The organism is Pseudomonas sp. SH10-3B (assembly GCF_019891415.1).
Classification (GTDB): domain Bacteria; phylum Pseudomonadota; class Gammaproteobacteria; order Pseudomonadales; family Pseudomonadaceae; genus Aquipseudomonas.
The window spans coordinates 1-51,120 of the sequence record NZ_JAFLXD010000047.1 but is presented as its reverse complement, the minus strand read 5'-3'; the positions used below and the strand labels follow the sequence as shown (position 1 = coordinate 51,120).

Here is a 51,120-nt window from a genome sequence, read left to right as displayed (position 1 = left end):
TCAACACCTCTTTTTCTCCGCTTTCGACCGAGAAGATCGAATCGTTAATAGTGCCAAATAACACGACGCTATCAACTCCTTCTGGGCTTCGATGAACTGAAGCAAACCGCTGCCTAATCTTGCATAACTCTTTGTTTACCAAGGAGTTTTACGTTTCGACTGCGCCGGAAGTGGGGCGAATTATAGGCGCTCAGAATCTGCCGTCAACTATTAATTTGATTTTGCTATCAACCGATTGAAACTGATTAAAAAACCACCAATAAATCCCCTTCTATATAGAAGAAAACACTTAGATAACTCCCGCAGCCCTCAACGCATCCACATTCGCGGGGGCAAGACCCAACACGCTCTGCAGCACCTGGGCCGTATGCTGCCCCAACAAAGGAGGGGCAGTACGGTACTCCACAGGCGTCTTGGATAATCGAATCGGACTAGCAACCAGCGGCACCATCCCTGCCAGCGCATGCGGCAGCTGTATCGCCAACCCCCGCGCCTTCACCTGAGGATCGGCAAATACCTGCGCCAAGTCATTTATCGGCCCACAAGGCACACCAACCCGCTCCAACTGCGACACCCACTCAGCCGTCGTCTTGAAGACTGTAGCCTGGCGAATCAATGGAATCAGCTCAGCGCGGTTGGCTACCCGCACCTTATTAGTAGAGAACCGCGGGTCATCCGCCCATTGCGGCTGTCCAGCCACTTCGGCGAACTTACGAAATTGCCCGTCATTACCCACCGTCAGGATGAAATCGCCATCGGCTGTAGGGAAATCCTGATAAGGCACGATATTCGGATGAGCATTACCCAGTCGTTTTGGCGCCGCTCCCGTCGTCAAGTAGTTCATCGCCTGGTTAGCCAGGCAGGCCACCTGCACATCAAGCAACGCCATATCGATATGCTGCCCACCACCGTCATGATCCCGATGCGCCAGCGCAGCAAGGATTGCCACCGTCGAGTAGAGCCCAGTGAGAATGTCAGTCAACGCCACGCCCACCTTCACCGGCCCGGCCCCATTGTCACCCTCCGGCCGGCCGGTAAGACTCATCAGCCCGCCCAACCCCTGGATCATGAAGTCATACCCCGCGCGCGCGGCATAAGGCCCCGTCTGACCAAAGCCGGTGATCGAGCAATAGATCAACTCCGGATTCACTTTCTTGAGCGAGTCGTAGTCCAACCCATACGCCGCCAGACCACCCACCTTGAAGTTCTCGATCAAGATGTCGGACTTGGCCGCCAGATCGCGCACCAGTTGCTGCCCCTCCGGTCGCGTGAAGTCGATAGTCACCGACTCTTTGTTGCGATTAGCCGACAGGTAATACGCCGCCTCACTGGTGTTCTCGTCATAAACATCCTTAAGGAAGGGCGGTCCCCAGGCGCGCGTATCGTCACCGCTACCAGGTCGCTCGACCTTGATCACCTCAGCCCCAAGGTCCGCAAGGATCTGCCCGGACCAAGGGCCCGCCAACACTCGTGACAAATCCAGTACCCGCAGATGCGAAAGCGCGCCCATGCCGTCCTCCTATTAATAGAACGCTTGAAGACCGGTTTGCGCGCGCCCCAGAATCAAGGCGTGCACGTCATGGGTACCTTCATAGGTATTAACCACCTCCAGGTTCACTAAATGACGCGCCACCCCGAACTCATCGGAGATACCGTTGCCACCCAGCATGTCCCGCGCCATACGCGCAATGTCCAAAGACTTGCCACACGAGTTGCGCTTCATGATCGATGTGATTTCTACCGCAGCGGTTCCTTCATCCTTCATACGCCCCAGACGCAGGCAACCTTGCAGCGCCAGCGTGATCTCGGTCTGCATATCGGCCAGCTTCTTCTGGATCAATTGAGTTGCCGCCAATGGACGGCCAAACTGCTGGCGATCCAGTGTGTACTGGCGTGCGGTGTGCCAACAGAACTCGGCAGCCCCCAAAGCCCCCCAGGAGATGCCATAGCGCGCCGAGTTCAAGCAGGTGAAAGGCCCCTTCAAGCCACGCACATCCGGGAAGATGTTTTCCTCCGGCACGAACACGTTATCCATCACAATCTCACCCGTGATGGAGGCGCGCAGGCCGACCTTGCCGTGAATCGCCGGCGCACTCAGACCTTTCCAGCCTTTCTCCAGGACAAATCCACGAATATCGCCAGCGTCATCCTTGCCCCACACCACAAACACGTCCGCAATCGGGCTATTGGTGATCCACATCTTTGCGCCCGTCAGGCTGTAGCCGCCATCCACCTTGCGCGCACGGGTAATCATCGCGCCAGGATCGGAACCGTGGTCAGGCTCGGTCAGACCAAAACAGCCAATCCATTCGCCCGAGGCCAATTTCGGCAAATACTTCTGTTTTTGCGCTTCGGTGCCAAACTCGTTGATAGGCACCATCACCAGTGACGACTGCACACTCATCATCGAGCGATAGCCGGAATCAACGCGCTCAACTTCACGCGCAATCAAGCCGTAGCTGACGTAGCTCAAGCCACTGCCCCCGTACTGCTCAGGGATCATCGCACCCAGCAATCCGGTCTCACCCATTTCGCGGAAAATCGCCGGGTCAGTCTTTTCATGGCGAAAGGCTTCAAGTACACGCGGAGCCAGCTTGTCCTGGGCGAATTGCTCAGCACTGTCGCGCACCATGCGCTCTTCTTCGGTGAGCTGTTGATCCAGCAACAGTGGATCGATCCAGTTGAAGCTTGCCTTGCCCGCCATGAATAAGTCCTCGCAAAGAAAAAACAGAAGTCGTGGATGGAGCCTAGGCCGGACAGGCAGGGAGAGCAAACGAGGTTTCTGCATAGCCTTGTGCTAATTTCTCACTCCGTAACCCCAAAAAAGGCCAAGTTGCGCCTCTTTATGTGAGGACAAGGTACATGCGCAGAAAAATCCCCAGCACCACCGCTCTTGTCAGTTTTGAAGCAGCTGCCCGCCACGAGAGCTTTACCAAGGCGGCACAGGAGCTTTCCATTACCCAAGGCGCCATTTGCCGACAGATCGCCAGTTTGGAGGAGTTTTTAAGTGTCGAGCTGTTTCGGCGCTCGCGGCGCGGGGTAAAGCTGACGGAAGCAGGGCTGTCCTATAGCCGCAGGGTCGCAGCCCAGTTGGATGCCGTGGAGCGAGACACCCTGTCAGTGATGGGCCAGCAGGGTGCCAACACCATTGAGCTGGCCGTAGTACCCACCTTCGGTACGCAATGGTTGATCCCTCGCCTCAAGGACTTTCAACGACAGCATCCGGAGGTGACGGTAAACCTGACCAACCGCACACGCCCCTTTCTGTTTGCCGATACCGAATTCGACGCTGCAATCTACTTCGGCGACGCCGATTGGTCCGGCACCGAATCCCACAAACTCATGGGAGAAAACCCTGTCCCCGTGTGCAGCCCGCGGCTGTTGGGCGAATTCAAGCGATTAACTCCGCAGAAGATCGCAGAACTGCCATTGCTGCAGCAGACCACCCGCCCTTACGCCTGGCGCCAATGGTTCAACGCCCAACAACTGAACGTCCCCCGCGACATGACAGGCCCACGCTACGAGCTATTCTCGATGTTGTCCCAAGCCGCCATGCATGACATGGGCATTGCACTGATACCGCCGTTCCTTATCCAGCGAGAGCTGGACGAGCATCGACTAGTAATCGCCAGCGCTGAAGCACTGACCAGTTCAAAGGCTTATTACCTGATGATTCCTGACAGAAAAGTCGAATCCGCATCGCTGCAAGCGTTCAGGGACTGGTTGATCGACCAATCACAGCGCTACAGCCCCAGCACTTAAAGGGAAAACCAACATGCTGACTTTGTAGTCAGTTAAATCTATATCCTACAGATATACGTATATGTCGCATTTAAGCAGACTGTACTTATCGGTCGAATCAATGCTTAAAGCCATGATTTTCGTGGCTTACAGCGACTCTCAACGGTCAATGCGCGACTATTCACACCAAGGATGGAAAAACACACACGAATCAGCTGAAGCCCTTTAAGCACCTGTATTTAAAGAGGTTATTACGGCGTATTGCGACAATCAGTCACAGGGTGACTTGTAGTTAATTTTTCGTCACCCGTCATAATCCCTTGAAGGCCGTAAAGTTCGCCTGCAAAATGCCGCGCCCCGCTGTCATTTCAGCGGGATCGTGCTGATCGGCCGCCCCAGTTGCGCCACTCACGGTGCACTGGCCTTTTTACAAAAAGATCAAAAGCAAAAAGATCATGCAGGAGATTTGACGTGCACATTGGTGTTCCTCTCGAAACCCAGACCGGTGAAACGCGGGTGGCTGCCACCCCGGAAACCATCAAGAAGCTGATCGGCCAGGGCCATAAGGTCACTGTTCAAAGCGGCGCAGGCCTCAACGCCAGCATCGTAGACAGTGCCTATGAAACGGCAGGCGCGACCATTGGCAGTGCCAGCGATGCGTTTGGCGCCGAGCTGATTCTCAAGGTGGTGGCCCCCAGCGACAGCGAACTGGCGCTGATTAAAAGCGGCACCGTGTTGGTGGGCATGCTCAATCCGTTCAGCAACGAAACCATCGCCAAGTTGGCCGGGCAGGGCATTACAGCCTTTGCACTGGAAGCCGCGCCGCGTACCTCGCGAGCCCAGAGCCTCGATGTGCTTTCGTCCCAGGCCAACATTGCCGGCTATAAAGCCGTGCTGCTCGCCGCCCATCACTACCCGCGCTTCATGCCGATGTTGATGACCGCGGCAGGCACTGTGAAAGCCGCGCGCGTGCTGATCCTCGGCGCCGGTGTTGCAGGCCTTCAAGCCATCGCCACGGCGAAACGCCTGGGTGCCGTGATCGAAGCGTCCGACGTACGCCCAGCCGTAAAAGAGCAGATCGAATCCCTAGGCGCCAAGTTCGTCGACGTGCCTTACGAAACCGACGAAGAACGAGAATGCGCCGTCGGCGTCGGCGGCTATGCCCGCCCGATGCCCACCAGTTGGATGCAGCGCCAAGCCCTGGCCGTGCATGAGCGCGCCAAGCAGGCCGACATCGTCATCACTACCGCCCTGATTCCCGGCCGTAAAGCACCGACCTTGCTCAGCGCCGACACCGTCGCGCAAATGAAGCCCGGCTCGGTAGTGATCGACCTCGCTGCCGCCCAAGGCGGTAACTGCCCACTGACTGTCGCCGACCAAGTCGTCGTGGAAAACGGCGTGATCATCTGCGGCCCGACCAACCTGGCCGGTGCGGTCGCCGCCGATGCGTCGGCCTTGTATGCACGCAACCTGCTGGACTTCCTGAAGCTGGTCTTCACCAAGGAAGGGCAGTTTGAAATCAACCTCGAAGACGACATCGTCGCCGCGTGCCTGATGTGCCGCGACGGCCAAGTCATCCGCAAAAACGCCTAAGCAGGGATTCAGACGATGGAAGAGCTTATCTCCCCCGGTATCTACAACCTGATCATCTTTGTGCTGGCGATTTATGTCGGTTACCACGTGGTCTGGAACGTCACACCCGCGCTGCACACACCACTGATGGCGGTGACCAACGCGATTTCGGCGATCGTGATTGTCGGCGCCATGCTCGCCGCCGCGCTGACCGTGACTCCGCTGGGCAAGACCATGGGCACTCTGGCCGTGGCCCTGGCGGCGGTTAACGTGTTCGGTGGGTTCCTGGTAACCCGCCGGATGCTTGAGATGTTCAAGAAGAAAGCCCCGAAAGTAAAAGAAGAGGCGCCGAAGTAATGAGCATGAATCTCGTGACGACGCTCTACCTGATCGCGTCGATCTGCTTTATCCAGGCCCTCAAAGGCCTATCACACCCCACCACGTCGCGGCGCGGCAACCTGTTCGGCATGCTCGGCATGGCGCTGGCGGTCCTCACCACCGTGGGCCTCATCTATAAGCTCGGCGCTGAGCTGGCCACCGCCGGCATTGGCTATGTGATCGTCGGCCTGCTGGTCGGCGGCACCGCCGGCTCGATCATGGCCAAGCGCGTAGAAATGACCAAGATGCCGGAACTGGTCGCCTTCATGCACAGCATGATCGGCCTGGCCGCAGTGTTTATTGCGATTGCCGCCGTGGTCGAGCCGCAGTCACTGGGCATCGTCAAACACCTGGGCGACGCGATCCCGGCGGGTAATCGTCTGGAACTGTTCCTCGGCGCGGCCATCGGTGCGATTACCTTCTCCGGTTCGGTGATCGCGTTCGGCAAACTCTCGGGCAAGTACAAGTTCCGCCTGTTCCAAGGCGCACCGGTACAGTTCGGCGGCCAGCACAAATTGAACCTGGTGCTTGGCCTGCTGACCCTGGGTCTGGGCCTGGCGTTCATGTTCACCGGCAACCTCAGCGCCTTCGCCTTGATGCTGGCCCTGGCGTTCGTGCTCGGTGTGCTGATCATCATCCCGATTGGCGGCGCCGACATGCCGGTGGTGGTGTCAATGCTCAACAGCTATTCCGGCTGGGCAGCGGCGGGGATCGGCTTCTCGCTGAACAACTCGATGCTGATCATCGCCGGCTCTCTGGTGGGCTCCAGCGGTGCGATCCTGTCGTACATCATGTGCAAGGCGATGAACCGTTCCTTCTTTAATGTACTGCTCGGCGGTTTCGGCAATGCGCCGGATGCCGGTGCTGCAGCGGGCTCTAAAGAAGCGCGCCCGGTGAAATCCGGTTCGGCTGACGACGCGACCTTCCTGCTGACCAATGCCGACACGGTCATCATCGTTCCAGGCTATGGCCTGGCCGTGGCACGGGCACAGCATGCGCTGAAGGAACTGACCGAGAAGCTGACCCACCGTGGCGTGACCGTGAAATACGCGATCCACCCGGTGGCCGGCCGTATGCCTGGGCATATGAACGTCCTACTCGCCGAGGCCGAAGTGCCCTACGACCAGGTGTTCGAGATGGAGGATATCAACTCCGAATTCGGCCAGGCTGACGTGGTGCTGGTGCTGGGCGCGAACGACGTGGTCAACCCGGCCGCGAAGAACGACCCCAACTCGCCGATTGCCGGCATGCCGATCCTGGAAGCGTTCAAGGCCAAGACCATCATCGTCAACAAGCGCTCGATGGCCAGTGGTTATGCCGGCTTGGATAACGAACTGTTCTATCTGGACAAGACCATGATGGTCTTTGGTGATGCCAAGAAGGTCATTGAAGATATGGTCAAGGCCGTCGAGTAACACTGCGCCAGCGCAATACCCGAAACCCTGGCCTCCAGTAGGCTGGGGTTTTTTATTACCCCATGAAACCCGACCAAAGGCTCTAAATCGCTACTCGGCATTCGACCATGGTAGCGGGCCGAAATTTTTTGAAATCACTACACTGCCCACCTTGCTTCCGTAGCCTGAGATAACAATTCATGTACCGTGATCGTATCCGCTTGCCTTCGTTGTTGAACAAGGTCATGAGCGCGGCAGATGCCGCCGCACTGATCGAGGACGGCATGACCGTCGGCATGAGCGGCTTCACCCGAGCGGGTGAAGCCAAGGCCGTCCCCCACGCCCTGGCCGAGCGCGCCAAGACATCCCCGCTGAAAATCACCCTGATGACCGGTGCCAGCCTGGGTAACGACCTGGACAAGCAACTGACCGAAGCCGGCGTGCTGTCCCGGCGCATGCCGTTCCAGGTCGATAGCACCTTGCGCAAGGCAATCAACGCCGGCGAAGTGATGTTTATCGATCAGCACCTGTCGGAAACCGTCGAGCAACTGCGCAACAACCAGCTCAAGCTGCCGGACATTGCCGTCATCGAGGCCGTCGCGATCACCGAGCAAGGCCATATCGTGCCCACCACGTCCGTGGGTAACTCCGCCAGCTTCGCGATTTTCGCCAAGCAAGTGATCGTCGAGATCAACATGGCGCACAACCCGAATCTGGAAGGGTTGCACGACATCTATATACCGACTTACCGGCCGACCCGTACGCCGATTCCTCTGGTGAAAGTCGACGACCGCATCGGCAGTACTGCGATCCCGATCCCGCCAGAGAAGATCGTCGCCATCGTGATCACCAACCAGGCAGACTCTGCCTCCACCGTGACGCCACCGGACAGCGACACTCAGGGCATCGCCAACCACCTGATCAACTTCCTCAAGCAGGAAGTGGACGCCGGGCGCATGACCAACAAGCTCGGCCCGCTGCAGGCTGGGATCGGCAACATTGCCAACGCGGTGATGTGCGGCCTGATCGACTCGCCATTCGAAGACCTGACCATGTACTCGGAGGTGTTGCAGGACTCGACATTCGACCTGATCGACGCCGGCAAACTGAGCTTCGCCTCGGGCAGCTCGATCACCTTGTCGGAGCGGCGCAATGCCGACGTATTCGGCAACCTGGAGCATTACAAAGACAAGCTGGTGCTGCGCCCGCAGGAAATCTCCAATCACCCTGAAGTGGTGCGGCGCCTGGGGATTATCGGCATCAACACCGCGCTGGAGTTCGATATCTACGGCAACGTCAACTCCACCCACATCTGCGGCACGCGGATGATGAACGGCATTGGCGGTTCCGGCGACTTCGCGCGCAACGCGCACCTGGCGATCTTCGTCACCAAATCGATTGCCAAGGGCGGCGCGATTTCCAGCGTGGTGCCAATGGTCAGCCATGTGGACCACACCGAGCATGACGTCGACATTCTGGTGACTGAAGTAGGCCTCGCCGATCTGCGCGGCCTGGCGCCACGGGAGCGAGCCCGGGTGATCATCGATAACTGTGTGCATCCAGCGTACCGCGATGCGTTGAACAGTTACTTCGTATCCGCCTGCGCCATCGGTGGTCACACGCCGCACATCCTGCGTGAAGCACTGAGTTGGCACATTAACCTGGAAGAAACCGGGCATATGCTCAAGGCGTGATTGATACAGATTCGAGCTGATGCAAACACAGTTTCATCAGCTCGACGGCGCGCCGCACACTTCTTTAAAAAACTGTACTGCTGTACCGGTCATTTCCTACAGAAATACCCCACCACAATCGAAGAAATTGCCAATTTCGCACCATTTAAGTGCAGACAAGTACAGTTGCCCCATTTACGTACAGTACAGCACCTTTAAACAGTTAACTGGCCCCTCACAATACAGGTGAACTGTATCTAGAGAGTCTTGCGCCGGAAGAGGATCATTGGCATCAGTTAAACCACTACCTAATCCCGCCACAAGCGGAAGGATGTCATCATGGAACGTACACTCAGTTCCGAACTGTTCTTCGAAGAAAAAGCTGTAAACACCCAGGCTTCCCTGCCTTTGCGCGTTCTCGCCAACCTGATGTTGTGGCAGCGCCGCATCTCCAGCCGCCATCAACTGGCTCGTCTGGATTCGCGTCTGCTGGCTGACGCTGGTATCAGCGAAGCTCAACGCTACGAAGAGCTGAGCAAGCCGTTCTGGCGTTAATTGACGCCCGCTGGCCCTGACCCACCGGGTCCACAGCCAGCACTGATTTGTCAAAACAAAGCCCGCCCCGGGAGACCGGAGGCGGGCTTTGTTGTTTCCGGGGTTACCTTTTTCCAGGCCAAACAGAAGACCTCGATCCAGACAGGTACAGTTTAAAAAATATAACAGTTAAGCAGTACAATTAAGCATTGGTGTATCTGTAACGGTCAAAGCAACTCGCCCACCATGGTGTTCCAGGACCTCATCAAAGGCGCTCACCATGGATACCCAACCCTCTCTCTATATGCGGCTGTTACGCCGGACAGTTTCCACGCTGGCCAAATGGGTACGTCACGCCTACGAGCGTCGCCAACTGGCGCAGCTCGATCTTCGAGAACTCTCCGATGTTGGTATCAGCCAGGGAGACCGTGTGGCCGAGCTATCCAAGCCATTCTGGCGAGACTAGGCAGTCAAGAAGCTTTCCGAACGGATAAACAGCGGCTTAATATCCAGCCACCACGTGGCGAACCGTGTAGAACAGGCGTCTGATCCCCAAAGGCTGCCCTGCGCCACCTTATTCGTTCATCTACAGGAGTCACCTCATGTCCCGTATTCGCCTGCTGAGTGCTGCAGCACTGCTGACCCTGGCCACAAATGCCAGCGCAACCAGCTTCATCGTGACCACCGACTCCATCGTCGGCGCATTGAAGGCTACTTCCGACGCCACCTCCGACGCCACTTCGTCCCTGCGAGATAACAAAGTCGTGCGCGCCGCCCGTGACGACGCCGCCAGCTTTGTCGCCAGTGAAGGCGCCATCCGTGGTGTGAAACTGGAAAGCGCCCTGGCCCAGATCCGCCAACAAGCACCGCAACTGAACACCGCGACTGACGCACAACTGGCCCAGGCCATCCTGGCTATCTGATCGAACGCACAGTGAAGGGAGCGCCGGCCGCTCCCGAATACCTCTTCACTGGCTCTCGCCCGGGCATTGCGCTAGCCTTGGCGCTCGCTTTCAGTTGTCGAGTCCCATGGCTTTTTCATACCGCCTGCTAATAGCCCCTGTGTTGTTTTGCGCCAGTTGGTCGTCACTGGCTTCGGCCTTTGACCTGACTATCCAGAGCACCGTCGCGAGCGCGTACGCCACCAGCAAGGTGACCTCCGCGCCCTTCGACCGGAAAGTAGTCGTAGCGGCCCAGGATGATGCCGCTGCATTTATCGCCACTGACGGCCAATGGCGGGGTGCACGGCTGGAATCCGCGCTGGATTATCTGCGCCGCACCCAACCAAAACTTAACGCCAGCGACCTTGAACTGGCGCAAGCAATTCTCGTCCAATAATCATCTTTGTATTTCGGAGTCATTCCATGCGTAGCCCGCTGATCGCCGCCACCCTTGGCCTGCTGTTGTTGGCCGACGTTGCCCAGGCGCATACCCTGGTGGCCACCAGTAACATCATTGTTCGCGCCTCTGGCCGCACCATTGATTTCACCTCGGACACCACCACCTCCATCCGCGACTCCAAAGTCGTGCGCGAAGCCCACGATGACGCGGCCAGTTTCGTCGCCACCAACGGCGAGATCCGTGGCGCACAGTTGGAAGCTGCCTTCGACACCCTGCGCACTCGCTTGCCGGAAGCGCGCGACGCCAGTGACCAGACCCTCGCCGAAGCTATTCTCGCTCTGTGAGGCGCCTCGTCGCCTGGCTCCTGGCCGGGACTGTGCTGCTGTGTGCCAGCGCAGCCCAGGCCAGCCTGCAACTGCGGCTCAAGACAGAAGGCTTGAGCCCGGCCGAACAGCAGGCCAGCCAGGCATTGCTTGATGAAGCCATGCGCTCGCTGCCACCGCGCTTCGTCGAACAGTTGGACCGGCGCATTGATGTCGGCTGGACCGACAAGATGCCCGAAAATGCCTACGGCCAGGCTTCGTTGGTGTCCGAGCTGGACCTTAACCGCAACCTGCTCGACAGCCTGACCGACGGCAGCGCCGCCACGCAAAAAACCAATCGCCCCCACGGCACCGTGCGCCGGGAAATGCTCGCCACCGTCCTGCACGAACTGACCCACATCTATGACCGCGCCCGCCTGTGGCCCAAAGACGAACGCGCGCTGATCCAGCGTTGCAGCCGTCAGAACAACATCACCGGCCTGATCGGCCTGCCCGATCAATGCCGTGGCCAGAACGACCGGCGCTTCACCCTCAGCGATGACCCGCGCCTGCTGGACCTGGCCGGCTGGCCGCAATATGTCGGTCGTCGCGGTGAACGCGAGCAACACAACCGCCAGGTCGTGCGCAGCCCGGACATCTACGAAACCACCAGCCCGCTGGAATTCGTGGCGGTCAATATGGAGTACTTTCTCCTCGACCCAAGCTACGCCTGCCGGCGCCCCGCGCTGTTCCGCTATTACAAGGAACACTTCGGCTGGGCGCCGCCCGAACAAGATACCTGCGCCAAGACCTACGCGTTTCTCAACGCTGGCAATGATTTCGCCAAGACCCCGCTGGGCCACATCGACCCGGAACGGGTCTACGAAATCGACTATCTGCTGGCCGAAGCCAATCAGAATCTGGTCAGCCGCTGGGGCCACAGCATGTTGCGCCTGGTGATCTGCGCTCCGGGCCGCCCTCGTGGCCCGGATTGTCGGCTGGACCTGGACCAGCACCTGGTGCTGTCCTATCGCGCCTTCGTCGGCGACGTACAGCTGTCCAGTTGGGACGGCCTGGTGGGCAAGTACCCGTCACGGCTGTTCGTGCTGCCTTTGGCCCAGGTGATCGACGAATACACCAAGACCGAACTGCGCGGCCTGGCGTCCGTGCCGTTGAAACTCTCGCGCCAAGAGATCGACGACACCGTCGAGCACGCCGCTGAAATGCACTGGAGCTATGACGGCAACTACTTCTTCATTTCCAACAACTGTGCGGTCGAAAGCCTGAAGCTGCTGCGCAGTGGCAGCGCCAACCCGCAGTTGACCGGTCTGGACAACATCACCCCCAACGGCCTGCTGGAAGTGCTGCAAGCCCGTGGCCTGGCGGATACCAGTGTCTTGAACGACAAGCGCGAGGCTCTACGCCTGGGCTATCACTTCGACTCCTTCCGCGAACGCTACCAGGCCATGTTCAACGTGCTGCGCAAACACCTGCCGATCAAACAGACCCAGGTTGAAGACTGGCTGTCCCTCAGTGCCGAACAACGCCGCCAGTGGTTCGACCAGGCCGACCTGCGCACCAGCGCCGCACTGCTACTGCTGGAGCAAGCGAGCTTTCGCAAACAGCTGATGCTGGCCCAGGACGAAGTCAAACAACGCTACCTCGGTGCCCGCGAGCTAAAGAACGGCGGCATGGAGAAAGCCAACGCCACGCTGCAACAGATCCTCGCCAACAGTGGCTTCCTCAGCCGCCCGGCGGAACTGCTCGGCAGCGGTGGCTATGGCCTGCCGCAACCTTCGGAAGCCAAGCGCCTGGAATCGGAAAGCGCCGAGCGCCAGAAGCAGTTGCAGTCGCTGACCGGCGAGCTGGATAAAGAGGTGAGGGCGCTGTTGGATCCGTCCCGCGCAGCGGAAATCGCCGCCTGCGAAGCCAACCTCAAGCAGGTCGGTGAACACCTGCGCAAACTGCACAAAGCAGCGGGCGGCCTTGAGCTGCCCTGAAGAAACACATTCCAATGTGGGAGGGGGCTTGCTCCCACCCACATTTGAAATGTGTACACCTGAAGACCGTGCATCTTCCCACCACCAACTGTTTTGCCAACGAAAGCTGGCTGAAAGCTTACGCGTCTAGGATCGCCCCCAACTGCCGGCAATAGACCGGCTGTACACAACAACAATGGTGATCCCCGATGTCCGTCCGTACCCGCCTGTTCGCCCCAACTCCACCCGTACGCCTCGTGCCCTTCGTTCTGCGCTGACCCCACCCCGGTTCGCCATTCCCTAGCCGCGCTACGCCTGGAGTATTCCTATGCTGACTTTCCTTGGCTTTGCCATGGTCATCACGTTCATGTTCCTGATCATGACCAAGCGCCTGTCCGCGCTGATCGCCCTGATCATCGTGCCTATCCTGTTCGCGCTGTTCGGCGGTTTCGCACCGAAGATCGGCCCGATGATGCTCGAAGGCATCACCAAGCTCGCGCCGACCGGCGTGATGCTGATGTTCGCCATCCTCTACTTTGCCCTGATGATCGACTCCGGCCTGTTCGACCCGGCCGTGCGCAAGATCCTCAAGATGGTCAAGGGCGACCCGCTGAAGGTGTCGGTCGGCACCGCCGTGCTGGCCCTGGTGGTGTCCCTCGACGGTGACGGCGCCACCACCTACATGATCTGCGTGGCCGCCATGCTGCCGCTGTACCAGCGTATCGGCATGAGCCCGCGGATCATGGCCGGCCTGATCATCCTCGCCGGTGGCGTGATGAACATGACCCCCTGGGGTGGCCCGACCGCACGCGCCGCCAGTGCGCTGCACGTGGACCCCTCGGATATTTTCGTACCGATGATCCCGGCGATGGCCGCCGGCGTGGTCGCGATCCTGGTGATTGCCTACATGTACGGCAAACGCGAACGTGCGCGCCTGGGTGAACTGCACCTGCAAGTCGACGAGATCGACCACAGCGAGATCAGCGTGTCGCAATACCCGGATGCCCGCCGTCCGAAGCTGATCTGGTTCAACGGCGCCCTGACCCTTGCCCTGATGTGCACCCTGATCGCCGGCCTGTTGCCGCTGCCGGTGCTGTTCATGGTGGCGTTCAGTATCGCGATGATCGTCAACTACCCGTGCCTGCAACAGCAGAAAGACCGCGTCGCCGCTCACGCCGGCAGCGTATTGGCCGTGGTGGGGTTGATCTTCGCCGCCGGTATCTTCACCGGCATCCTGTCGGGCACCGGCATGGTCGATGCCATGTCCAAGAGCCTGCTGGCCGTCATTCCGGAAGCCATGGGCCCTTACCTGGCGGTGATCACCGCGCTGGTGAGCATGCCGTTCACCTTCTTCATGTCCAACGATGCGTTCTACTACGGCGTACTGCCCGTACTGGCCGAAGCCGCCAGCCACTACGGCATCACCGCCGTGGAAATGGCCCGCGCCTCCATCGTTGGCCAACCCGTGCACTTGCTCAGCCCGCTGGTACCGTCGACCTACCTGTTGGTAGCGCTGGCCGGTATCGAATTTGGCGATCACCAGCGCTTCACCTTGAAGTGGGCAGTGCTGGTATGCCTGTGCATAATGTTCGCCGCATTGCTGATGGGGATTTTTCCGCTGTTCAGCACTCTATAATCCTACCGACTCACTCACCGCGCGGCGCTGCAGCTTGCGCGGTTTAACACTTGCTCAAAGGAATACACATGGAATGGCTGACCAATCCGGAAATCTGGATTGCCTTCTTCACCCTGACGGCCCTTGAGATCGTCCTGGGCATCGATAACATCATCATTATTTCGATCCTGGTCAGCCGCATGCCCAAGCATATGCAGGCACGCACCCGGATCTTCGGTCTGGCCTTGGCCATGGTGACGCGCATTCTGTTGCTGCTGTCGATCACCTGGGTCATGCGCCTGACCGACGACCTGTTCGTGGTCTTCAGCCAGGGCATTTCCGGTCGCGACCTGATCCTGTTCTTCGGTGGCCTGTTCCTGCTGTGGAAAAGCTCCCAGGAGATGTACCACGCCCTGGAAGGCGAAGACGAAACCCAGGACGAACCCAAGGGCGCCGGTGGCAAATTCATCTACACCATCATCCAGATCGCGATCATCGACATCGTGTTCTCCCTGGACTCGGTGATCACCGCCGTCGGCATGGTCTCCCATGTGCCGGTCATGGTTGCCGCGATCATCGTTGCCGTATTGGTGATGATGCTGGCTGCCGGCACCATCAGCGACTTCATCGACAAGCACCCGTCGCTGAAGATGCTGGCGCTGTCGTTCCTGCTGGTGGTAGGTACCGTGCTGATCGCCGAAGCCTTCGACGTTCACGTACCAAAAGGCTACGTCTACTTCGCCATGGCGTTCTCGCTGGCGGTGGAAGCGGTCAACATCAAGATGCGCACCGCCATCGCGAAAAAGAAGAAACAGCAGGACCCGGTGAAACTGCGCAAAGACATTCCGGGTCAATAAACCCGAGCCAGACAAAAAAGGGGGCTTTTATAAGCCCCTTTTTTTCATCCGCAAAAAGCCGACTTCATGACAGTTTTGTTTCAATCCCTACTTTAGCTATGCGATGCTGGCGCCGATCCCATTCGCCAACTACAGCTTAACTACAAGACGTAGAACGGCACGCGGCAATTTTCCTTCGCTCCTGTTGGAGCGTACCCACACGGGGGGCCGAGCATGCTGACCTTGCTCAATCTGCTTTCCGCCGTGACCCTGCTTATCTGGGGCACGCACATCGTCCGTACCGGCATCCTGCGGGTCTACGGCTCCAACCTGCGTCAAGTCATCGGGCAGAACATGTCCAAGCGCTGGCTGGCATTTGTCGCCGGTATCCTGGTGACCGCCATGGTGCAGAGCAGCAACGCCACGGCGATGCTGGTGACCTCCTTTGTCGGCCAGGGCCTGATGGGGTTGGTGCCTGCGCTGGCGACCATGCTCGGCGCCGATGTCGGTACCGCGCTGATGGCGCGGGTGCTGACCTTCGACCTGTCCTGGCTGTCGCCTCTGCTGATCTTTCTCGGGGTGATCTTCTTCCTGTCGCGCAAACAGACGCGGGCCGGGCAGCTGGGTCGGGTCGGGATCGGCCTCGGGCTGATCATTCTCGCGCTGCAATTAATCGTCGAAGCCGCCGGGCCGATTACCCATGCCCAGGGCGTAAAGGTGCTGTTCGCCTCGCTGACCGGCGATATTTTGCTCGATGCCCTGGTCGGCGCGTTGTTCGCGATGATTTCCTACTCCAGCCTCGCCGCCGTCCTACTGACTGCCACCCTGGCCGGCGCCGGAGTGATCGGCTTGCACGTGGCCATCGGCCTGGTGATCGGCGCCAACATCGGCAGCGGTGTGCTGGCCTTTCTCAGCACCAGCATGCAGAACGCCGCCGGTCGCCAGGTCGCGCTGGGCAGCTTGCTGTACAAACTGATCGGCCTGCTGCTGATTATCCCGCTGCTCGACCCGCTGGTGCTGTGGATGGACGGCCTGGACTACAGCGCCCAAGGCATGGTCATCACCTTCCACCTGCTCTACAACGTCAGCCGCTGCCTGATCCTGCTGCCCACCATCGGTCCGATGGCCAAGCTGTGCGCCTGGTTACTGCCGGAGCGGGACGAGGTCAACGGCAAGGCCAAACCGCGCCACCTGGACCCCACAGCCCTGACCACACCGAGCCTGGCGCTGGCCAACGCTGCACGGGAAACCCTGCGCCTGGGTGATCTGATCGACAACATGCTCACCGCCATGCAGGAAGTACTGCGCGGTAAACAAACCGCTATCACCCAGGAAATACGCAGCCTCAGCGATGACGTCGAAGCCCTCTACAGCGCAATCAAACTCTATCTGGCGCAGATGCCCCGGGAAGACCTCAGTGAACAGGACAGCCGCCGCTGGGCGGAAATCATCGAGCTGTCGATCAACCTGAAACTGGCCGGGGACCTGATCGAACGCATGTTGCGCAAAGTCCAGCAGCAAAAAACCTCGCAGCGTCGCCAGTTCTCCGAAATAGGCCTGGAGGAACTCACCGGCCTGCACGGCCAGTTGATTGCCAATCTACGCCTGGGCCTGTCGGTATTCCTCAGTGCCGACCCCGAAAGCGCCCGCCAGTTGCTGCGCGAAAAACGCCGCTTCCGCGCCCAGGAGCGCCGCCTGGCCCACGCTCACGTCAGCCGCCTGCAACGCAAGATCGTACAGAGCCTGGAGACCAGCTCGCTGCACCTGGAGCTGATTGCCGACATGAAACGCCTGAACTCGTTGTTTTGCAGCAGTGCTTATGTAGTCTTGGAAACGTCCGACACCGGCGCACTCTCCGCCGAAGATATTGCCGACATCACACATTCGCCCTGAACGTACGATGGCCCGTGAAGTCAGTTAAAGCTGACCTCACTCGCCAGGAAGCTTGTTATGCGTCGCCTGTTGTTCGCTTGCCTGCTCATGGGCTCTGCCCACGTCTTTGCCTTTGACCGCCTGCAAGTCGAGGGCTACACCTTGCCCAACGGCCTGCAATTGCTGCTCAAACCGGGCACCGAGCGCGGCCATGTGGCGATTCGCCTGGTGGTCGGCGTCGGCCTGGACGACTTCAGTTGCGAAGACAAGGAACTGCCGCACCTGCTCGAACACTTGCTGTTCAGCGGCCTCGACGGCGGCGGCGAAGGCGAATTGGAAGACCGCATGCAAGCCCTGGGCGGCGAGTGGAACGCCTACACCAGCAACGCCGACACCACCTTTGTGATCGAGGCACCCGCGCAAAACCAGCGCAAAGTACTGGACCTGCTGCTGGCGATCATCACTCGCACCGAGTTGACCGACGCCAATATCAATGCGGCCAAGCAAGTGGTCGAGCGCGAAGACGGCGGTCATTACTCCCACCTGCAACGCCTGCTCGACCGCCAGGACCTGGGCCACACCGCCAGCAATCAGTTGGCGGTGGAGCTGGGACTCAAATGCGCCGAACGCGCCGAGGTCGATCACCTGACCCGCGATCAACTGCAGACGCTGCGCAAACATTGGTACGCGCCCAACAACATGACCCTGATCGTCGTCGGTGACCTCGACAAACTGCTGCCCGCCTACCTGGAACGCACCTACGGCCAACTCGACCCGATCGAACCCAGCGAGCACCCGGCGCTGCCGCAAATCCAGCACGCCGCCGCCAGCCACCGCGACCTGATCCACGGCTGGGTGGGGGACAGTGCCAAACTGCACTGGCTGTTCCCCGAGCCGGTGCTGGACGACCAGCATGATGAAACCTACGACCTGCTCAAGGATTACCTGGACTGGGCGCTGTACCGCCAACTGCGCCTCAAGCATGGTTTGTCCTACGGCCCCTGGAGCGAGCGCGAAGTGCTCGGTGGCGTTGGCTTCCTCAGCCTGAATGCCGACCTTGAGCGGGAAAACCTCCCCGAGGCCGAGCAGGTGCTGCAAGACCTCAAGGCGCAACTGCTCAAGGACGGCCTTGACCCCGCGGTATTTGCCCGCCTGAAACAAGCCGCCATCGCCCGCCAGGCCTGGGCCGTGCAGGGCAACAGCGCGCTGGCCGACTACTACTGGAGCGCCTCGGGCGATTACGACAACGGCCACTTCAGCGACCCGGTCAAACGCATCAAGGCCGTTAACCTGGAACAGACCAGCCAGGCGATGCGCGAGCTGCTCAAGCAACCGGGTTACTGGCGCATCGAGAAGCCGCTGCTGAGCTACGACATGCTGAACTGGATCGGCGTCGGCGTCCTCGGGCTGATTGCCATCGCGTTGATCGGCGTGCGCCGTTATCGCAAACGGATCGCGTAATGAGACACCGAACCCTGGGCTAAGACGCTATTCTGTCTGGGATTTTTTCCTACAAATACTGCGAACCGCCGAATGCAAAACCTGACCCGCTTTATCACCCGCATCCTTGAACTGATGAAGCGCTACCCAGGGGTGATTGCACTCGGTGGTTTTATCTCGGGTGTCTGCAGCTTCATCCTGGTAGATCGCCAGCAGGGCATGGCCAGTTGGATCGCGGTGATCATGCTGGTGAGCTGGCTGTGGTTGATGTTGGAAAACAGCTTTACCCAGCTGTTTACCAAAGTCTTCAAGCGCGAAATACCCGAACCCCTGCTGCGCTACGCGACCCAGATGATCCACCAGGAAAGTCTGTTCTTCGTGCTGCCGTTCTTTTTCGTCACCACTGCCTGGAACAGCGGCCAATCGGTGTTCACCGGCCTGCTCGGCGCGGCCGCGCTGGTGTCGATCGTCGACCCGCTGTATTACAAATGGCTGGCACCGAAACGTTCGCTGTTTCTCGCACTGCACACCCTGACCTTGTTCGCCGCGCTGCTCACTGCGCTGCCGATCATCCTGCACCTGACCACCGCCGAAAGTTACAAACTCGCCCTCGGCGTGGCCATGGCCTTGTCGATTCCAAGCCTGGCCGTGAGTCTGCCGCTGCGCAGCCTCAAAGGCTGGGCGATGCTGCTCGGGGTTACCGCCGCCATCGGCTGCGCGGGCTGGTTCCTGCGCAGTTGGGTGCCGCCGGCCACGTTGTGGATGACAGAAGTGGCGATCAGTACCCAGTTGCAAGACCGCACGCCCGGCGACGACCTCAAGGAAGTCAACGCCAGCCAGCTGCGCAGCACTGGGCTCTACGCCTACACCGCGATCAACGCGCCGCGCGGCCTGGATGAGCGCATCTACCACGTGTGGAAATTCAACGGCAAAGAGGTCGACCGCATCGCCCTGGACATCCACGGCGGACGCAAGGAGGGCTACCGCGCCTGGACCCACAAGCAGAACTTCCCGCCCGAAGCGGTAGGGCGCTGGCAAGTCCAAGTGTTGACGGAGGACGGCCAGGTGATCGGCGTGCTGCGTTTTAAAGTGACGGACACAGCACAAACCGACAACCCAAAGTAGGCAGGATCGTGCTATTACGTAGGAATTGTGGATAGCAGACAAGCTCGGAGCTTATGACCAGTAGTACCACGGCCGGCGCAGCCCACCTCGATACGTCCACCGCTCCCCCGTTACTGCGGATTACGGGGGACTGGACGCTTGCCCACTACGCAAACCTGAAGAAGCTGTCGGACAAGCTCGACGGCCAATACGACGCTGGCGCGCGCATCGACCTCAATGGCCTCGGCGCCCTGGATACCGCCGGTGCCTCGCTGCTGGTTGAGCTGCTGGGGCCCACCCGTATCGAGCAATCCGCCGAGCAGACCGACTGCAGCCTGTCCGCCGCCGACCGCGCACTGCTCAAGACCGTCTACCGCTCCCTCAACGATTTTTGCGTGCCGGACAAAGCCCCGGAAGAAGCCACCGGCATTCAGGTGTTGGCACGCATCGGCGGGGCCGTGGGCAAGGTCTGGCAAGACAGCAAGCAACTGCTGGGCTTTATCGGCCTGATCCTCGAAACCTTCGCCCGGGGCATTTTCCGGCCCAGGCGCTGGCGCCTGACGCCGATGGTCGCTCACCTGGAACAGGTCGGCCTCGACGCCGCGCCCATCGTCGCGTTGCTGACCTTTCTGGTCGGCGCTGTGGTGGCCTTCCTCGGCGCCACCGTACTCAAGAGTTTCGGCGCGACGATTTTCACCGTCGACCTGGTGGCGTTCTCTTTCCTGCGGGAATTCGGCGTATTGCTCACGGCCATTCTGATTGCCGGTCGCACCGCCAGCGCCTTTACTGCGCAAATCGGCTCGATGAAGGCCAACGAAGAAATCGACGCGATCCGCACGCTGGGCCTGGACCCGATGGAGTTGCTGGTCTTGCCACGCGTGCTGGCACTGCTGGTGGCGCTGCCGATGCTGACCTTCCTGGCGATGCTCTCGGGGATCGTCGGCGGCGGCGTGGTATGCGCCGTGGCCTTGGATATCTCGCCGGCGATGTTTCTTTCCCTGCTGCAATCGGACATTGGCGTGCAGCATTTCCTGGTGGGCCTGGTGAAAGCGCCGATCTTTGCCTTCCTGATCGCCGCCATCGGCTGCCTGGAAGGCTTCAAGGTCAGCGGCAGCGCTGAATCGGTCGGCGCCCATACCACCTCCAGCGTGGTGCAATCGATCTTTGTGGTGATCGTGCTGGACGCAGTTGCCGCGTTGTTCTTCATGGAGATGGGCTGGTGAGTCGTCTACACCGTGCGCCCACCGAGGCGGTGATTGAAGTGCGTGGCCTGTGTAATCGCTTTGGCAGCCAGAGCGTGCACGAGAATCTCGACCTGGATTTGTACAAGGGCGAGATCCTTGCGGTGGTCGGCGGTTCCGGCAGCGGTAAATCGGTGCTGTTGCGCAGCATCGTCGGTCTGCGCAGGCCCAGCGAAGGCGAAGTGCGGGTGTTCGGCAAAAACCTGCCGAGCCTGCCGGAACATGAGCGGTCCCTGCTGGAGCGGCGCTTTGGCGTGCTGTTCCAGAAGGGCGCATTGTTCTCCTCGCTGACGGTGACCGAGAACGTCGCGCTGCCGCTGATCGAACATGCCGGGCTCAGCCGCCGTGATGCCGAGCACCTGGCTGCGGTCAAACTGGCCTTGGCCGGGCTGCCGCTGTCGGCGGCCGATAAATACCCTGCGTCGCTGTCCGGCGGCATGATCAAGCGTGCCGCCCTGGCGCGGGCGTTGGCGCTGGACCCGGACATCCTGTTCCTCGACGAACCCACCGCCGGCCTCGACCCGATTGGTGCGGCGCAATTCGATCAACTGATCCTGACCCTGCGTGACGCGCTGGGCCTGAGCGTGTTCCTGGTCACCCATGATCTGGACACGCTCTACACCATCACCGACCGTGTGGCGGTGCTGGCGCAGAAGAAAGTGCTGGTGGCGGACGCCATCGATATCGTCTCGGAAACCAACGACGCCTGGATTCACGAATATTTCCACGGCCCCCGAGGCCGCGCGGCATTGGATGCCGCTCAACCGCTCAACGAGGTATGACATGGAAACCCGAGCCCATCATGTGATGATCGGTCTGTTCAGCGTAATCGTGGTGGTCGGCGCGATGCTGTTTGGCCTGTGGCTGGCCAAATCCAGCGTCGACAGCGCCTTCCAGGATTACGAAGTGATCTTCAACGAGGCGGTCAGCGGCCTGTCCCAGGGCAGCTCCGTGCAGTACAGCGGGATCAAGGTCGGCGATGTCATCAGCCTGCGGCTGGACCCCAAGGATCCGCGCCGCGTACTCGCGCGCATCCGCCTGGCCGGCCAGACGCCGATCAAGGAAGACACCCAGGCCAAACTCGCGCTGACGGGCATCACCGGCACGTCGATCATCCAACTCAGCGGCGGCACCCCGCAAAGCCCGGAGCTCAAGGGCAAGGACGGTAACCTGCCGGAGATCATCGCCTCACCCTCACCGATCGCGCGACTGCTTAATAACAGCAACGACCTGATGACCAGCATCAACCTGCTGCTGCACAACGCCAACAACATGTTCTCTGCACAAAACGTCGACCGCATCAGTAAAACCCTGGACAACCTGCAGCAAACCACCGGTGCCATCGCCGATCAGCGCGGCGACATCAAGGTGGTGATGCAGCAACTGATGCAGGTAAGCAAACAGGCCAGCGCCGCCCTGGAGCAGACCACGGTGTTGATGCGCAATGCCAACGGTTTGCTCAATGATCAAGGCAAACAGGCCTTTGGCAGCGCCGAACAGGCGATGAAATCCCTTGAACAAAGCACCGCCACCCTCAACACCTTGCTGACCAACAACAAGGATTCGGTGAACAGTGGCATGCAGGGCCTCAACGAACTGGCGCCGGCCGTGCGTGAACTGCGCGAAACCCTCGGCTCGCTGCGCGCCATCTCCCGCCGCCTGGAAGCCAACCCCAGCGGTTACCTGCTGGGCAGCGACAAGAACAAGGAGTTCACGCCATGAAGCGTGCTTACCAAATGATCGCCCCTGTGGCCTTGGCGCTGATCAGCGCCTGCTCGATCCTGCCCAAGGCGGATCCGTCGGACGTCTACCGACTGCCCTCGGCCCAGGCCGCCAACCAGGGAGCGCCGGTCAGTTGGTCGCTGCGCCTGGCCAAGCCGCAGACCAGTGAGTTCCTCGACAGCCCGCGCATCGCCGTGGTGCCCAACGGCGATTTGATCAGCAGCTATGCGAAGTCACGCTGGAGCGACCCGGCGCCCGTGCTGTTGCGTAATCGCCTGATGGACGGGTTCCAGCGCGATGGGCGCGTGACATTGTTGAGTACTGACGAGAGCAACCTGCAGGCCGACTATGAGCTGGGCGGGCAGTTGCAGGCGTTTCAGAGTGAGTACCGGGGCAGTGCGGTGGAGGTGGTGATCCGCCTCGACGCACGCCTGGTGCGTGGGAGTGACCAGCGGATTATTGCCAGCCGGCGGTTTGAAGTGCACCAGGCGGTGACTGACACCAAAGTGCCGGCGGTGGTGGCCGGGTTTGGGTTGGCGGGGGATCAGTTGAACAGGCAGGTGGTGGAGTGGGTTGTTCAGCAGGGCAATGGTGCGGTGAAACGCTGAAGGCCTCATCGCGGGCAAGCCCCCTCCCACATGTTGACCTGTAACACATTCAAATGTGGGAGGGGGCTTGCTCCCGATAGCAATCCAAGCCTTAACCGAAGAACCAGTAGCACACCGCAATCGCCGCCACCACACCGGCCAATTCCGCCAGCAACGCGCAGCCCACCGCATGCCGCGCCCGCTGGATGCCCACCGAACCGAAGTACACCGCCAACACATAAAAGGTGGTTTCGGTACTGCCCTGAATCGTCGCCGCCACCAACGCCGGGAAGCTGTCCACACCCTGGGTCTGCATGGTCTCGATCAACATCGCCCGCGCCGCGCTGCCGGAGAATGGCTTGACCATCGCAGTCGGCAAGGCGTCGACAAAGCGCGTGTCCATGCCTGTCCAGGCCACCACATGGCGAATGCCTTCGAGGCCCAGGTCCAGCGCGCCGGAGGCCCGTAACACGCCCACTGCACAGAGCATCGCCACCAGGTAGGGCAACAGGTTCTTGGCAACGTCGAAACCTTCTTTGGCCCCTTCGACAAACGCCTCGTACACCTTCACCTTGCGCAGTGCGCCAATCAGCAGGAACAGCATGATCAGGCCGAACAACGTCAGGTTGCCGAGGATCGACGACAGCCCGGCCAATGCGGTGGCCGAGAGCGTCGCCAGCAGGGCCATGAACCCACCCAGTACCAACGCGCCCGGAATCAGGTAGGCCAGCACCACCGGGTCCCACAGCCGCAGGCGCTGCATCACCGCCACCGACAGCAGGCCCACCAATGTGGATGCGCTGGTGGCCAGCAGGATCGGCAGGAATACCAGCGTCGGGTCGGGTGCACCTTGCTGGGCGCGATACATGAAGATCGTCACCGGCAACAGGGTCAGGGAGGATGCATTGAGCACCAGGAACAGGATCTGCGCGTTAGTCGCGGTGTTGGGAATGGGATTGAGCTCTTGCAGCGCCTTCATGGCTTTGAGGCCGATAGGCGTCGCGGCGTTATCCAGACCCAAGCCGTTGGCAGCAAAGTTGAGGGTGATCAGGCCAATGGCCGGGTGACCGGCCGGCACTTCCGGCATCAAGCGCAAGAACAGCGGGCCCAGAGCCTTGGCCAGCCATTCGACAATCCCGGCTTTTTCGGCGATACGCAAAAAGCCCAGCCATAACGTCAGGGTGCCGAACAACAGCACCATGACTTCCACCGACAATTTGGCCATGGCGAAAATGCTTTCGACCATCGCCGCAAAAATCCCGGCGTTACCGCCCACCAGCCATTGCGCGAGTGCGGACACCATTGCCACGACAAAGAAGCCAAGCCACAGGCCATTGAGCATCAGTTGAATCCCCCGAAAGATGGGGCGAATGATAGCGGGGCTGACAGAAACGACAAACCCCGGATTTCCCGGGGTTTGTTTTGTTCAGCGGGTTATCAGCCGCGGCTGACTTCACCGGCCGGCAGCACCTGCTTGGTGCGCCAGTGCGGCAGGGAGTTCCAGTAGCGCTCGCCCTTGGCGTCGTCGTACATGCCTTCCCAACGGGAGATGACCAGCACGGCCAGGGCGTTGCCGATCACGTTCAGTGCGGTACGGGCCATGTCCATGATGCGGTCGACACCGGCGATGAACGCCAGGCCTTCGAGCGGGATACCCACGCTGCCCAGGGTCGCCAGCAGCACTACGAAGGACACGCCAGGCACGCCGGCGATGCCTTTGGAGGTGACCATCAGGGTCAATACCAGCATCAGTTGCTGGCCGATCGACAGGTCGATGCCGTACAGCTGGGCGATAAAGATCGCCGCGATGCTCTGGTACAGGGTCGAACCGTCGAGGTTGAACGAGTAGCCGGTAGGAACCACGAAGCTGCAGATCGCTTTCGGTGCGCCGTAGGTTTCCATCTTCTCGATCACGCGCGGTAGCACGGTTTCGGAACTGGCGGTGGAGTAGGCCAGCACCAGCTCGTCCTTGAAGATGCGGATCAGCTTGAGGATCGAGAAGCCAAACAGGCGAGCGATCAGGCCCAGCACCGCAAAGGCGAAGAACAGGATGGCGACGTAAACCAGGATCACCAGCTTGGCCAGTGGCAGCAACGAAGCGAAGCCGAAGTTGGCCACGGTCACCGCGATCAGCGCGAATACGCCGATGGGGGCGTACTTCATGATCATGTGGGTGACTTTGAACATGCTCTCGGACACGCCCTGGAACATGGTCACCAACGGCTCGCGCAGTTCAGGCTTGAGGCTCGACAAACCCAGGCCGAACAGCACGGAGAAGAAGATGATCGGCAGCATTTCACCACGGGCGACAGCGGCGAAGATGTTCGATGGGATCAGGTTGAGAATCGTCTCGATGAACGCATGCTCATGCTGCACTTCGGCGGCGGTCGCCTGGTACTTGGAAATATCGACGGTACCCAGGGTACTCATGTCGATCCCTGCGCCCGGGTGGAACAGGTTGGCCAAGAGCAGGCCGACCACGATGGCGATGGTGGTGACCACTTCGAAGTAAAGGATGGTTTTGACGCCGATACGTCCGAGCTTTTTCGCATCACCGACACCGGCAATGCCGACGATCAGCGAGGAAATCACAATCGGGATCACGATCATCTTGATCAGGCGGATAAAGATATCGCCCGCTGGCTGCAACACATTGCTGATCCACCAGGCCTTTTCAGCACTGAAATGGTTGAGCACTGCACCGATTGCAATCCCCAGCACCAAACCGATGAGGATCTGCCAGGCGAGGCTTAGCTTTGCCTTCTTCATGTCATTACCCTTACTTCAAGTGAACTTAAGGCAAATGCGCCAGCTGGAACGCTCGAAAGCGAAAAAGTGTGTGCATCTGCCTCCATGAAAGGTCACCGCAGCGTGGCCGAAATGGCTTACTGGCAGGCGAAAAAAGGCGCAACTATTCCGATGCAAGGGGACCACGTCTAATGCCGTAAACGCCTACCCTATGCCGAATCGGCATGACTTTTTTTCATAATAACTGTCCGAACGGTCAATTCAAATGCGACATATTGTCAGGTGAATATGCCGTGAACCGGCCAATACCGGCTCGCTCAGAGATGCTGGACGTCTTGGTGAGGTTGGCAGAAATGCCCGAGAACTCTGCGGGCTAGCGTCGGAAACGTCCTATAGCGCGAGCAAAACTTTCTCGATAGATGGTCGCACCGACACACTCAGTAATGGTTGGTCGCGCGCAAAACGGAGAATTGTTGCTATGGCTGGCATACGAGGGATGGAATATGAGGCGGGGATGAGATTCGCAAGCCCGCCGCAAGTTCACCAAGCCGTGGGGCTTGTGAACTTGCGTCGCAGCTTTTCGCCTGACCCGGCCCTTGCGCAGGCACTCCCTGTACCCGTAGGTCACGCCGATCTCAATTGATCAGAGCAACCCGGCCCCCTGGTCATGCATCACCCTTGGCGGGCAATGCAAACAGAAAGAAGCGAAGGGGCTTCTTTCCATGGACGCTGATTGCGCAGACGACAGATGCGTCAGACGCAACCTAGTACCAATTCGGATCTTTCTTCAGCTGCTCCATCAGCAGCTTCTGCATGCCTTCGTCCGGCTTACCGATAAAGCGGTAATCGGCGTGCCGCGTCGGGGACTTATCTGCCGGTAAACCGGCCGGGACTTCCACCAACATGGCGTAGGCATCTTCCTTGTCGAGGCTGAAGGCGACGATCAGGCGCTTGTTATGGCATGTGTCCGCAGTTTCGCAGAGCGGCCCCACCAAGTACTTGTCGCCATCTTCTTCCACGGCATTCATTTGCTCGGCCGTGCCAGACAGGTTCATCACCCATTCCGGCAGACGTTCTTCTTTCTTCACCACGCCTTGCCAGGTCTCGCGGTATTGCGGATCCGCGCTGAGCAATTCATTGGCTCGGGATTGGCCGTCATTGGCGGCCATCGCCAAGCCACTGCCGCCCAAAAGCAGGGCGGCAGCAATGGCTTTGAGAGACAAAGTGGTCATATTCAGCCTCGGCCGCGACGACCAAAGAAGAACGAAGCAATGAACATCACCAGGAAGACCACGAAGAGAATCTTGGCGATACCCGTAGCGGTGCCCGCGATACCACCGAAGCCCAAGACTGCAGCCACAATGGCGATGATCAGAAATGTGATTGCCCAACTCAACATGGTGATTCTCCTTATGCTTCTTTATGAGGTAACAGCGGTGATGCCGGACGGGCGCTTGAGTTCAAGCGACCGATTTTCTTGCCTAAAACACCCAGCGCTCTTGGGTCGGTAGCTCGCCCAGGGTTGAATCCTGATCGGCCACACGCAATTGCGGGGCGGTTACATCGGCGCTACGGGTGCCAATGGAACTGAAATGGGTCTGGGTCGTTACCGGACGGTCGAATAGCGAGACTTGCTGCTGACTCTGCTGCCATTGCTGCAACTGCTGGCCTGCAATCAGCGTGACCATCAGGGCCAGGCTGGCAAAAAGACCTTGTTGCAAGCGCAGTGGCGATACACGCAGTTGGCTGAGGCTTTGGCGAGTCATGCTGCATTTCTCCCGCATTCTGATTATTCGTTGGGATAGCTATTGCAGAGCGCATGCCAGCTTTTTTATAAAATAAAATTCAATAAAATCAATCAGTTAAAGATATGCGTTAGGCCAATCGCCCAGCATCCTGCACGATGCCCCCCCGTACGCCGTGCGAAATGCACGATGGTCAGTGGTCGGGTGAAGGGATAGAAAGCCGATGGGGTGTTGCCGAAGTGGCAAGACAGCATGAAAACGCTATCAGGCGGGGCTTTGTAGGAATCCGCGCAGATACCTGCACGACGTTGCCTTTTATCGATCAGAATAAACCATGCAACTTGCCCGATTATTCCGGGACTAAACACCATCATTCATAGTTAAGGAGCGCGGGACAGATGGAATCAGCCAAGGAACTTCAAGGCCGCATTCTTTTAGTGGATGACGAGTCCGCGATCCTCCGCACCTTCCGTTATTGCCTGGAAGATGAAGGCTACACCGTCGCCACCGCCAACAGCGCCGCGCAAGCCGATGCCCTGATGCAGCGCCAGGTGTTCGACCTGTGCTTCCTGGACCTGCGCCTGGGCGAAGACAATGGCCTGGATGTGCTGGCCCAGATGCGGGTCCAGGCGCCGTGGATGCGGGTGGTTATCGTCACCGCCCACTCGGCCGTGGATACCGCCGTGGACGCGATCCAGGCAGGTGCCGCCGACTATCTGGTCAAGCCTTGCAGCCCCGATCAACTGCGCCTGGCCACCGCCAAACAATTGGAAGTGCGCCAACTTTCCGCGCGCCTGGAAGCCCTGGAAGGCGCCGTGCGCCAGCAGAAAGACGGTCTCGACTCCCACAGCCCGTCGATGATGGTCGTGCTGGAAACCGCGCGCCAGGTGGCGGGTACCGATGCCAACATCCTGATCCTCGGCGAGTCCGGCACCGGTAAGGGCGAGCTGGCCCGGGCCATTCACGGCTGGAGCAAACGCTCGAAGAAATCCTGCGTGACCATCAACTGCCCGTCGCTGACGGCAGAACTGATGGAAAGCGAGCTGTTCGGTCATAGCCGTGGCGCCTTTACCGGTGCCAGCGAGAGCACCTTGGGCCGGGTCAACCAGGCGGACGGCGGTACGCTGTTTCTCGACGAGATCGGCGACTTTCCCCTCACGCTGCAACCCAAGTTGCTGCGATTTATCCAGGACAAGGAATACGAGCGCGTGGGCGACCCGGTCACCCGCCGCGCCGATGTGCGCATCCTTGCCGCCACCAACCTGAACCTGGAAGACATGGTGCGCGACGGTCGTTTCCGTGAAGACTTGTTGTATCGCCTCAATGTCATCACCTTGCACCTGCCACCGCTGCGCGAGCGCAGTGAAGACATCCTGACCCTGGCAGATCGCTTCCTGGCGCGCTTCGTCAAGGAATACGCCCGCCCGGCGCGAGGCTTCAGTGATCAAGCGCGCGAAGCCCTGCTCAACTATCGCTGGCCAGGCAATATCCGCGAGCTGCGCAACGTGGTGGAGCGCGCCAGCATTATCTGCCCGCAGGAAAAGGTCGAAATCATCCACCTCGGCATGGCCGAGCAACCGACCAATAACGCCCCACGGATTGGCGCGGCGCTGAGTCTGGACGAGCTGGAGAAAGCGCATATCGGCGCCGTGCTCGCCACCAGCGACACCCTGGACCAGGCGGCCCGCACCCTTGGCATCGATGCGTCGACCCTGTACCGCAAACGCAAACAGTACAACCTGTGAGCTGCACCCTATGAAGCTAGCGATGAAGCTGCGAACTCGATTGTTCCTGAGTATCTCAGCGCTGATCACCGTCGCCCTGTTGGGTTTGATCCTGGGGCTGGTCAGCGTCATGCAAATGGCCAAAACCCAGGAGTCACTGATTCGCAGCAACTTCGTCACGCTGGACCTGGGGCTCAAGCTGCGCCAAAGCCTGGGCGATCAGTTGATCATGATGCTGGAACATCCCCCCGATCCGCAGGCATTGCAAAGCTCCAAACAGCATTACTTCGACCTGCTGGACCAAGGCATCGCCCACGAGCAACGCAACGGTCAAGGCACCGGTTTCAGCCAGGCGCGGGCCCAATACCAGGACCTGCTCGATGCGTTCGAGCAATCCCAGCAAGCGTCACCGCCACCGGGCAGCAAGGAAAAACTCACCGCAACCTTCAACGAGCTGCGCAACGGGCTGATTGCCGAACATAAACAAGCCCTGGAAAACATCAGTGCCAGCGAGCATAGGTCCCGCGCGCGCGCCCTGCTGATCGCCGGTTTGCTCGGGCTGGTGGGACTTGCCGTGCTGATCATCGGGTTTGTCACGGCCCATGGCATCGCCCGGCGTTTTGGTGGGCCGATCGAAGCGCTGGCAAAAGCGGCAGACAAGATTGGCCAGGGCGATTTTGAAGTGACGCTGCCGATCTCTTCAGCGGCGGAAATGAACCAGTTGACCCGTCGTTTCGGCCTCATGGCCGAAGCGGTGCGCCAGCATCAGGCGACCAATGTTGACGAGTTGCTGGCCGGCCAGCAGCGCCTGCAAGCCGTGCTCGACAGCATCGACGACGGTCTGCTGATGATTGACCGCCAAGGCCGTCTGGAGCATCTCAACCCCGTTGCGCAACGCCAATTGGGCTGGGATGAGGAACGCCTCGGCCAGGGCCTTGGCGAAGCATTGATGCGCCCCGAGCTGGATGAACAACTGCAACTGGTGTTGCGCGGCGGCAATCTGGAGCGCGCACCGGAGGATCTGGAAATAGAAGTCGAGGGCGAACTGCGCCTGCTGACCTACAGCCTCACGCCTGTCAGCCATACCCAGGGACATATCCTTGGAGCGGTGATGGTGCTGCACGACGTCACCGAACAGCGCGCCTTCGAACGCGTACGCAGCGAATTCGTCTTGCGCGCCTCGCACGAACTGCGCACGCCGGTGACGGGCATGCATATGGCGTTCGGCCTGTTCCGTGAACGTGCGAAGTTCCCGCCGGAGTCCCGTGAGGCGGACCTGCTGGATACGGTCAATGAAGAAATGCAGCGCCTGATGCAGTTGATCAACGACCTGCTCAACTTCTCGCGCTACCAGAATGGCCTGCAGAAACTCACGTTGGGGCCTTGCGACGTCACCGATCTGCTCGAACACGCCCGTGCGCGCTTTGTGGCGCCCGCCAACGCGCAACAGATCGAGCTGCTGATAGAAGTCCAATCCGACCTGCCACGGCTGTATGCCGACCAGGCGCAATTGGAACGGGTACTCGACAATCTGCTGGGCAATGCCCTGCGCCACACCGCCGACGGTGGGCAGATTCGCCTGCAGGCGCGGCGTCATGGCGAACGGGTGATTATCAGCGTCGAAGACAATGGCGAAGGTATCGCCTACGGCCAACAGGGACGCATCTTCGAACCCTTCGTCCAGGTTGGCCGCAAGAAAGGCGGCGCCGGCCTGGGGCTGGCGCTGTGCAAGGAGATCGTGCAATTGCACGGCGGCCGCATGGGGGTGTATTCGCGGCCGGGGCAGGGCACCCAGTTCTATATGGCGCTGCCCTTGTAGGAGCGAGCTTAACGCCGGTTCAGGGCACGCAAGATGGCAGCACTTTCGGCATCCGGCATGCCGTCGAACCGTGACGGTCGGAAACGCATCTGGAACGCAGCCATCACGTGCCGCGTGGCGACATCCAGCTCACCCGTCTGGGGTGTCGGGTAACCCAGGAGCGCCAGCTCTTCCTGAAACCAGGTAATGCTCGGCAATTCAGCGGCGTACTGCACCTGGAAGCGGGCGACGGCCTGGGCATCCGGCCATACACTCAGACCTTCATCGGCCAAACGCTTCCAGGGGAACAACGGTCCCGGATCGAGCTTGCGCAGCGGCGCGATATCGCTGTGGCCGATGATGTTCTTGGGGTCGATGCCGTTGCGCTTGCTGATGTCCTTGAGCAACACCACCAGCGACTTCACTTGGGCCTCGGAGTACGGGTACCACAGGCGGCCTGTAGGGGTGTCCTTGTAGCCAGGGTTTACGATTTCGATACCGATGGAGCTGGAGTTGAGCCAGGTGCGCCCCATCCACTCGCTTTCCCCGGCATGCCAGGCCCGCTGGCTTTCATCCACCAGCTTGTAGACGGTGGCGCCGGCGTCGTCACCGATCAGGTAATGAGCGCTGACCTGGCCGTGGGTCAACAGGGCCAGGGAACGCTCAAGATTGGTAGAGGTGTAGTGGACGACCACGAACTGCACGCGGTTGTCGTGGTTTAGCGAGGGGTGGCTGGTGTCCAGGCGCGGGCCAGTGGCGCAGCCGGCGAGCAGGAGAAATACACAGGCGAAGTACAAGGATTTCATGGCGGAAGACAGTACGCTGAAGACGATAATGCAACAGTGTAACGTACCGTTTGTGGCCCGGCGGTCAAATTACACAATGGAACATCTTTTACGCCGCCTGCACCTGGTTACGCCCAGCGGCCTTGGCCCGATACAACGCTTCGTCCGCTCGCTTGAGCGCCAGCTCACTGCGCTCACCGGGCAGGAACTGCGCCACGCCCATGGACACGGTAATCGTCACCGGCTCGCCCTTGAAGTGGAATGGGCAGGCGGCAATCGCAGCACGTAGCACCTCACCCACCGCCAACGCATCCGAGAGGGATGAGTCGGGCATCAGCAACACAAACTCCTCACCGCCAAACCGCGCGATAAAGTCGCTGGTGCGCAGGCGCTTGCGCAGGACGTTGGCGATGATTTTCAGCACCTTGTCACCCGCCAGATGCCCGTAGCCATCGTTGATGCGCTTGAAGTGATCCAGGTCCAGCATCGCGAGCGACAGGCTATTGCCACGCTGGTGCCAGGCATTGACCTCATGATCCAGGCGCTCGCTCCAGGCCGCGCGGTTAGGCAAGCCGGTGAGCGGATCGATCAAGGCCTTCTGGCGTTGCACCTCCAGGTGCTCACGGTAGCCTTGGGCTTCCTGCTCCATATTGGCGACCCGCTCGGCCAGGCCTTTCAAGCGCGCTGCCACTTCCTGCTCGCGCTGGTCACGCTGTTGCTGGTGCTCGTCCATGGTGCCGAGTAAACCTTCCAGATGGCTTTCGAGCACCTGCTTGAGGCTGTCCAGGTCCGCGGCTTCCTGGACACTGCTTTGCAAGCCGTCGACCTGTTCGCGAATCTGCGTGTCCAACTCCCTCGCAGCGGAGCGGCTGTCGGCATGGCCGTCGCTGGCCACTTGCAGATGGCCCTGGAAGGCTTCGAGGCGCTCGTTGAGCTGTTTGAGGTAGGCCTCGAACTCGTGCTGCCCGCTGTCGGTGATCGCCAGCATCAGCACCGCCAGGTCATCGAGGATCGGCAGCAATTCGTACCAGTTCAAACCGTGGGCCAGACGCTCGCGCATGGCTTCGGCCTGGGGCCGATGGCGCTCGGGCAGGGCCAGCTCTTCCAGCAGGCCAATCAGGGTATCTTCGATATGCTTGGCCACGGAGCTGTACGACGGCTCCGGTGAATCCGGCAAGGAATAGGGGCCGTCCGATTGCAGTTCGTCGGGGTCCGGCTCTTCGGCCTCAAGCACTGGAGGGAGCGAGAGGCTGCCGATCACCGTCTCCTGCGGTGCCTCGACCACAGCGTGTGGCGGTTCGATAAAGGCGGCGAGGGCGCTTTCGGTGCTGGTTTCTTCCACCTGTGGCTCAGGCTTGCCGGGCACGACAGGTGCTGGAGAAACGTCGACAGGCGCAGCCAAGGCGCCACTTTGAGCAGGCGCCTCGTACACAAACTTTTCACTGCTGGCATCAACCGCCTTGGCCGGCGCTGCGGGTTCAGGCTGCGCGGCAACCGGTTCCTGAGGCTGCGGCGCAAAGGCCCGCAAGGCTTGCGCCAGTTCCTCGGACTGTTCGGGCGCCTGGGGCTCGGCGACGGGCTTGGCGGCAACCGGCGCCGGTGACGGGCTGGAGACGGGCTCACTGGCCGCTGCCTCGCTCGACACGTCCTTGGCACCAAACAGGCGCTGCAATAAACCCGGCCCAGGGCGCACGGTTTCACCGTCCGGCTCCAGGTTATTCAGCGCCTGCCCTTGCAGACTGCTCAATTCGCTGAGTAACAGGGGAATCTCGCGCGCCTGGCTGACGCGGCCATCCAACTGCTTGGCAAAGGTTTTCAGCGGGCGGGCCACCTCACGGGGCAGCGGCAGCTTTTGCAACTGGGTGACCAGGGACGTCAGCGCAGTGCTCATCTGGTCGATCCGGGTTTCGCGGCGCTGCTCCGAATCCAGCACGGCCTTTTCCAGGCGCGGCAGCAAGGCGGCGAGGGCGGCGTCCATGTCGTCAGTACGCACGACGTCGCGCATTTCCTTCATGCATTGGTCTACCGCGCGGTCGGTACCTTCCGCCGCCAGCGTGCTGCGCACCAGCCCACGGCGCAGCAAGTCGAGCCGAGCAGCCCAGCGGCGTTCCAGCTTTTCTTGTTGCTCGATGCTTAAGAGGTATTTTTCTTTCCAGCGCTGGGCGTCGTCGCTCATGCAAGGGGTCCGCGAGGGCCGGGGCTCAACGCGGGCAATGCATCAGCCGTGAGCGAACCCGGCAGACGAATCTCTACCGCGACCGGCAGGTGATCGGAGATGGGCTGCGCCAGCACCTGCACACGCTCCAGTGTGAGGCTCGGGCTGAGCAGGATATGGTCAAGACAGCGTTGCGGGCGCCAGCTGGGGAACGTGGCTTCGACTTGCGGCGCCAGTAACCCGAGGTCACGCAACGGGGAATTCTGCAGCAGATCGTTGGCATGGGTGTTCATGTCACCCATCAACACCTGATGCTTGTAGTTGCCAATCATCTCGCGCACGTAGGCCAGCTGCAGGTTGCGCGTACGCCCCCCGAGCGCCAGGTGCATCATCACCACCACCAAGGCTTCAGGCCCTTCGCCAAAACGCACGAGAATCGCCCCGCGCCCCTTGGGGCCGGGCAACGGGTGGTCTTCGATGGCCGTTGGCTTCAAGCGGCTGAGCACACCATTACTGTGCTGCGCCAGGCGCCCGAGGTTGCGATTGAGCTGCTGGTACCAGTAGGGAAACGCCCCGAGGTGGGCCAGGTGTTCTACCTGATTGATATAGCCGGAACGTATGCTGCCGCCGTCGGCTTCCTGCAGGGCGACCAGGTCGAAATCATTCAACAGGTCGCCGATCTTCTGCAGGTTACCGGCCCGGCCGTTGTGGGGCAGCAAGTGCTGCCAGCCACGGGTGAGGTAGTGCCGGTACTTCTCGGTACTGATGCCCACTTGGATATTGAAGCTGAGCAGGCGCAGGCGGCTGTCAGCCGGCAGGCCCGTGGACTCCAGGTGATGCTCGTTGACCTGCGGTTCATGCAGGCCAACCACACGTTCGGTACCCCAGCGGCGCATCAAGAGCCCCTTATTTGGCTGCGCGTTCTTTGGCGATCAACTGGTCAGCAACATTGAGGGTCGCTTCAGGACCACCGGTGGTGCCCAGGTCGAAACGGTATTTGCCGTTGACGATCATGGTCGGTACGCCTTGCACGCCGTACTTCTGCGCCAGTTCCTTGGCCTGTTTGATCTGGCCTTGGATCGCGAAGGAGTTGAAGGTAGCCAGGAACTTGTCCTTGTCGACACCTTGGGTGGCAACGAAGTCAGCCATTTCTTCCGGCTTGGTCAGGCGCTTGCCTTCTTTCTGGATCGCGTTGAATACCGCGTTGTGAACCTTGTGCTCCACACCCATGGCTTCCAGGGTCAGGAACAGTTGGCCGTGGGCATCCCATGGGCCGCCGAACATGGCCGGGATGCGCTTGAAGTTCACGTCTTTAGGCAGCTTCTCGACCCATGGGTTGATGGTCGGTTCAAAGGCGTAGCAATGCGGGCAGCCGTACCAGAACAGCTCCACCACTTCGATCTTGCCCGGCACCGATACCGGTACTGGGTTGGCCAACTCCACGTAGGTTTTACCGGCTTCAAGCGGCACATCGGCAGCTTGTGCGGTCATGCCGAAGAGGCTGGCAGTGACGAGAGCGGCGCTGAGGATCAGATTACGCATGCTTTACTCCTGGACAAATAAGGTCGCCTCACGCGACCTTTAGGTGTGACAGGTCTACGCGGGCATGAGTTCGTTAGTGTAACGGCAGCGGCCACAAAAAAGGGCGGCCAGGGCCACCCTTTTTATGCTTGCATCGATGGATTAATCGAGCGTTAACGTAGCCGGGGCACTTAGTGCAGGCCTTGGATGTATTGGGACACGGCTTCGATGTCCTTGTTGCTGAGTTTACCGGCGATGCTCTGCATGATCTTGGTATCGCCGTCGTTGGTGCGATTGCCTTCGCGGAAGTCTGTCAGCTGTTTGCCAATGTACTGGGCATGCTGGCCGCTCAAGTGCGGGAAGCCAGCAGCAGCCAGGCCAGCGCCGTTAGGCGAGTGGCAACCGATGCACGAAGGCATGCCTTTTTCCAGGTTACCACCACGGAACAATTCTTCACCACGGGCCACCAATTTCGGATCAGCAGCTCCCACACTGCCTTTCTGGCTGGCAAAATACGCCGCGATATCCGCCAGGTCCTGATCACTGAGGTTGGTCAGCAAGCCGGTCATTTCCAGCACCGTGCGCTTGCCATCCTTGATGTCGTGCATTTGCTTGGTCAGGTAACGTTCGCCCTGGCCCGCGAGTTTGGGGAAGTTCGGCGCCGGGCTGTTGCCATCCGGTCCGTGGCACGCACCACACACGGCGGCTTTCGCTTGACCGGCAGTGGCATCACCTTTAATGGGGCCCTCTGCAGCGACGGCAGCGCCAGTGATGCCCAAGGTCAACAGCAGACTCACGATCAGTTTGTTCATCAGCTAATCCAACTACGGCTAAGGGGTTTAAGAGTTATCTACCGGGTTTACTCACCATCAACTCAATGATGGCCTGGTAATCCTCAGTACTGCAGTCCATGCACAAACCACGCGGCGGCATTGCCTTGAAACCCTGGGTCACGGGCTACACCCGCGTGACCACATAAACTCGGTTGTACACCGCTTCCGGTTCCTGTGTAGCCTGAGCGCCGTAAAGCGGAATCAGGGCACCAGAAGCGAACAACCATCGGGTCATACATCGACCTTTTCAGGGTTTGAGAGCGTTTTGCGTTCTAATGCGCAATAAAGGTCTTTCGCTCCCGTGAACTTCATCCTTCGCTGGGACAAAGCACACACAAAATCTGCGGCATTATATACTGGCGCTACTGAAACGGAAACGACACCGCTTGCCGCACCCTTTCTCGGCACCGCCCACATCGGAAATCTCATGCAACTCAAGAATCCCATCCTCGGCCTGTGCCAACAGTCCACCTTCATGCTCAGCGCCGCCAAAGTTGACCAATGCCCCGATGACGAAGGCTTTGAAGTCGCCTTTGCCGGCCGTTCCAACGCCGGTAAGTCCAGCGCACTGAACACCCTGACCCACGCCAGCCTGGCGCGCACCTCGAAAACCCCGGGCCGCACGCAGTTACTCAACTTCTTCAAGCTAGACGATGATCGGCGTCTGGTCGACCTGCCAGGCTACGGTTATGCAAAAGTACCTATCCCGCTGAAGCTGCACTGGCAGCGTCACCTGGAGGCCTACCTGGGCGGCCGCGAGAGTTTGAAGGGGTTGATCCTGATGATGGACATCCGTCATCCAATGACCGACTTCGACCTGCTGATGCTCGACTGGGCGGTCGCCAGCGGCATGCCAATGCATATCCTGCTGACCAAGGCCGACAAACTCACCTACGGCGCCGCCAAGAACACCCTGCTCAAAGTGCAGTCCGAAATCCGTAAGGGTTGGGGTGACACGATCACCATCCAGCTGTTCTCGGCGCCCAAACGCCTGGGCCTGGAAGACGCTTACACCGTGCTGGCCGGCTGGATGGAATTGGCTGACAAAGGCGCGGAACTCGCCGAGTAACTTTTCTGCGGGCAAAAAAAACCCCGGACTTCGTATGGGGAGGGGAAGTTCGGGGTTCAAGTACCGGACCGCTAGGGCGGGGTCCGGATATCTGCCAACACTTAACACAACATAGGAGCATTGAAGGGCTTCACCACCCATTCAGTAACTCTGAGTAGCAGTTCACGGGTTAAGTTCCGGCAGGTTCGAAAAACTATTGGAAATAACTGAAGCGGATTTCCGATCTAAAGCACTCCGCCACCACGCCCGGTGGTGGCGGCACCGCGAAATCAGTGCGCTTCGTCCCAATTGTCACCCACGCCTACATCCACCACCAATGGCACATCCAACTGCGCGGCCGCACTCATGTGTTCGCGAATCCTCTCGCTGACTTCTGCCACCAGATCCTCACGCACTTCGAGCACCAGTTCATCGTGCACCTGCAGGATCACCTTGGCATCCAGGCCCGACTCGGTCAGCCAGTTATCCACCAGCACCATGGCTTTCTTGATGATATCGGCCGCCGTGCCCTGCATCGGCGCGTTGATCGCCGTGCGTTCTGCGGCCGCGCGCTCCTGAGGTTTGTTGGAGTTGATGTCCGGCAAATACAGCCGACGCCCGAAGAACGTCTCCACGTAGCCTTGATCGGCAGCCTGGGCACGGGTGCGCTCCATATACTCGCGAACCCCTGGGTAGCGCGCGAAGTACACATCGATGTAAGCCTTCGCGGTCTTGGTATCGACACCGATGTCCTTGCCGAGCTTCTGCGCCCCCATGCCGTAGATCAGACCAAAGTTGATCGCCTTGGCACTGCGACGCTGATTGGACGTGACCTCAGCCAATTCAACCTTGAACACCTCGGCCGCCGTGGCGGTATGCACGTCCAGGTCGTTGCGGAACGCATTCATCAGCCCCTCGTCTTTGGACAAGTGCGCCATGATCCGCAGTTCGATCTGCGAATAGTCCGCCGCCAGCAGCTTGTAGCCCTTCGGCGCCACGAATGCCTGGCGGATGCGCCGCCCTTCGGCGGTGCGCACCGGGATGTTCTGCAGGTTCGGATCACTGGAAGACAGTCGCCCGGTCGCCGCCACCGCCTGATGATAAGACGTATGAACACGCCCGGTACGCGGGTTGATCTGCTCCGGCAAGCGGTCGGTGTAAGTACTTTTCAGCTTGCTCATGCTGCGGTACTGCATCAGAACCTTGGGCAGTGGATAGTCATCCTCGGCCAGCTTGGCCAGCACTTCCTCAGCCGTCGACGCCTGGCCCTTGCCCGTCTTTTTCAGCACCGGCAGGCCGAGTTTCTCGTAGAGAATCGCCCCGAGCTGCTTGGGCGAACCCAGGTTGAATTCTTCGCCGGCGATCTCAAACGCCTGGCGCTCCAGTTCAATCATCTTGTTGCCCAGCTCGATGCTCTGGACACCGAGCAGTTGCGCATCCACCAGGGCGCCCTGGCGTTCGATACGCGCCAACACCGGCACCAGGGGTATTTCGATGTCCGTCAGCACACTCGCCAGGCTCGGTATGGCCGTGAGCTGTGCGTGCAATGCCTGATGCAGACGCAGCGTCACGTCCGCATCTTCGGCAGCATAAGGGCCAGCCTGCTCGAGCGGGATCTGGTCGAAGGTCAGTTGCTTGGCGCCTTTGCCGGCGATGTCCTGGAAGCTGACGGTGTCGTAATCCAGGTACTTCTTGGCCAGGCTGTCCATGTCATGGCGGGTCGCAGTGGAGTTCAACACGTAGGATTCAAGCATGGTGTCGAAAGCGATGCCGCGCACGCTGATGCCATGCGCCGGGTCGCCGCCGATGGCGCAGTTGGCCAGGATATTCATGTCGAACTTGGCATGCTGGCCGACCTTGAGCTTGCTCGGGTCTTCCAGCAATGGCTTCAGCGCCAGCAACACGGTATCGCGATCCAACTGCTGCGGCGCACCGATGTAGGAATGGGTCAGCGGGATGTAGGCGGCTTCATGGGGCTGCACGGCGAAGGAAACCCCCACCAGTTGCGCCTGTTGAGCGTCGATCCCGGTCGTTTCAGTGTCGAAAGCGAACAGTTTCGCGGCGTTCAGCTTCTTCAACCAAGTGTCGAATGTGGCCTGGTCGAGGATGGTGGTGTAGGTCGTCTCTGCGGGTGCCGCAGGCGCAGCCTCCGCAATGTCCTCGGCAACAGGCGCGGCCTTGAGCTCCACCCGTTTGGCATCGCGCTGAATCTCATCAATCCAGCTCTTGAACTCCAGCAGGGTGTAAAGCTCCAGAAGCTTCTCGCGGTCCGGTTCAATCAGGTGTAAATCGTCCAGACCAACGTCCAGCGGCACATCGATCTTGATCGTCGCCAACTGATAGGAGAGGAATGCCATCTCCTTATGCTCTTCGAGCTTGGCCGGTAACGTCTTGGCGCCCCGGATCGGCAAGGTCGGCACGATATCGAGTTGCTCATAAAGCTCTTTCAGACCGCCATTCACACCTACCAGCAGGCCAGAAGCCGTCTTGGGACCGATGCCCGGAACGCCCGGGATGTTGTCGGACGAATCGCCCATCAACGCCAGATAATCGATAATCTGCTCCGGAGCGACGCCAAATTTCTCCTTTACGCCCTCGATGTCCATCGAGCTACCGGTCATGGTGTTGACCAAGGTAATGTGCCCGTCGACCAACTGCGCCATGTCCTTATCGCCCGTGGAGATCACCACCGGACGGTCAGCGGCTGCACTGCTGCGGGCCAGGGTGCCGATCACGTCATCGGCCTCGACGCCTTCGACACACAGCAATGGGAAGCCTAAAGCGATCACGCTCTGGTGCAGCGGTTCGATTTGCACGCGCATGTCATCGGGCATGCTTGGACGGTTGGCCTTGTATTCGGCGTACATGTCATCGCGAAAGGTCCCACCCTTGGCGTCGAACACGACTGCAAACGGGCTGTCCGGATACTGTTTGCGCAGGCTTTTGAGCATGTTCAACACGCCCTTGACCGCACCGGTCGGCAGGCCTTTGGAGGTAGTCAGCGGTGGCAGCGCGTGGAACGCGCGGTACAGGTAAGACGAACCGTCCACCAGGACGAGGGGCGCTTGGCTCATGAGCAGGATCAACCTTTTCGGCGGGTCAGGCGCTAGAATAGCCGGACCAATGAAAACAAAGGGACAAGGTTATCATGCGTACATTCAATCGCCTGCTGTTGACTGGCCTGATTGCACTCGCTCCGATGGCTGCCATGGCGGCAGACAGCGCGCCTTCGGGTGACCCGGAAGTGACCATTCGCACGGAAGGCGACAGGACGATTCAGGAGTACCGTCAAAACGGCTTCCTGTATGCAATCAAGGTGACCGTAAAAGGCGCACCTCCGTATTTCCTGGTACGCGCGGACGGAACCGACGCGAACTTCATCCGCTCTGACCAGCCGGATATGCTGATCCCGTCATGGAAGATCTTCGAATGGAAATGATTTCTTAACTTCAATTGGCGCCGCCCCACTGCGGCGCCCGTACTGGCAGTTTTAACCATGTCTGTGTTCACCCCCCTGGCTCGGCCCGAGCTGGAAACCTTTCTTGCCCCCTACGGGCTCGGCCGCCTGCTTGATTTCCAGGGGATTGCCGCGGGTAGCGAAAACACCAATTTCTTTATCAGCCTGGAACAGGGCGAATTCGTCCTGACCCTGGTTGAGCGCGGCCCTGTCGCAGAAATGCCGTTCTTCATCGAACTGCTCGATGTGCTCCACGATGCCGACCTGCCGGTACCCTACGCCCTGCGCACCACGGACGGCGTCGCATTGCGCGAACTGAAAGGCAAACCGGCGCTGCTGCAACCGCGCCTGGCCGGCAAGCACATCAAGGACGCCAACGCACAGCATTGCGCCCAGGTCGGTGACCTGCTCGGTCACCTGCATTTGGCGACACAAGGCGCGAAAGTGCTGGAGCGCAAGACCGATCGCGGCCTGGACTGGATGCTCAGCGAAGGTGCCCAGCTGATTTCACACTTGAACGACGCACAGCAAAGCCTGCTGCACGCCGCATTGACTGAAATCGCGGCCCACAAGGCCGAGATCCTCGCCCTGCCGCGCGCCAACGTTCACGCCGACCTGTTCCGCGACAATGCGATGTTCGAAGGCACACACCTGACCGGCCTGATCGACTTCTACAACGCCTGCTCGGGCCCGATGCTGTACGACGTGGCAATCGCCCTGAATGACTGGTGTTCGGACGCTGATGGCGTAATTGATGGCCCGCGCGCCCGGGCGCTGTTGGGTGCCTACGCCGGCCTGCGGCCCTTCACCGCCAAGGAAGCCGAGTTATGGCCAACCATGTTGCGGGTAGCGTGTGTGCGGTTCTGGCTGTCGCGCCTCATCGCCGCTGAGTCGTTTGCCGGGCAGGATGTGTTGATTCACGATCCCGCCGAGTTCGAGCATCGGTTGGCGCAGCGTCAGCAGGTCAGCGTCCACCTGCCATTCGCGCTTTAAGCACCAACCCGGTCAAAATGTGGGAGGGGGCTTGCTCCCGATGGCGGTGGACCAGTCAACTTATCATCGACTGAAACGCCGTCATCGGGAGCAAGCCCCCTCCCACATTTGATCTGCGCTGCGGCTTACAACGACTCCAGGCACCCTGCCAAGTCATTCCCCAATTTCTCCAGCACCTGTTCGTAACCCTGGGCCGTGGCCGGGGTGTAGCCGCCCAGCGCATCCAATTCCGCCAGCTTCACCGGCAAACCCGCCACCAGGGTTTCGGCCAAACGCGGACGCAACGGCGGCTCACTGAACACACAGGTCTTGCCCACTTCCTGCAAACGCGTACGCATCGCCGCCACATGCTGGGCGCCAGGCTGCACTTCGGCGGCAACGCTGAACACACCGGTGTGCTTGAGCCCGTAAGCGTCTTCGAAGTAATCAAACGCTTCGTGGAAGACGAAGTAAGGTTTGTCGGCAATCCCTGCCATACGCTTTTTCAGGCGCGCATCCAATGCATCCAGGCGCTCGTCTAAAGCCTTCACGTTGCTTTGATAACGCGCAGCATTGCTCGGGTCGGCAACGCTGAGATCAGACGCCATGCGCGCCGCGATCACCCGAGCGTTGATCGTCGACAGCCACAAGTGCGCATCCAGGCTGCCCGGGCGGTGATCATGGTCATGTTCGTCCGCATCGTCGGCGTGTGAATGGCTATCTTCGGCGAAACGGCGAAGCTTCATGCCTGGCAGGTCCTGGACCGCGACGGTCGTCCCTGTACGACCTTTCAACACGCGAGGCAGGAAGCTCTCCATGTCCGGCCCGATCCAATAGAGCAGGTCGACCGACTGCACGCGCCGTACGTCGGATGGGCGTAACGCATAGTTATGCGGCGACGCGCCCGGTGACAGCAACACCTCTGGAACCGCCACACCGTCCTGCACGGCAGCGGCAATCAACTGCAACGGTTTGATGCTGGTCAGCACCTTGACCTCAGCCTGAGCGGCGCCAGCGATGAGCAAACTGGTGACAAATACGACAAAAACGGGAAAAAGTCGGGACATGATGACCACTCAATGACGTAGGAACGGGTAACATAATAACGTCTCTATCAAATATCTGTCGCCGCTCATGCCTAAAACACCGCTCGCCAGCCGTCCCCACGACCACTCTCACTGCGTGCATACCGCGCTGTCGGAGGCCGATACCCTGTGTGCGCAGAAGGGCTTGCGCCTGACTGCTTTGCGCCGGCGGGTGCTGGAACTCGTCTGGCAGAGCCACAAGCCGCTGGGCGCCTACGACATTCTGGGCGTGCTCAGCGAGCAGGACGGCCGCCGCGCCGCGCCGCCGACCGTGTACCGCGCGCTGGATTTCCTGCTGGAAAACGGCCTGGTACACCGCATTGCCTCGCTCAACGCCTTTGTCGGCTGCAACCACCCGGAACACGCGCATCAGGGCCAGTTCCTGATCTGCCGCGAGTGCCACGCCGCCATCGAACTTGAACAAAAAAGCATCAGCGACGCCATCATCAAGAGCTCCGCCGACGTGGGCTTCCGGGTCGAAGGGCAAACGGTCGAAGTGGTCGGCCTGTGCTCGGGCTGCCAGGGGGCTTGATGAGCAACGCGTTAATCCGCCTGGAGCAGGTCGGCGTCACGTTTGCCGGGCAAAACGTGCTGGATAACATCGCGTTGAGCGTCGAACCGAGGCAGATCGTCACCCTGATCGGCCCCAATGGCGCCGGCAAGACCACCCTGGTGCGCGCCGTACTCGGCCTGCTCAAGCCCGACACCGGCAGCGTGTGGCGCAAGCCCAGGCTGCGCGTGGGCTATATGCCTCAGAAGCTGCACGTTGATCCGACGCTGCCGCTGTCGGTGCTGCGCTTCCTGCGCCTGGTACCGGGCGTTGACCGCGCCCGCGCGCAGGCCGCCCTCAAGGAAGTCGGGGCCGAACAGGTCATCGACAGCCCAGTGCAAAGCATCTCCGGCGGCGAAATGCAGCGCGTACTGCTGGCCCGCGCCCTGTTGCGCGAGCCTGAGTTGCTGGTGCTCGATGAGCCTGTGCAGGGCGTCGACGTGGCCGGTCAGGCCGAGTTGTACAGCCTGATCACCCGTCTGCGCGACCGCCATGGCTGCGGCGTGCTGATGGTGTCCCACGACCTGCACCTGGTGATGAGCACCACCGACCAGGTGGTATGCCTCAATCGCCACGTGTGTTGCTCCGGTCACCCGGAACAGGTCAGCGGCGACCCGGCGTTCGTCGAATTGTTCGGCAAGAACGCCCAGAGCCTGGCGATCTATCACCACCATCACGACCATGCCCATGACCTGCATGGTGCCGTGGTTGACGATCCCGCTACGCCCCACACCCACGTTCATGGAGATGGCTGCAAGCATGGCTGATTTTCTGCTCTACGCCCTGCTGGCAGGCTTGGCTTTGGCACTGGTGGCGGGCCCGCTGGGCTCGTTCGTGGTCTGGCGGCGCATGGCGTACTTTGGTGACACGTTGTCCCACGCCGCGCTGCTGGGGGTGGCCCTGGGCTTCCTGCTGGATGTCAGCCCGACCATCGCGGTGACCGTGGGTTGCCTGCTGTTGGCGGTGCTGCTGGTGACCCTGCAACAGCGCCAACCCCTGGCCTCCGACACGCTGCTCGGCATCCTGGCGCCAAGCACCCTGTCCCTGGGCCTGGTGGTGCTGAGCTTTATGCATGAAGTGCGTATCGACCTGATGGCCTACCTGTTCGGCGATCTGCTGGCGATCAGCCCCACCGACCTGGCCTGGATCCTCGGCGGCAGCGCTGCAGTACTGGCGCTGCTGGTGGCTCTGTGGCGCCCGTTGCTGGCAATCACCGTGCACGAAGAGCTGGCAACCGTAGAAGGCCTGCCGGTGCCTGCCCTGCGCATGGCGCTGATGTTATTGATCGCGGTGGTGATCGCTGTCGCGATGAAGATTGTCGGCGTATTGTTGATCACGTCGCTGCTGATCATTCCCGCTGCCGCCGCCCAGCGCCACGCCCGCTCACCGGAGCAGATGGCGATCGGCGCCAGCCTGTTGGGCATGCTTGCAGTGTGCGGGGGCCTGGCGCTGTCCTGGTTCAAAGACACGCCGGCAGGGCCGTCCATTGTGGTCACGGCCGCCGCCCTGTTTCTGCTGAGTTTTGTCCTGCCCCGTCGAGGGGTGTAGACTTGCTCGCTTTTTGCGCAAATAGAGAGTCGCAGGAATGAAGCCGTTCACCTCCCGTTATCTGCTCCTTGCCGCGTTTTCCCTGCTGCTGGGCGCCTGTCAAAGCACACCGCCCGCCGCCCCCGAGGCCCCGGACGCCCGCGCTGCGGCCATCGCGCAGCTGGAGCAAAACCTGGCCAGCAGTGAGTTGGCCACCGCCGAAGACCAACTTGCCGCGCTGCAGGCCCAGTCGCCCAACGACCCGGCACTGGAACCCTACCAACGTCAACTGGCCGAGGCTTACCTGCAGCGCAGCCAGATCGTGCTGCAAAAAGGCGACGTAAACGCTGCCGCTACCGCGCTGAGCCGGGCCCGCGCGCTGATGCCCAAGGCGCCGGCGCTGACCGGTGGCGTGAACAGCGCCATCACCCACGCCCGTAAGGCCGAGCTGGATAAAGCCGAAGAGGCCCTCAAGGCCGCCGAAGCCAAGCCTGCCGCCAAGGTCATCGACCCGGCGGCGCCAAGCACCACAGTGGCGCTGAACCTCACCAATATCGAAGAACTGCGCCATCAACTGGATGCGATCGCCACCGACGTGGTGAATTACCAGTGCGATGTGACGATCCAGGCGCCACGCACCCAGGACTACCCGTGGCTGGCCACGTTACTGGCCAAACGGGTGAAGCGCATTGATTCGGGGTATGACCTGAAGATTCACCGGCAGATTCTGAAACATATTCCGGCGCAGGTTGTGCTGATTCCGCGCAAGGCGGAATAAAGCATCGGGGGCTTGCCCCCCGATGGCAATCTAACAAACAACCAAAAAATCAGGCCGGAATCGCCTTAGCCTTCGGCTCACGATCCCAAACCCGATGCTGTGCAATCGCGGCAAAAAACGCCTTGAACGCTTTCGCATCCGAGCCAACGATCAAGCCCGCATCCGCCTCTAGCTTCAGCAGATCCAGCAGTGGCTTCACGTCACTGGCAACTGCAATCGCCTTCAGGTGTTTGTAGGCCTCCAGAACGTAATGCAACGCCACACCATCGCCGCTCAGTGCTTTCACCGACTCTTTCCCGCCAGGGATAAACACCGCATCAAACGCAATCGACGGCATGCCTTCCATCGACGCATCCACCGGCAGGCTCTTGCCATCTGCCGTCTTCACCGGCGCCGAGGTCGGCCCCAGCAACTTCGCATGGGCACCTTCTGCCTCCAGGGCTTTTTTCAGCGCATCGATCGCCGCGCCATCCACACCGTTAGCCGCCAGAATCGCGACTTTGCGTGTTTTGATATCACCCGATAGCAGGTTCACCTGACTCAACGCCGGCGACTCTTTCAGCGACGTCTCACGCGGCGGCACCGTGCCTTTGGTCGGCGCAGGCAAACCAAGGTTCTGCGCGACACGCTTGGCCAGCTCCAGATCGATATTGGCCAGAATCTCGTTGACCTGCCGCGCGCGGATAAACTCGCGCTCCACCTTGCCCAACTCGAAGCTGTAGGCCGCGATGATGTGCTCTTTCTCGTGGTGGCTCATGCTGTGGAAAAACAGCGCGGCTTGCGAGAAGTGGTCGCCAAACGACTCACTGCGCTCACGCACCTTATTGGCGTCGACGCGCTCGTAATAGGTCTCGAACCCCCCGTCCTGGGCAGCCGGTGGGGTTTCTTTCGGCCAACCGCCATCAATCGAATTCGGCTCGTACGCGGCACGGCCCTTGTCGATCACGGTGCGGTGCTGGGCGTCACGCTGACCGTTGTGGAAAGGCACCACAGGTCGGTTGATCGGCAGCTCATGAAAGTTCGGACCACCGAGACGGCTGATCTGTGTATCCGTGTAGGAAAACAGACGGCCTTGCAGCAAAGGGTCGTTGGTGAAATCAATGCCCGGCACGATATGGCCAGGGCAAAACGCGACCTGCTCGACTTCGGCAAAGAAGTTATCCGGGTTGCGGTTCAGCACCATCTTGCCCAGCGGCGTGATCGGCACCAGCTCTTCGGGGATGATCTTGGTCGGGTCGAGCAGGTCAAAGTCGAACTTATGCTCGTCTTCTTCCGCAACGATCTGCACACCCAACTCCCACTCCGGGTAGTCACCGCTTTCAATCGCTTCCCACAGGTCACGACGGTGGTAATCGGTATCTTTACCGGCAAGCTTTTGCGCTTCGTCCCACACCAGCGAGCAAGTGCCGACCTTCGGGTGCCAATGGAACTTAACAAAGCTCGACTTACCTTCGGTATTGATCAAGCGGAAAGTGTGAATGCCAAAACCCTGCATGGCCCGCAGGCTTTTGGGGATGGCACGGTCAGACATCGCCCAGATGACCATGTGCGCCGATTCCGGCTGCAACGAAACAAAATCCCAGAACGTATCGTGGGCCGAGCCGCCTGTAGGAATTTCGTTGTGCGGCTCGGGTTTTACCGCATGCACGAAGTCGGGAAACTTGATCGCATCCTGAATGAAGAACACCGGCATGTTGTTGCCGACCAGGTCGAAGTTGCCTTCATCGGTGAAGAACTTCACCGCGAAACCGCGCACGTCACGCACCGTATCGCCGGAACCACGTGGGCCCTGCACCGTGGAGAAACGCACGAACACCGGGGTTTTGTGGCCGGGATCGCGCAGGAAACCCGCCTTGCTCAGCGCAGAATGGTTTTCATAGGTCTGGAAATAGCCATGGGCGCCGGTGCCCCGTGCATGCACGATGCGCTCGGGGATGCGCTCATGGTCAAAGTGCGTGATTTTTTCACGCATGATGAAATCTTCCAGCAGCGAGGGGCCACGGGCACCGACTTTCAAGGTGTTCTGGTTATCGGAAATCTTCACGCCTTGGTTGGTACGCAGGGCCTGGCCGGTCGCATCGGAACGGAATTCCTCCAGGGCCTGCAGCTTGGCGTTGGTGTTGCCACGGTCCAGGGTATTGGTGCCCGCGAGCTCACTCTTCGACGGGGTGGCTGGCTTCTTGGTACTCATCAGTCAAAACTCCTTATTCAAAGTGGCCAGAGCGGTCCCCGGCTCGTTTGAGCAAAACCCCAGGCACGGCACCTGGGAAATCGAGTTGCTTAAGTAGTGACTGACACGGTTTTGCACCGTTCCTTTTTTGTGACCTTTGATCGCGTTATTGCCAAATCACTGGTTGAATGCGAAATAAATGCTAAGAAACACTATACGGACAGGCTAAAATGCGCGCCCGGCTAACCGCTGATCCCTTTTCAATGCGCCCCACAAGGTTCGCTACGTGATCGAGTTTCAAAACGTCCATAAAACCTACCGCGTCGCCGGTAAGGATATTCCCGCACTGCACCCGACCAGCCTGCGCGTCGAAAATGGCCAGGTATTTGGCCTGATCGGCCACTCGGGTGCCGGTAAAAGCACGCTGCTGCGCCTGATCAACCGCCTGGAAGAGCCCAGCGGCGGCCAGATCACGGTGGACGGCGAAGAAGTCACCGCCTTGGACGCCAACGGCCTGCGCCGTTTCCGTCAGCAGGTCGGGATGATCTTCCAGCACTTCAACCTCCTGGCGTCCAAGACCGTTGCCGACAACGTGGCCCTGCCACTGACCCTGGCCGGCGAATTGTCGCGCAAGGAGATCGACCAACGCGTCGCCGAGCTACTCGCCCGCGTCGGCCTGTCAGACCACGCCAAGAAGTACCCGGCGCAGTTGTCTGGCGGCCAGAAGCAGCGCGTCGGCATCGCCCGCGCCCTGGCGACCAAGCCGAAGATCCTGCTGTGCGACGAAGCCACCAGCGCCCTCGACCCGCAAACCACCGCCTCGGTCCTGCAATTGCTGGCCGAGATCAACCGCGAGCTGAAGCTGACCATCGTGCTGATCACCCATGAAATGGATGTGATCCGCCGCGTATGCGACCAGGTCGCTGTGATGGATGCCGGTGTGATCGTCGAGCAAGGCTCGGTGGCTGACGTGTTCCTGCACCCCAAGCACCCGACCACCAAGCGTTTTGTGCAGGAAGCCGAGCAGGTCGATGAAGGCGAGCAGCGTGATGACTTCGCCCATGTACCGGGTCGCATCGTGCGTCTGACGTTCCAGGGTGAAGCGACCTACGCGCCACTGCTGGGCACTGTCGCCCGCGAAACGGGGGTGGACTACAGCATCCTCGCCGGCCGCATCGACCGCATCAAAGACATCCCCTACGGGCAATTGACCCTGGCGGTCACCGGCGGTGACATGGAAGCGGCCTTTGCCCGCTTCACCGCCGCAGACGTCCACATGGAGGTGCTGCGCTAATGGACGTTCTCTTGAGTTTCTTCGCCAATATCGACTGGTCGGAAATCTGGCTCGCCACCGGCGACACCATGATCATGCTGTTCGGGTCGCTGTTCTTCACCGTGGTACTGGGCCTGCCCTTGGGCGTACTGCTGTTCCTGACCAGCCCGCGCCAGCTGTTTGAGCAAAAAGGCCTGTATGCGCTGCTGTCACTGATCGTGAATATCCTGCGCTCGCTGCCGTTCATCATCCTGTTGATCGTAATGATCCCGTTCACCGTGCTGATCACCGGCACCTCGCTGGGCGTAGCGGGGGCGATCCCGCCGCTGGTCGTGGGTGCCACGCCATTCTTCGCGCGCCTGGTGGAAACCGCCTTGCGTGAAGTGGACCGCGGCATCATCGAAGCCACCCAGTCCATGGGCGCCAGCACCCGCCAGATCATCATCAATGCGCTGCTGCCCGAAGCACGCCCTGGCATCTTCGCAGCGATCACGGTGACGGCGATTACACTGGTGTCCTACACGGCCATGGCCGGTGTCGTCGGTGCCGGCGGCCTGGGTGACTTGGCGATCCGTTTCGGTTACCAGCGTTTCCAGACCGATGTGATGGTAGTCACTGTGGTGATGCTGTTGATCCTGGTGCAAATTCTGCAAACCGTCGGCGACAAGCTGGTGGTGCATTTTTCTCGAAAATAACGGCCATTGCCGGTCAAAAGCCGGCACATGCCCGAACAAGGAGCTTGTTGGATGAAAAAACTACTGGTTGCTTTCGCCGCCGTTGCCGCGTTTTCCGCCCACGCCGCCGACACCCTGAAAGTCGCAGCCTCGCCGGTGCCCCACGCGGAAATCCTGGAATTCGTGAAGCCTGCCCTCGCTAAAGAAGGCGTGGACCTGCAAGTCAAAGTGTTCACTGACTACGTCCAGCCCAACGTCCAAGTAGCGGAAAAGCGCCTGGACGCGAACTTCTTCCAGCACCAGCCATACCTGGATGAGTTCAACAAGGCCAAGGGCACTCACCTGGTGAGCGTCGGCGCTGTGCACCTGGAGCCCCTGGGCGCTTACTCCAGCAAGTACAAAAAACTGGAAGACCTGCCTGACGGTGCCAACGTGGTGATCCCGAACGACGCCACCAACGGCGGCCGCGCGCTGTTACTGCTGGCCAAGCACAACCTGATCACCCTGAAGGACCCGACCAACATCCTGTCGACCATCAAGGACATCACCGAAAACCCGAAAAACCTGAAGTTCCGCGAACTCGAAGCCGCCACCCTGCCGCGCGTGCTGACCCAGGTCGACCTGGCGCTGATCAACACCAACTACGCACTGGAAGCCAAGCTGGACCCGTCCAAGGACGCCCTGGTGATCGAAGGCAATGACTCGCCTTACGTGAACATCCTGGTGAGCCGCGAAGACAACAAGGATTCGGACGCGATGAAAAAGCTGATTGCAGCCCTGCACACCCCTGAGGTGAAGCAATTCATCCAAGAGAAGTACAAAGGCGCGATCCTGCCGGCGTTCTGATCCGACTCGGTCTCCAACACTCTGGAGATCAAAAAATGTGGGAGGGGGCTTGCCCCGATGGCGGCAGATCAGTCAGCTCATGCAGCGACTGATACTCCGC

Annotated in this window: 47 protein-coding genes and 1 pseudogene; 32 read left to right on the top strand and 16 right to left on the bottom strand. The window is 60.1% G+C overall.

Annotated features, from left to right (window positions below; all coding sequences use genetic code 11):
• Window positions 1-289: 289 nt before the first annotated feature.
• Together J1G35_RS25785 and J1G35_RS25780 are read right to left on the bottom strand one after the other, a co-directional pair.
• Window positions 290-1,510, bottom strand: coding sequence for a CaiB/BaiF CoA-transferase family protein (locus tag J1G35_RS25785; RefSeq protein WP_053127239.1), 1,221 nt, complete (start codon window positions 1,508-1,510; stop codon window positions 290-292).
• 12 nt (window positions 1,511-1,522) lie between these two features.
• Complete coding sequence (locus J1G35_RS25780) at window positions 1,523-2,704, bottom strand: acyl-CoA dehydrogenase (RefSeq protein WP_053127241.1); 1,182 nt, start codon at window positions 2,702-2,704, stop codon at window positions 1,523-1,525.
• Window positions 2,705-2,862: 158 nt separating this feature from the next.
• Here J1G35_RS25780 and J1G35_RS25775 point away from each other — a divergent pair, with 158 nt between their 5' ends.
• The 20 genes from J1G35_RS25775 to J1G35_RS25680 all read left to right on the top strand — a co-directional run bounded on the left by J1G35_RS25775 (window position 2,863) and on the right by J1G35_RS25680 (window position 23,352).
• Entirely contained in the window at window positions 2,863-3,762 is a 900-nt protein-coding gene (locus tag J1G35_RS25775) for a LysR family transcriptional regulator (RefSeq protein ID WP_053127243.1), read from the top strand.
• Window positions 3,763-4,212: 450 nt separating this feature from the next.
• Window positions 4,213-5,334 carry a Re/Si-specific NAD(P)(+) transhydrogenase subunit alpha gene (locus tag J1G35_RS25770; protein WP_223016371.1) on the top strand — a complete coding sequence of 374 codons (1,122 nt, stop codon included), beginning with the start codon at window positions 4,213-4,215 and terminating at the stop codon, window positions 5,332-5,334.
• 15 nt (window positions 5,335-5,349) lie between these two features.
• Window positions 5,350-5,670 carry an NAD(P) transhydrogenase subunit alpha gene (locus J1G35_RS25765; protein WP_003187417.1) on the top strand — a complete coding sequence of 107 codons (321 nt, stop codon included), beginning with the start codon at window positions 5,350-5,352 and terminating at the stop codon, window positions 5,668-5,670.
• On the top strand, window positions 5,670-7,106 hold the full coding sequence (locus tag J1G35_RS25760) for an NAD(P)(+) transhydrogenase (Re/Si-specific) subunit beta (protein WP_090401238.1): 1,437 nt from the start codon (window positions 5,670-5,672) through the stop codon (window positions 7,104-7,106). The genes J1G35_RS25765 and J1G35_RS25760 overlap by 1 nt, the downstream gene beginning before the upstream one ends.
• A gap of 179 nt (window positions 7,107-7,285) precedes the next feature.
• Entirely contained in the window at window positions 7,286-8,779 is a 1,494-nt protein-coding gene (locus J1G35_RS25755) for an acetyl-CoA hydrolase/transferase family protein (protein WP_053127250.1), read from the top strand.
• Window positions 8,780-9,097: 318 nt separating this feature from the next.
• The gene (locus tag J1G35_RS25750; protein ID WP_003187413.1) at window positions 9,098-9,313 is read left to right on the top strand and encodes a DUF1127 domain-containing protein; all 216 of its coding nucleotides are present in this window, start codon (window positions 9,098-9,100) and stop codon (window positions 9,311-9,313) included.
• 259 nt (window positions 9,314-9,572) lie between these two features.
• Window positions 9,573-9,758: a DUF1127 domain-containing protein gene (locus J1G35_RS25745; protein ID WP_223016370.1), complete on the top strand. Its 186-nt coding sequence runs from the start codon at window positions 9,573-9,575 to the stop codon at window positions 9,756-9,758.
• Between the two features lie 136 nt (window positions 9,759-9,894).
• A complete protein-coding gene (locus tag J1G35_RS25740; protein WP_053127252.1) occupies window positions 9,895-10,215 on the top strand; it encodes a DUF2388 domain-containing protein in 321 nt (106 codons plus the stop codon).
• Window positions 10,216-10,321: 106 nt separating this feature from the next.
• Window positions 10,322-10,630 carry a DUF2388 domain-containing protein gene (locus tag J1G35_RS25735; RefSeq protein ID WP_223016369.1) on the top strand — a complete coding sequence of 103 codons (309 nt, stop codon included), beginning with the start codon at window positions 10,322-10,324 and terminating at the stop codon, window positions 10,628-10,630.
• A 26-nt stretch (window positions 10,631-10,656) separates the two neighbouring features.
• Complete coding sequence (locus J1G35_RS25730; protein ID WP_027608008.1) at window positions 10,657-10,977, top strand: DUF2388 domain-containing protein; 321 nt, start codon at window positions 10,657-10,659, stop codon at window positions 10,975-10,977.
• On the top strand, window positions 10,974-12,935 hold the full coding sequence (locus tag J1G35_RS25725) for a DUF4105 domain-containing protein (protein WP_223016368.1): 1,962 nt from the start codon (window positions 10,974-10,976) through the stop codon (window positions 12,933-12,935). Before J1G35_RS25730 ends, J1G35_RS25725 begins: the two co-directional genes overlap by 4 nt.
• Window positions 12,936-13,242: 307 nt before the next feature.
• Window positions 13,243-14,550, top strand: a complete 1,308-nt coding sequence (locus J1G35_RS25720) for a CitMHS family transporter (protein WP_053127258.1) — start codon at window positions 13,243-13,245, stop codon at window positions 14,548-14,550.
• Between the two features lie 68 nt (window positions 14,551-14,618).
• Window positions 14,619-15,386, top strand: coding sequence for a TerC family protein (locus J1G35_RS25715; RefSeq protein ID WP_223016367.1), 768 nt, complete (start codon window positions 14,619-14,621; stop codon window positions 15,384-15,386).
• Window positions 15,387-15,599: 213 nt separating this feature from the next.
• The gene (locus J1G35_RS25710; protein WP_223016366.1) at window positions 15,600-17,258 is read left to right on the top strand and encodes a Na/Pi cotransporter family protein; all 1,659 of its coding nucleotides are present in this window, start codon (window positions 15,600-15,602) and stop codon (window positions 17,256-17,258) included.
• A 57-nt stretch (window positions 17,259-17,315) separates the two neighbouring features.
• A complete protein-coding gene (locus J1G35_RS25705) occupies window positions 17,316-18,698 on the top strand; it encodes a pitrilysin family protein (RefSeq protein ID WP_223016365.1) in 1,383 nt (460 codons plus the stop codon).
• Window positions 18,699-18,770: 72 nt separating this feature from the next.
• Window positions 18,771-19,802 carry a DUF5924 family protein gene (locus tag J1G35_RS25700; RefSeq protein ID WP_223016364.1) on the top strand — a complete coding sequence of 344 codons (1,032 nt, stop codon included), beginning with the start codon at window positions 18,771-18,773 and terminating at the stop codon, window positions 19,800-19,802.
• Window positions 19,803-19,855: 53 nt separating this feature from the next.
• Window positions 19,856-21,004: an ABC transporter permease gene (locus J1G35_RS25695; protein WP_223016363.1), complete on the top strand. Its 1,149-nt coding sequence runs from the start codon at window positions 19,856-19,858 to the stop codon at window positions 21,002-21,004.
• The gene (locus J1G35_RS25690) at window positions 21,001-21,804 is read left to right on the top strand and encodes an ATP-binding cassette domain-containing protein (RefSeq protein ID WP_223016362.1); all 804 of its coding nucleotides are present in this window, start codon (window positions 21,001-21,003) and stop codon (window positions 21,802-21,804) included. The genes J1G35_RS25695 and J1G35_RS25690 overlap by 4 nt, the downstream gene beginning before the upstream one ends.
• A 1-nt stretch (window position 21,805) precedes the next feature.
• Window positions 21,806-22,744, top strand: coding sequence for an MlaD family protein (locus J1G35_RS25685; RefSeq protein WP_053127271.1), 939 nt, complete (start codon window positions 21,806-21,808; stop codon window positions 22,742-22,744).
• Window positions 22,741-23,352 (top strand): ABC-type transport auxiliary lipoprotein family protein, encoded by a 612-nt coding sequence (locus J1G35_RS25680; protein ID WP_053127273.1) that lies wholly within the window; start codon window positions 22,741-22,743, stop codon window positions 23,350-23,352. Before J1G35_RS25685 ends, J1G35_RS25680 begins: the two co-directional genes overlap by 4 nt.
• A gap of 91 nt (window positions 23,353-23,443) precedes the next feature.
• Here the strand turns inward: J1G35_RS25680 and J1G35_RS25675 are convergent, their stop codons facing one another.
• From J1G35_RS25675 to J1G35_RS25655, 5 genes are all read right to left on the bottom strand, one after another.
• On the bottom strand, window positions 23,444-24,673 hold the full coding sequence (locus tag J1G35_RS25675) for a spore maturation protein (RefSeq protein WP_053127275.1): 1,230 nt from the start codon (window positions 24,671-24,673) through the stop codon (window positions 23,444-23,446).
• Between the two features lie 95 nt (window positions 24,674-24,768).
• Window positions 24,769-26,100 carry a glutamate/aspartate:proton symporter GltP gene (gene gltP / locus J1G35_RS25670; RefSeq protein ID WP_223016361.1) on the bottom strand — a complete coding sequence of 444 codons (1,332 nt, stop codon included), beginning with the start codon at window positions 26,098-26,100 and terminating at the stop codon, window positions 24,769-24,771.
• A 743-nt stretch (window positions 26,101-26,843) separates the two neighbouring features.
• Entirely contained in the window at window positions 26,844-27,311 is a 468-nt protein-coding gene (locus tag J1G35_RS25665) for an inhibitor of vertebrate lysozyme family protein (protein WP_053127279.1), read from the bottom strand.
• 2 nt (window positions 27,312-27,313) lie between these two features.
• Window positions 27,314-27,478 (bottom strand): DUF1328 domain-containing protein, encoded by a 165-nt coding sequence (locus J1G35_RS25660; protein ID WP_003170804.1) that lies wholly within the window; start codon window positions 27,476-27,478, stop codon window positions 27,314-27,316.
• Between the two features lie 82 nt (window positions 27,479-27,560).
• The gene (locus J1G35_RS25655; protein WP_223016360.1) at window positions 27,561-27,845 is read right to left on the bottom strand and encodes a hypothetical protein; all 285 of its coding nucleotides are present in this window, start codon (window positions 27,843-27,845) and stop codon (window positions 27,561-27,563) included.
• Window positions 27,846-28,222: 377 nt separating this feature from the next.
• Here J1G35_RS25655 and algB point away from each other — a divergent pair, with 377 nt between their 5' ends.
• Both algB and J1G35_RS25645 read left to right on the top strand, forming a co-directional pair.
• Window positions 28,223-29,569 (top strand): sigma-54-dependent response regulator transcription factor AlgB, encoded by a 1,347-nt coding sequence (algB, locus tag J1G35_RS25650; protein WP_053127283.1) that lies wholly within the window; start codon window positions 28,223-28,225, stop codon window positions 29,567-29,569.
• A 10-nt stretch (window positions 29,570-29,579) separates the two neighbouring features.
• Window positions 29,580-31,367, top strand: a complete 1,788-nt coding sequence (locus J1G35_RS25645; protein ID WP_223016359.1) for a KinB sensor domain-containing domain — start codon at window positions 29,580-29,582, stop codon at window positions 31,365-31,367.
• An 8-nt stretch (window positions 31,368-31,375) separates the two neighbouring features.
• Here J1G35_RS25645 and J1G35_RS25640 read toward each other — a convergent pair whose 3' ends face one another.
• The 6 genes and pseudogenes from J1G35_RS25640 to J1G35_RS25615 form a co-directional block, all read right to left on the bottom strand.
• Window positions 31,376-32,152 carry an N-acetylmuramoyl-L-alanine amidase gene (locus J1G35_RS25640; protein ID WP_223016358.1) on the bottom strand — a complete coding sequence of 259 codons (777 nt, stop codon included), beginning with the start codon at window positions 32,150-32,152 and terminating at the stop codon, window positions 31,376-31,378.
• An 88-nt stretch (window positions 32,153-32,240) separates the two neighbouring features.
• Window positions 32,241-34,307, bottom strand: a complete 2,067-nt coding sequence (locus J1G35_RS25635; RefSeq protein ID WP_223016357.1) for a diguanylate cyclase — start codon at window positions 34,305-34,307, stop codon at window positions 32,241-32,243.
• A complete protein-coding gene (locus tag J1G35_RS25630) occupies window positions 34,304-35,185 on the bottom strand; it encodes an endonuclease/exonuclease/phosphatase family protein (protein ID WP_172681427.1) in 882 nt (293 codons plus the stop codon). Before J1G35_RS25630 ends, J1G35_RS25635 begins: the two co-directional genes overlap by 4 nt.
• A 7-nt stretch (window positions 35,186-35,192) precedes the next feature.
• Window positions 35,193-35,828, bottom strand: coding sequence for a thiol:disulfide interchange protein DsbA (gene dsbA / locus J1G35_RS25625; protein ID WP_053127293.1), 636 nt, complete (start codon window positions 35,826-35,828; stop codon window positions 35,193-35,195).
• A gap of 170 nt (window positions 35,829-35,998) precedes the next feature.
• A complete protein-coding gene (locus J1G35_RS25620) occupies window positions 35,999-36,619 on the bottom strand; it encodes a c-type cytochrome (protein ID WP_223016356.1) in 621 nt (206 codons plus the stop codon).
• A gap of 34 nt (window positions 36,620-36,653) precedes the next feature.
• Window positions 36,654-36,875, bottom strand: a pseudogene (locus tag J1G35_RS25615) (cytochrome).
• 192 nt (window positions 36,876-37,067) lie between these two features.
• Between J1G35_RS25615 and yihA the strand changes: the two are divergent.
• Window positions 37,068-37,709, top strand: a complete 642-nt coding sequence (yihA, locus tag J1G35_RS25610; protein WP_053127297.1) for a ribosome biogenesis GTP-binding protein YihA/YsxC — start codon at window positions 37,068-37,070, stop codon at window positions 37,707-37,709.
• Between the two features lie 269 nt (window positions 37,710-37,978).
• Here the strand turns inward: yihA and polA are convergent, their stop codons facing one another.
• Window positions 37,979-40,762, bottom strand: a complete 2,784-nt coding sequence (gene polA / locus J1G35_RS25605; protein WP_053127299.1) for a DNA polymerase I — start codon at window positions 40,760-40,762, stop codon at window positions 37,979-37,981.
• A gap of 74 nt (window positions 40,763-40,836) precedes the next feature.
• Between polA and J1G35_RS25600 the strand changes: the two genes are divergently transcribed.
• Entirely contained in the window at window positions 40,837-41,127 is a 291-nt protein-coding gene (locus tag J1G35_RS25600; RefSeq protein ID WP_060756492.1) for a DUF2782 domain-containing protein, read from the top strand.
• Window positions 41,128-41,184: 57 nt separating this feature from the next.
• Window positions 41,185-42,138 carry a homoserine kinase gene (locus J1G35_RS25595; RefSeq protein ID WP_223016355.1) on the top strand — a complete coding sequence of 318 codons (954 nt, stop codon included), beginning with the start codon at window positions 41,185-41,187 and terminating at the stop codon, window positions 42,136-42,138.
• A 125-nt stretch (window positions 42,139-42,263) separates the two neighbouring features.
• Here the strand turns inward: J1G35_RS25595 and J1G35_RS25590 are convergent, their stop codons facing one another.
• Window positions 42,264-43,184, bottom strand: a complete 921-nt coding sequence (locus J1G35_RS25590; RefSeq protein WP_223016354.1) for a zinc ABC transporter substrate-binding protein — start codon at window positions 43,182-43,184, stop codon at window positions 42,264-42,266.
• A gap of 55 nt (window positions 43,185-43,239) precedes the next feature.
• Here J1G35_RS25590 and J1G35_RS25585 point away from each other — a divergent pair, with 55 nt between their 5' ends.
• Genes J1G35_RS25585 through J1G35_RS25570 form a run of 4 tightly spaced genes read left to right on the top strand, consistent with a single transcriptional unit; the run spans window position 43,240 to window position 46,057 of the window.
• Complete coding sequence (locus J1G35_RS25585) at window positions 43,240-43,734, top strand: Fur family transcriptional regulator (RefSeq protein WP_169898891.1); 495 nt, start codon at window positions 43,240-43,242, stop codon at window positions 43,732-43,734.
• Window positions 43,734-44,519: a zinc ABC transporter ATP-binding protein ZnuC gene (gene znuC / locus J1G35_RS25580; protein ID WP_223016353.1), complete on the top strand. Its 786-nt coding sequence runs from the start codon at window positions 43,734-43,736 to the stop codon at window positions 44,517-44,519. The genes J1G35_RS25585 and znuC overlap by 1 nt, the downstream gene beginning before the upstream one ends.
• Window positions 44,512-45,300 (top strand): zinc ABC transporter permease subunit ZnuB, encoded by a 789-nt coding sequence (gene znuB, locus J1G35_RS25575; RefSeq protein ID WP_053127313.1) that lies wholly within the window; start codon window positions 44,512-44,514, stop codon window positions 45,298-45,300. Before znuC ends, znuB begins: the two co-directional genes overlap by 8 nt.
• Window positions 45,301-45,337: 37 nt before the next feature.
• Window positions 45,338-46,057: a PA5502 family lipoprotein gene (locus J1G35_RS25570; RefSeq protein ID WP_223016352.1), complete on the top strand. Its 720-nt coding sequence runs from the start codon at window positions 45,338-45,340 to the stop codon at window positions 46,055-46,057.
• A 49-nt stretch (window positions 46,058-46,106) separates the two neighbouring features.
• On the opposite strand, the gene katE is transcribed toward J1G35_RS25570, so the two are convergent.
• The gene (gene katE, locus J1G35_RS25565; RefSeq protein WP_223016351.1) at window positions 46,107-48,248 is read right to left on the bottom strand and encodes a catalase HPII; all 2,142 of its coding nucleotides are present in this window, start codon (window positions 48,246-48,248) and stop codon (window positions 46,107-46,109) included.
• Between the two features lie 265 nt (window positions 48,249-48,513).
• Between katE and J1G35_RS25560 the strand changes: the two genes are divergently transcribed.
• From J1G35_RS25560 to J1G35_RS25550, 3 genes are read left to right on the top strand one after another with little or no spacing between them, the layout of a single operon-like run.
• Window positions 48,514-49,521, top strand: a complete 1,008-nt coding sequence (locus tag J1G35_RS25560; protein ID WP_131699581.1) for a methionine ABC transporter ATP-binding protein — start codon at window positions 48,514-48,516, stop codon at window positions 49,519-49,521.
• Window positions 49,521-50,195 carry a methionine ABC transporter permease gene (locus J1G35_RS25555; protein ID WP_053127321.1) on the top strand — a complete coding sequence of 225 codons (675 nt, stop codon included), beginning with the start codon at window positions 49,521-49,523 and terminating at the stop codon, window positions 50,193-50,195. The genes J1G35_RS25560 and J1G35_RS25555 overlap by 1 nt, the downstream gene beginning before the upstream one ends.
• A gap of 51 nt (window positions 50,196-50,246) precedes the next feature.
• Window positions 50,247-51,020 (top strand): MetQ/NlpA family ABC transporter substrate-binding protein, encoded by a 774-nt coding sequence (locus tag J1G35_RS25550; protein ID WP_053127323.1) that lies wholly within the window; start codon window positions 50,247-50,249, stop codon window positions 51,018-51,020.
• The last annotated feature ends 100 nt before the right edge of the window (window positions 51,021-51,120 follow it).

Bases quoted from the DNA above. Each gene is read 5' to 3' on its own strand.
- J1G35_RS25730 (WP_027608008.1), top strand. From the start codon at position 10,657: ATGCGTAGCCCGCTGATCGCCGCCACCCTTGGCCTGCTGTTGTTGGCC.
- J1G35_RS25570 (WP_223016352.1), top strand. From the start codon at position 45,338: ATGAAGCCGTTCACCTCCCGTTATCTGCTCCTTGCCGCGTTTTCCCTG.
- J1G35_RS25640 (WP_223016358.1), bottom strand. From the start codon at position 32,152: ATGAAATCCTTGTACTTCGCCTGTGTATTTCTCCTGCTCGCCGGCTGC.
- J1G35_RS25775 (WP_053127243.1), top strand. From the start codon at position 2,863: ATGCGCAGAAAAATCCCCAGCACCACCGCTCTTGTCAGTTTTGAAGCA.
- J1G35_RS25685 (WP_053127271.1), top strand. From the start codon at position 21,806: ATGGAAACCCGAGCCCATCATGTGATGATCGGTCTGTTCAGCGTAATC.
- J1G35_RS25765 (WP_003187417.1), top strand. From the start codon at position 5,350: ATGGAAGAGCTTATCTCCCCCGGTATCTACAACCTGATCATCTTTGTG.
- J1G35_RS25720 (WP_053127258.1), top strand. From the start codon at position 13,243: ATGCTGACTTTCCTTGGCTTTGCCATGGTCATCACGTTCATGTTCCTG.
- J1G35_RS25675 (WP_053127275.1), bottom strand. From the start codon at position 24,673: ATGCTCAATGGCCTGTGGCTTGGCTTCTTTGTCGTGGCAATGGTGTCC.
- J1G35_RS25665 (WP_053127279.1), bottom strand. From the start codon at position 27,311: ATGACCACTTTGTCTCTCAAAGCCATTGCTGCCGCCCTGCTTTTGGGC.
- polA (WP_053127299.1), bottom strand. From the start codon at position 40,762: ATGAGCCAAGCGCCCCTCGTCCTGGTGGACGGTTCGTCTTACCTGTAC.
- katE (WP_223016351.1), bottom strand. From the start codon at position 48,248: ATGAGTACCAAGAAGCCAGCCACCCCGTCGAAGAGTGAGCTCGCGGGC.
- znuC (WP_223016353.1), top strand. From the start codon at position 43,734: ATGAGCAACGCGTTAATCCGCCTGGAGCAGGTCGGCGTCACGTTTGCC.
- J1G35_RS25680 (WP_053127273.1), top strand. From the start codon at position 22,741: ATGAAGCGTGCTTACCAAATGATCGCCCCTGTGGCCTTGGCGCTGATC.
- J1G35_RS25760 (WP_090401238.1), top strand. From the start codon at position 5,670: ATGAGCATGAATCTCGTGACGACGCTCTACCTGATCGCGTCGATCTGC.
- J1G35_RS25660 (WP_003170804.1), bottom strand. From the start codon at position 27,478: ATGTTGAGTTGGGCAATCACATTTCTGATCATCGCCATTGTGGCTGCA.
- J1G35_RS25705 (WP_223016365.1), top strand. From the start codon at position 17,316: ATGCGTCGCCTGTTGTTCGCTTGCCTGCTCATGGGCTCTGCCCACGTC.
- znuB (WP_053127313.1), top strand. From the start codon at position 44,512: ATGGCTGATTTTCTGCTCTACGCCCTGCTGGCAGGCTTGGCTTTGGCA.
- J1G35_RS25645 (WP_223016359.1), top strand. From the start codon at position 29,580: ATGAAGCTAGCGATGAAGCTGCGAACTCGATTGTTCCTGAGTATCTCA.
- J1G35_RS25550 (WP_053127323.1), top strand. From the start codon at position 50,247: ATGAAAAAACTACTGGTTGCTTTCGCCGCCGTTGCCGCGTTTTCCGCC.
- J1G35_RS25740 (WP_053127252.1), top strand. From the start codon at position 9,895: ATGTCCCGTATTCGCCTGCTGAGTGCTGCAGCACTGCTGACCCTGGCC.
- J1G35_RS25695 (WP_223016363.1), top strand. From the start codon at position 19,856: ATGACCAGTAGTACCACGGCCGGCGCAGCCCACCTCGATACGTCCACC.
- J1G35_RS25755 (WP_053127250.1), top strand. From the start codon at position 7,286: ATGTACCGTGATCGTATCCGCTTGCCTTCGTTGTTGAACAAGGTCATG.
- algB (WP_053127283.1), top strand. From the start codon at position 28,223: ATGGAATCAGCCAAGGAACTTCAAGGCCGCATTCTTTTAGTGGATGAC.
- J1G35_RS25715 (WP_223016367.1), top strand. From the start codon at position 14,619: ATGGAATGGCTGACCAATCCGGAAATCTGGATTGCCTTCTTCACCCTG.
- gltP (WP_223016361.1), bottom strand. From the start codon at position 26,100: ATGAAGAAGGCAAAGCTAAGCCTCGCCTGGCAGATCCTCATCGGTTTG.
- dsbA (WP_053127293.1), bottom strand. From the start codon at position 35,828: ATGCGTAATCTGATCCTCAGCGCCGCTCTCGTCACTGCCAGCCTCTTC.
- J1G35_RS25780 (WP_053127241.1), bottom strand. From the start codon at position 2,704: ATGGCGGGCAAGGCAAGCTTCAACTGGATCGATCCACTGTTGCTGGAT.
- J1G35_RS25590 (WP_223016354.1), bottom strand. From the start codon at position 43,184: ATGTCCCGACTTTTTCCCGTTTTTGTCGTATTTGTCACCAGTTTGCTC.
- J1G35_RS25750 (WP_003187413.1), top strand. From the start codon at position 9,098: ATGGAACGTACACTCAGTTCCGAACTGTTCTTCGAAGAAAAAGCTGTA.
- J1G35_RS25700 (WP_223016364.1), top strand. From the start codon at position 18,771: ATGCAAAACCTGACCCGCTTTATCACCCGCATCCTTGAACTGATGAAG.
- J1G35_RS25635 (WP_223016357.1), bottom strand. From the start codon at position 34,307: ATGAGCGACGACGCCCAGCGCTGGAAAGAAAAATACCTCTTAAGCATC.
- J1G35_RS25555 (WP_053127321.1), top strand. From the start codon at position 49,521: ATGGACGTTCTCTTGAGTTTCTTCGCCAATATCGACTGGTCGGAAATC.
- J1G35_RS25600 (WP_060756492.1), top strand. From the start codon at position 40,837: ATGCGTACATTCAATCGCCTGCTGTTGACTGGCCTGATTGCACTCGCT.
- J1G35_RS25710 (WP_223016366.1), top strand. From the start codon at position 15,600: ATGCTGACCTTGCTCAATCTGCTTTCCGCCGTGACCCTGCTTATCTGG.
- J1G35_RS25655 (WP_223016360.1), bottom strand. From the start codon at position 27,845: ATGACTCGCCAAAGCCTCAGCCAACTGCGTGTATCGCCACTGCGCTTG.
- J1G35_RS25745 (WP_223016370.1), top strand. From the start codon at position 9,573: ATGGATACCCAACCCTCTCTCTATATGCGGCTGTTACGCCGGACAGTT.
- J1G35_RS25620 (WP_223016356.1), bottom strand. From the start codon at position 36,619: ATGAACAAACTGATCGTGAGTCTGCTGTTGACCTTGGGCATCACTGGC.
- yihA (WP_053127297.1), top strand. From the start codon at position 37,068: ATGCAACTCAAGAATCCCATCCTCGGCCTGTGCCAACAGTCCACCTTC.
- J1G35_RS25785 (WP_053127239.1), bottom strand. From the start codon at position 1,510: ATGGGCGCGCTTTCGCATCTGCGGGTACTGGATTTGTCACGAGTGTTG.
- J1G35_RS25735 (WP_223016369.1), top strand. From the start codon at position 10,322: ATGGCTTTTTCATACCGCCTGCTAATAGCCCCTGTGTTGTTTTGCGCC.
- J1G35_RS25595 (WP_223016355.1), top strand. From the start codon at position 41,185: ATGTCTGTGTTCACCCCCCTGGCTCGGCCCGAGCTGGAAACCTTTCTT.